Annotated in this window: 59 protein-coding genes and 3 pseudogenes (2 of these 62 cut by a window edge); 34 read left to right on the plus strand and 28 right to left on the minus strand. The window is 61.0% G+C overall.

Going from position 1 to position 54744, the window contains the following annotated elements; genetic code table 11:
* The 7 genes from trbJ to ACCO56_RS22790 all read left to right on the plus strand — a co-directional run.
* Nucleotides 1-766, plus strand: the 3' portion of a protein-coding gene (trbJ, locus tag ACCO56_RS22760; RefSeq protein WP_433643151.1) for a P-type conjugative transfer protein TrbJ. Its footprint begins 11 nt before the window's first position; 766 of the gene's 777 nt are visible here — the last part of the coding sequence; its start codon lies off the left edge, out of view; it ends in the stop codon at nucleotides 764-766.
* 23 nt (nucleotides 767-789) lie between these two features.
* Entirely contained in the window at nucleotides 790-1077 is a 288-nt protein-coding gene (gene trbK-alt, locus ACCO56_RS22765; RefSeq protein ID WP_433643152.1) for a putative entry exclusion protein TrbK-alt, read from the plus strand.
* Between the two features lie 3 nt (nucleotides 1078-1080).
* Nucleotides 1081-2439 carry a P-type conjugative transfer protein TrbL gene (gene trbL / locus ACCO56_RS22770; RefSeq protein ID WP_433643153.1) on the plus strand — a complete coding sequence of 453 codons (1359 nt, stop codon included), beginning with the start codon at nucleotides 1081-1083 and terminating at the stop codon, nucleotides 2437-2439.
* Entirely contained in the window at nucleotides 2436-3125 is a 690-nt protein-coding gene (trbF, locus tag ACCO56_RS22775) for a conjugal transfer protein TrbF (protein ID WP_433643154.1), read from the plus strand. The genes trbL and trbF overlap by 4 nt, the downstream gene beginning before the upstream one ends.
* Nucleotides 3122-4144 carry a P-type conjugative transfer protein TrbG gene (gene trbG, locus ACCO56_RS22780; protein ID WP_433643155.1) on the plus strand — a complete coding sequence of 341 codons (1023 nt, stop codon included), beginning with the start codon at nucleotides 3122-3124 and terminating at the stop codon, nucleotides 4142-4144. The genes trbF and trbG overlap by 4 nt, the downstream gene beginning before the upstream one ends.
* Nucleotides 4145-4212: 68 nt before the next feature.
* Nucleotides 4213-5313 carry a TrbI/VirB10 family protein gene (locus tag ACCO56_RS22785; RefSeq protein ID WP_433643319.1) on the plus strand — a complete coding sequence of 367 codons (1101 nt, stop codon included), beginning with the start codon at nucleotides 4213-4215 and terminating at the stop codon, nucleotides 5311-5313.
* Nucleotides 5313-5585, plus strand: a complete 273-nt coding sequence (locus ACCO56_RS22790) for a DUF2274 domain-containing protein (protein ID WP_433643156.1) — start codon at nucleotides 5313-5315, stop codon at nucleotides 5583-5585. Before ACCO56_RS22785 ends, ACCO56_RS22790 begins: the two co-directional genes overlap by 1 nt.
* Here ACCO56_RS22790 and ACCO56_RS22795 read toward each other — a convergent pair.
* From ACCO56_RS22795 to ACCO56_RS22810, 4 genes are all read right to left on the minus strand, one after another.
* On the minus strand, nucleotides 5582-6142 hold the full coding sequence (locus ACCO56_RS22795) for a LysR family substrate-binding domain-containing protein (RefSeq protein ID WP_433643320.1): 561 nt from the start codon (nucleotides 6140-6142) through the stop codon (nucleotides 5582-5584). The two genes, ACCO56_RS22790 and ACCO56_RS22795, sit on opposite strands and share 4 nt — an antisense overlap.
* Nucleotides 6048-6635, minus strand: a complete 588-nt coding sequence (locus ACCO56_RS22800) for a LysR family transcriptional regulator (RefSeq protein ID WP_433643157.1) — start codon at nucleotides 6633-6635, stop codon at nucleotides 6048-6050. Before ACCO56_RS22800 ends, ACCO56_RS22795 begins: the two co-directional genes overlap by 95 nt.
* 98 nt (nucleotides 6636-6733) lie before the next feature.
* Complete coding sequence (locus ACCO56_RS22805) at nucleotides 6734-7669, minus strand: PhzF family phenazine biosynthesis protein (RefSeq protein ID WP_433643158.1); 936 nt, start codon at nucleotides 7667-7669, stop codon at nucleotides 6734-6736.
* The gene (locus ACCO56_RS22810; protein WP_433643159.1) at nucleotides 7666-8655 is read right to left on the minus strand and encodes a LysR substrate-binding domain-containing protein; all 990 of its coding nucleotides are present in this window, start codon (nucleotides 8653-8655) and stop codon (nucleotides 7666-7668) included. The genes ACCO56_RS22805 and ACCO56_RS22810 overlap by 4 nt, the downstream gene beginning before the upstream one ends.
* A 343-nt stretch (nucleotides 8656-8998) precedes the next feature.
* On the opposite strand from ACCO56_RS22810, the gene ACCO56_RS22815 reads away from it, so the two are divergent.
* The 4 genes from ACCO56_RS22815 to ACCO56_RS22830 are packed head-to-tail and all read left to right on the plus strand — an operon-like array spanning nucleotide 8999 to nucleotide 12795.
* Nucleotides 8999-9793, plus strand: coding sequence for an ABC transporter ATP-binding protein (locus tag ACCO56_RS22815; protein ID WP_433643161.1), 795 nt, complete (start codon nucleotides 8999-9001; stop codon nucleotides 9791-9793).
* Nucleotides 9793-10503, plus strand: coding sequence for an ABC transporter ATP-binding protein (locus ACCO56_RS22820; protein ID WP_433643162.1), 711 nt, complete (start codon nucleotides 9793-9795; stop codon nucleotides 10501-10503). The genes ACCO56_RS22815 and ACCO56_RS22820 overlap by 1 nt, the downstream gene beginning before the upstream one ends.
* Nucleotides 10504-10507: 4 nt before the next feature.
* The gene (locus ACCO56_RS22825) at nucleotides 10508-11533 is read left to right on the plus strand and encodes a branched-chain amino acid ABC transporter permease (protein ID WP_433643163.1); all 1026 of its coding nucleotides are present in this window, start codon (nucleotides 10508-10510) and stop codon (nucleotides 11531-11533) included.
* 47 nt (nucleotides 11534-11580) lie between these two features.
* Nucleotides 11581-12795, plus strand: coding sequence for a branched-chain amino acid ABC transporter permease (locus tag ACCO56_RS22830; protein ID WP_433643165.1), 1215 nt, complete (start codon nucleotides 11581-11583; stop codon nucleotides 12793-12795).
* Between the two features lie 56 nt (nucleotides 12796-12851).
* On the opposite strand, the gene ACCO56_RS22835 is transcribed toward ACCO56_RS22830, so the two are convergent.
* The 4 genes from ACCO56_RS22835 to ACCO56_RS22850 form a co-directional block, all read right to left on the minus strand.
* Nucleotides 12852-13289, minus strand: coding sequence for a PaaI family thioesterase (locus tag ACCO56_RS22835; RefSeq protein WP_433643166.1), 438 nt, complete (start codon nucleotides 13287-13289; stop codon nucleotides 12852-12854).
* A gap of 76 nt (nucleotides 13290-13365) precedes the next feature.
* Nucleotides 13366-14481, minus strand: coding sequence for a branched-chain amino acid ABC transporter substrate-binding protein (locus tag ACCO56_RS22840; RefSeq protein WP_433643167.1), 1116 nt, complete (start codon nucleotides 14479-14481; stop codon nucleotides 13366-13368).
* A 99-nt stretch (nucleotides 14482-14580) separates the two neighbouring features.
* Nucleotides 14581-15978 carry a high-affinity branched-chain amino acid ABC transporter permease LivM gene (gene livM / locus ACCO56_RS22845; RefSeq protein WP_433643168.1) on the minus strand — a complete coding sequence of 466 codons (1398 nt, stop codon included), beginning with the start codon at nucleotides 15976-15978 and terminating at the stop codon, nucleotides 14581-14583.
* A 4-nt stretch (nucleotides 15979-15982) separates the two neighbouring features.
* Nucleotides 15983-16885, minus strand: a complete 903-nt coding sequence (locus ACCO56_RS22850) for a branched-chain amino acid ABC transporter permease (RefSeq protein ID WP_433643169.1) — start codon at nucleotides 16883-16885, stop codon at nucleotides 15983-15985.
* A gap of 288 nt (nucleotides 16886-17173) precedes the next feature.
* On the opposite strand from ACCO56_RS22850, the gene ACCO56_RS22855 reads away from it, so the two are divergent.
* From ACCO56_RS22855 to ACCO56_RS22885, 7 genes are all read left to right on the plus strand, one after another.
* The gene (locus ACCO56_RS22855) at nucleotides 17174-18388 is read left to right on the plus strand and encodes an ABC transporter substrate-binding protein (RefSeq protein WP_433643170.1); all 1215 of its coding nucleotides are present in this window, start codon (nucleotides 17174-17176) and stop codon (nucleotides 18386-18388) included.
* 445 nt (nucleotides 18389-18833) lie between these two features.
* Nucleotides 18834-19214, plus strand: coding sequence for a VOC family protein (locus ACCO56_RS22860; protein ID WP_433643171.1), 381 nt, complete (start codon nucleotides 18834-18836; stop codon nucleotides 19212-19214).
* A gap of 131 nt (nucleotides 19215-19345) precedes the next feature.
* Nucleotides 19346-20392, plus strand: a complete 1047-nt coding sequence (locus tag ACCO56_RS22865; protein WP_433643172.1) for an MFS transporter — start codon at nucleotides 19346-19348, stop codon at nucleotides 20390-20392.
* Nucleotides 20393-20394: 2 nt separating this feature from the next.
* Nucleotides 20395-20778, plus strand: a complete 384-nt coding sequence (locus ACCO56_RS22870; protein ID WP_433643173.1) for a tautomerase family protein — start codon at nucleotides 20395-20397, stop codon at nucleotides 20776-20778.
* A gap of 21 nt (nucleotides 20779-20799) precedes the next feature.
* The gene (locus ACCO56_RS22875; RefSeq protein WP_433643174.1) at nucleotides 20800-21105 is read left to right on the plus strand and encodes a hypothetical protein; all 306 of its coding nucleotides are present in this window, start codon (nucleotides 20800-20802) and stop codon (nucleotides 21103-21105) included.
* Entirely contained in the window at nucleotides 21102-22031 is a 930-nt protein-coding gene (locus ACCO56_RS22880) for an MFS transporter (protein WP_433643175.1), read from the plus strand. Before ACCO56_RS22875 ends, ACCO56_RS22880 begins: the two co-directional genes overlap by 4 nt.
* Nucleotides 22015-23265 (plus strand): trimethylamine methyltransferase family protein, encoded by a 1251-nt coding sequence (locus tag ACCO56_RS22885; protein ID WP_433643176.1) that lies wholly within the window; start codon nucleotides 22015-22017, stop codon nucleotides 23263-23265. The genes ACCO56_RS22880 and ACCO56_RS22885 overlap by 17 nt, the downstream gene beginning before the upstream one ends.
* A gap of 54 nt (nucleotides 23266-23319) precedes the next feature.
* Here ACCO56_RS22885 and ACCO56_RS22890 read toward each other — a convergent pair whose 3' ends face one another.
* Together ACCO56_RS22890 and ACCO56_RS22895 are read right to left on the minus strand one after the other, a co-directional pair.
* Nucleotides 23320-23934 carry a LysE family translocator gene (locus tag ACCO56_RS22890; RefSeq protein WP_433643177.1) on the minus strand — a complete coding sequence of 205 codons (615 nt, stop codon included), beginning with the start codon at nucleotides 23932-23934 and terminating at the stop codon, nucleotides 23320-23322.
* A 55-nt stretch (nucleotides 23935-23989) separates the two neighbouring features.
* Nucleotides 23990-24448 carry a GNAT family N-acetyltransferase gene (locus ACCO56_RS22895; protein WP_433643178.1) on the minus strand — a complete coding sequence of 153 codons (459 nt, stop codon included), beginning with the start codon at nucleotides 24446-24448 and terminating at the stop codon, nucleotides 23990-23992.
* Between the two features lie 259 nt (nucleotides 24449-24707).
* On the opposite strand from ACCO56_RS22895, the gene ACCO56_RS22900 reads away from it, so the two are divergent.
* The 3 genes from ACCO56_RS22900 to ACCO56_RS22910 all read left to right on the plus strand — a co-directional run bounded on the left by ACCO56_RS22900 (nucleotide 24708) and on the right by ACCO56_RS22910 (nucleotide 28022).
* Complete coding sequence (locus ACCO56_RS22900; protein ID WP_433643179.1) at nucleotides 24708-25271, plus strand: TRAP transporter small permease subunit; 564 nt, start codon at nucleotides 24708-24710, stop codon at nucleotides 25269-25271.
* Nucleotides 25268-26806, plus strand: coding sequence for a TRAP transporter large permease (locus ACCO56_RS22905; protein ID WP_433643180.1), 1539 nt, complete (start codon nucleotides 25268-25270; stop codon nucleotides 26804-26806). Before ACCO56_RS22900 ends, ACCO56_RS22905 begins: the two co-directional genes overlap by 4 nt.
* Nucleotides 26807-26906: 100 nt before the next feature.
* Nucleotides 26907-28022, plus strand: a complete 1116-nt coding sequence (locus tag ACCO56_RS22910) for a TRAP transporter substrate-binding protein (RefSeq protein ID WP_433643181.1) — start codon at nucleotides 26907-26909, stop codon at nucleotides 28020-28022.
* A gap of 494 nt (nucleotides 28023-28516) precedes the next feature.
* Here the strand turns inward: ACCO56_RS22910 and ACCO56_RS22915 are convergent.
* Nucleotides 28517-28651: pseudogene (locus tag ACCO56_RS22915) on the minus strand (ABC transporter permease); the annotation flags it as partial.
* A gap of 85 nt (nucleotides 28652-28736) precedes the next feature.
* Here ACCO56_RS22915 and ACCO56_RS22920 point away from each other — a divergent pair.
* Nucleotides 28737-29125: pseudogene (locus tag ACCO56_RS22920) on the plus strand (FosX/FosE/FosI family fosfomycin resistance thiol transferase); the annotation flags it as partial.
* Nucleotides 29126-29327: 202 nt separating this feature from the next.
* Here the strand turns inward: ACCO56_RS22920 and ACCO56_RS22925 are convergent.
* The 5 genes from ACCO56_RS22925 to ACCO56_RS22945 form a co-directional block, all read right to left on the minus strand.
* Nucleotides 29328-30377 carry an alpha/beta hydrolase family protein gene (locus ACCO56_RS22925; RefSeq protein WP_433643182.1) on the minus strand — a complete coding sequence of 350 codons (1050 nt, stop codon included), beginning with the start codon at nucleotides 30375-30377 and terminating at the stop codon, nucleotides 29328-29330.
* A 6-nt stretch (nucleotides 30378-30383) separates the two neighbouring features.
* Nucleotides 30384-31331 carry an alpha/beta hydrolase family protein gene (locus ACCO56_RS22930; RefSeq protein WP_433643183.1) on the minus strand — a complete coding sequence of 316 codons (948 nt, stop codon included), beginning with the start codon at nucleotides 31329-31331 and terminating at the stop codon, nucleotides 30384-30386.
* Between the two features lie 588 nt (nucleotides 31332-31919).
* Entirely contained in the window at nucleotides 31920-33272 is a 1353-nt protein-coding gene (locus ACCO56_RS22935; protein ID WP_433643184.1) for a PLP-dependent aminotransferase family protein, read from the minus strand.
* A gap of 171 nt (nucleotides 33273-33443) precedes the next feature.
* Nucleotides 33444-34322 (minus strand): NAD(P)-dependent oxidoreductase, encoded by an 879-nt coding sequence (locus tag ACCO56_RS22940; protein ID WP_433643185.1) that lies wholly within the window; start codon nucleotides 34320-34322, stop codon nucleotides 33444-33446.
* A gap of 40 nt (nucleotides 34323-34362) precedes the next feature.
* A complete protein-coding gene (locus tag ACCO56_RS22945; protein WP_433643186.1) occupies nucleotides 34363-34746 on the minus strand; it encodes a cupin domain-containing protein in 384 nt (127 codons plus the stop codon).
* Nucleotides 34747-34967: 221 nt separating this feature from the next.
* Here ACCO56_RS22945 and ACCO56_RS22950 point away from each other — a divergent pair, with 221 nt between their 5' ends.
* A complete protein-coding gene (locus ACCO56_RS22950; RefSeq protein ID WP_433643188.1) occupies nucleotides 34968-35432 on the plus strand; it encodes a pyridoxamine 5'-phosphate oxidase family protein in 465 nt (154 codons plus the stop codon).
* A 43-nt stretch (nucleotides 35433-35475) separates the two neighbouring features.
* Here ACCO56_RS22950 and ACCO56_RS22955 read toward each other — a convergent pair whose 3' ends face one another.
* On the minus strand, nucleotides 35476-36651 hold the full coding sequence (locus ACCO56_RS22955; protein ID WP_433643189.1) for an MFS transporter: 1176 nt from the start codon (nucleotides 36649-36651) through the stop codon (nucleotides 35476-35478).
* 173 nt (nucleotides 36652-36824) lie between these two features.
* Between ACCO56_RS22955 and ACCO56_RS22960 the strand changes: the two genes are divergently transcribed.
* The 6 genes and pseudogenes from ACCO56_RS22960 (at nucleotide 36825) to ACCO56_RS22985 (ending at nucleotide 40388) form a co-directional block, all read left to right on the plus strand.
* Nucleotides 36825-37385, plus strand: a complete 561-nt coding sequence (locus ACCO56_RS22960; RefSeq protein ID WP_433643190.1) for a LysE family translocator — start codon at nucleotides 36825-36827, stop codon at nucleotides 37383-37385.
* A 62-nt stretch (nucleotides 37386-37447) separates the two neighbouring features.
* Nucleotides 37448-37780: pseudogene (locus tag ACCO56_RS22965) on the plus strand (RBBP9/YdeN family alpha/beta hydrolase); the annotation flags it as partial.
* A 210-nt stretch (nucleotides 37781-37990) separates the two neighbouring features.
* Nucleotides 37991-38428, plus strand: a complete 438-nt coding sequence (locus ACCO56_RS22970) for a VOC family protein (protein ID WP_433643321.1) — start codon at nucleotides 37991-37993, stop codon at nucleotides 38426-38428.
* 6 nt (nucleotides 38429-38434) lie between these two features.
* Nucleotides 38435-39310 (plus strand): serine hydrolase domain-containing protein, encoded by an 876-nt coding sequence (locus tag ACCO56_RS22975; RefSeq protein WP_433643191.1) that lies wholly within the window; start codon nucleotides 38435-38437, stop codon nucleotides 39308-39310.
* A 41-nt stretch (nucleotides 39311-39351) separates the two neighbouring features.
* A complete protein-coding gene (locus tag ACCO56_RS22980) occupies nucleotides 39352-39870 on the plus strand; it encodes a GrpB family protein (protein WP_433643192.1) in 519 nt (172 codons plus the stop codon).
* Nucleotides 39870-40388, plus strand: coding sequence for a 2'-5' RNA ligase family protein (locus tag ACCO56_RS22985; RefSeq protein WP_433643193.1), 519 nt, complete (start codon nucleotides 39870-39872; stop codon nucleotides 40386-40388). The genes ACCO56_RS22980 and ACCO56_RS22985 overlap by 1 nt, the downstream gene beginning before the upstream one ends.
* Nucleotides 40389-40426: 38 nt before the next feature.
* On the opposite strand, the gene ACCO56_RS22990 is transcribed toward ACCO56_RS22985, so the two are convergent.
* The 3 genes from ACCO56_RS22990 to ACCO56_RS23000 all read right to left on the minus strand — a co-directional run bounded on the left by ACCO56_RS22990 (nucleotide 40427) and on the right by ACCO56_RS23000 (nucleotide 42700).
* A complete protein-coding gene (locus ACCO56_RS22990; RefSeq protein WP_433643194.1) occupies nucleotides 40427-41470 on the minus strand; it encodes an NAD(P)H-dependent flavin oxidoreductase in 1044 nt (347 codons plus the stop codon).
* Between the two features lie 10 nt (nucleotides 41471-41480).
* Entirely contained in the window at nucleotides 41481-41996 is a 516-nt protein-coding gene (alaE, locus tag ACCO56_RS22995; protein ID WP_433643195.1) for an L-alanine exporter AlaE, read from the minus strand.
* A 128-nt stretch (nucleotides 41997-42124) separates the two neighbouring features.
* Nucleotides 42125-42700: a hypothetical protein gene (locus ACCO56_RS23000; RefSeq protein ID WP_433643196.1), complete on the minus strand. Its 576-nt coding sequence runs from the start codon at nucleotides 42698-42700 to the stop codon at nucleotides 42125-42127.
* A 225-nt stretch (nucleotides 42701-42925) separates the two neighbouring features.
* Here ACCO56_RS23000 and ACCO56_RS23005 point away from each other — a divergent pair, with 225 nt between their 5' ends.
* Complete coding sequence (locus ACCO56_RS23005) at nucleotides 42926-43657, plus strand: SDR family oxidoreductase (protein ID WP_433643322.1); 732 nt, start codon at nucleotides 42926-42928, stop codon at nucleotides 43655-43657.
* 323 nt (nucleotides 43658-43980) lie between these two features.
* On the opposite strand, the gene ACCO56_RS23010 is transcribed toward ACCO56_RS23005, so the two are convergent.
* Genes ACCO56_RS23010 through ACCO56_RS23030 form a run of 5 tightly spaced genes read right to left on the minus strand, consistent with a single transcriptional unit; the run spans nucleotide 43981 to nucleotide 48782 of the window.
* Complete coding sequence (locus ACCO56_RS23010; RefSeq protein ID WP_433643197.1) at nucleotides 43981-45012, minus strand: TauD/TfdA family dioxygenase; 1032 nt, start codon at nucleotides 45010-45012, stop codon at nucleotides 43981-43983.
* A gap of 28 nt (nucleotides 45013-45040) precedes the next feature.
* On the minus strand, nucleotides 45041-45907 hold the full coding sequence (locus tag ACCO56_RS23015; protein WP_433643198.1) for an ABC transporter permease: 867 nt from the start codon (nucleotides 45905-45907) through the stop codon (nucleotides 45041-45043).
* Nucleotides 45900-46886 carry an ABC transporter ATP-binding protein gene (locus ACCO56_RS23020; RefSeq protein WP_433643199.1) on the minus strand — a complete coding sequence of 329 codons (987 nt, stop codon included), beginning with the start codon at nucleotides 46884-46886 and terminating at the stop codon, nucleotides 45900-45902. Before ACCO56_RS23020 ends, ACCO56_RS23015 begins: the two co-directional genes overlap by 8 nt.
* Before the next feature lie 12 nt (nucleotides 46887-46898).
* Nucleotides 46899-47711, minus strand: a complete 813-nt coding sequence (locus ACCO56_RS23025) for an ABC transporter permease subunit (RefSeq protein ID WP_433643200.1) — start codon at nucleotides 47709-47711, stop codon at nucleotides 46899-46901.
* Nucleotides 47712-47729: 18 nt separating this feature from the next.
* A complete protein-coding gene (locus ACCO56_RS23030) occupies nucleotides 47730-48782 on the minus strand; it encodes an extracellular solute-binding protein (protein WP_433643202.1) in 1053 nt (350 codons plus the stop codon).
* Nucleotides 48783-49123: 341 nt separating this feature from the next.
* On the opposite strand from ACCO56_RS23030, the gene ACCO56_RS23035 reads away from it, so the two are divergent.
* Nucleotides 49124-50089, plus strand: coding sequence for a LysR substrate-binding domain-containing protein (locus tag ACCO56_RS23035; protein ID WP_433643203.1), 966 nt, complete (start codon nucleotides 49124-49126; stop codon nucleotides 50087-50089).
* On the opposite strand, the gene ACCO56_RS23040 is transcribed toward ACCO56_RS23035, so the two are convergent.
* Nucleotides 50067-50624, minus strand: a complete 558-nt coding sequence (locus ACCO56_RS23040) for a phosphonate degradation HD-domain oxygenase (RefSeq protein WP_433643204.1) — start codon at nucleotides 50622-50624, stop codon at nucleotides 50067-50069. The two genes, ACCO56_RS23035 and ACCO56_RS23040, sit on opposite strands and share 23 nt — an antisense overlap.
* Nucleotides 50625-50988: 364 nt before the next feature.
* Nucleotides 50989-51639 (minus strand): LysE family translocator, encoded by a 651-nt coding sequence (locus ACCO56_RS23045; RefSeq protein ID WP_433643205.1) that lies wholly within the window; start codon nucleotides 51637-51639, stop codon nucleotides 50989-50991.
* Nucleotides 51640-52199: 560 nt separating this feature from the next.
* On the opposite strand from ACCO56_RS23045, the gene ACCO56_RS23050 reads away from it, so the two are divergent.
* Complete coding sequence (locus ACCO56_RS23050) at nucleotides 52200-52673, plus strand: N-acetyltransferase family protein (protein ID WP_433643206.1); 474 nt, start codon at nucleotides 52200-52202, stop codon at nucleotides 52671-52673.
* Nucleotides 52674-52722: 49 nt separating this feature from the next.
* Here the strand turns inward: ACCO56_RS23050 and ACCO56_RS23055 are convergent, their stop codons facing one another.
* Complete coding sequence (locus ACCO56_RS23055) at nucleotides 52723-53304, minus strand: TetR/AcrR family transcriptional regulator (RefSeq protein WP_433643207.1); 582 nt, start codon at nucleotides 53302-53304, stop codon at nucleotides 52723-52725.
* 89 nt (nucleotides 53305-53393) lie between these two features.
* Here ACCO56_RS23055 and ACCO56_RS23060 point away from each other — a divergent pair, with 89 nt between their 5' ends.
* Nucleotides 53394-54185 (plus strand): crotonase/enoyl-CoA hydratase family protein, encoded by a 792-nt coding sequence (locus ACCO56_RS23060; protein ID WP_433643208.1) that lies wholly within the window; start codon nucleotides 53394-53396, stop codon nucleotides 54183-54185.
* A gap of 218 nt (nucleotides 54186-54403) precedes the next feature.
* Nucleotides 54404-54744: the beginning of a 3-methyl-2-oxobutanoate hydroxymethyltransferase gene (panB, locus tag ACCO56_RS23065; protein WP_433643209.1), read on the plus strand. Its footprint extends 481 nt past the window's final position; the window shows 341 of its 822 coding nt (coding positions 1-341); it begins with the start codon at nucleotides 54404-54406; the stop codon falls past the right edge of the window.

Here is a 54744-nt window from a genome sequence, read left to right on the forward strand (position 1 = left end):
CCACGTTTTCCGTTTCGCCGGCGCCTCGCTGCTCGCCCTGACCCTGGCCGGCCCGATCGCGCTGGCACCCATTTTCGCCACGCCGGCCCATGCGTTGTTCGGCTTCGGCCGGATCGTCTACGACCCGACCAACCACGCCGAAAACCTGCTGACCGCCGCTCGCACGCTCGAGCAGATCAACAACCAGATCACCTCGCTCCAGAACGAAGCGCAGATGCTGATCAACCAAGCCCGCAATCTCGCGAGCCTACCGTATAGCGCGCTTCAGCAAATTCAGCAGAATGTGCAGCGCACACAGCAGCTTCTCGGCCAAGCCCAGAACATCGCGTTCGATGTCCAGAACATCGACCAGATGTTCCAGCAGGACTACGGCAAACTCTCCCTGTCGGCGACCGACAACCAGTTGATCGCCGATGCACGCTCGCGATGGGAGAACACCGTGGGCGGCTTGCAGGATGCGATGCGGGTTCAAGCCGGCGTCATCGACAATATCGACACCAACCGCTCCCAAATGTCCGCTCTCGTCGGCGAAAGCCAAGGCGCGACCGGCGCACTCCAGGCGACCCAGGCCGGCAACCAGCTCCTCGCGCTCCAATCGCAGCAACTGTCCGATCTGATTGCGGTCATATCCGCCAATGGCCGCGCGGAGGCGCTGACGGAAGCGGAGCGCGCGACGGCCGCCGAGCAGGGCCGGATCCAGCGCGAGCGCTTCCTGACTCCCGGCTCCGGCTACCAGCCCGGCAGCGCCCAGATGTTCAACAACTAACGCGCGGCCGAGAGGGGGACACCATGGAAGGCAAGGTTCTGGCCCGGATCGCGGCCATTATATTCGTCGCCGTCGCCATCACGGCGACGATCATCGAGATGACCCGCGAGTACACGCCCGGCCCAATACCGGCCGTCCCTGCGCTCCAGCCGCAGACGGATCCTCTGCGGCTGGAACAGCGCCGTTGCCAGGGCCTGGGCGAGGCCGCTGCCAATGACGCTGAATGCCTGCGCGTCTGGTCGCAGACCCGGGATCGGTTCCTCGGCAGGACCCCCGCTCCGCACGCTCCCGCCGCGAGCGAAGGTCGGTAAGTCATGGGCGGCACCGGCGTCATCGACAATTTCCTCGGTATCTTCACAAGCTACATCGACGCCGGCTTCGGCCTGCTCGGTAGTGAAGTCACCTTCATCGCGACGACTTTGATCGTGATCGACATCACGCTCGCCGCCCTGTTCTGGGCGTGGGGCGCTGATGACGATATTATCGCGCGTCTGGTCAAGAAGACGCTCTTCGTAGGCGTCTTCGCCTACATCATTTCCAATTGGAACAACCTGGCTCGGATCGTCTTCGAGAGCTTCGCGGGCCTCGGCTTGCTGGCATCCGGCACCGGCTTCTCCGCCGCCGATCTCCTGCGGCCCGGCCGAGTTGCCCAGACCGGGCTCGACGCCGGCCGGCCGTTGCTCGAGTCCATCTCCGATCTTATGGGCTGGATCGCGGTCTTCGAAAACCTCGTGCAGATCCTGTGCCTGTTCTTTGCATGGGCGCTCGTCATCCTCGCCTTCTTCATCCTCGCGGTCCAGCTTTTCGTTACGCTGATCGAGTTCAAGCTGACCACGCTCGCCGGCTTCGTGCTCATCCCATTTGGCCTTTGGGGGAAGACCGCCTTCATGGCCGAGCGGGTGCTCGGCAATGTCGTCTCCTCCGGTATTAAGGTGTTGGTGCTGGCCGTCATCATCGGCATCGGCTCGACTCTGTTCGGCCAGTTCACGGCCGGTTTCGGCGGCGCGACGCCGACGATCGACGACGCCATGGCCGTCGTTCTCGCGGCGCTCTCCCTGCTCGGCCTTGGCATATTCGGCCCCGGCATAGCCACGGGACTCGTTTCCGGCGGCCCGCAGCTCAGTGCTGGCGCTGCAGTAGGAACCAGCCTCGCCGTAGGCGGTGCGGCAATGGCAGCGGGTGGCGTGACCATGCTCGCTGCGCGTGGGGGTGCCGCAGCCCTTTCGGGAGGCGCCGCGCTCGCCCGTGGCGGAGCCTCCGCGGCCGGTGCAGCTTCTTCTGCCTACACCCTCGCCTCGATGAGCGAATCCGGCGCCTCTGGTGTCGCGGCCGGCCTTAGCGGGGTTGCACGCGCCGGAGCGTCCGCCACCATCTCTCCGCTCAAGCGCGCTGCGTCCCGCGCCGCAGACAGCCTGAAATCCAGTCACACCGAGGGCGTGAAGGGCGGCTTCGAGACGACCGGCGGAAGCTCCACCATGGGAACAATCGGCGGCGGCCCGTCCAGCACGCCGGCAAATGCTCCTCATCCCGACGGCCCGCCCGCATGGGCTCAGCGCATGCGCAGCCGCCAGGCCATGAGCCATGGCGTCTCGGCCGCCGCCCACGCCGTGCGCTCTGGCGACAGCCACGGCGGCGGATCCTCCATCAGCCTTTCTGAAAGCAACCGCACATGAACACCTTCAAGCGTCCCACCACTCACTATGGCAAAATCCCCGAGCCAGTCACTCCCTATCAGAGGGCCGCCCAGGTTTGGGACGAACGAATCGGCTCGGCTCGCGTGCAGGCTCGCAACTGGCGCTTCATGGCGTTCGGCTGCCTGGTTCTGTCGGCCGGTTTCGCCTCAGCCCTGGTCTGGCAATCGGCACGCGGCACAGTCGTTCCCTGGGTGGTAGAAGTGGATCGCCATCATGAGGTGCGGGCTGTTGGCCGCGCCGCCGCGAACTATTCCGTTCCCGACGCCCAGATCGCTCGGCAGTTGGAGGACTTCATAGTCTGGGTGCGTGGCCTTCCCATGGACCCTGTGGTTGTCCGCAACAATTGGTTCCGCGCCTACGACTATACGACCGATCGCGGTGCCGCAGCGCTCAACGACTATGCGCGGGTGAACGACCCGTTCACCCGCGTCGGACGCGAACAGGTCTCTGTCGCGGTCTCCTCAGCCATCCGGGCCTCGCCCGACAGCTTCCGCATTGCCTGGACCGAGCAGCGCTTCGAGAACGGCCAGCTCGCATCGACCGAACGCTGGACGGCCATCCTCACGGTGGTCATCCGGGCTCCACGCACCGCCGACGCCATCCGTGCCAACCCCTTCGGAATCTATGTGAACGCGATCTCCTGGTCGCGGGAGATGAGCCAATGATACGCAATTCCGCCAAAGCTGGAGGTCCGGCTTTCCGTAAATCCACATTGGCGGCTCTCCTGCTTGCCGCAACCGCGCTGGCGGGATGCGCTACCAACCGGACGCCGCAGTTCACCTACGACGACAATGTGCCGTCGCTGCCCGTCGTTCGCACCTCCGCGACGAACAACACGCCCCGGCCGCTCCACACGCCACCCTCCTGGACGGTCGCGCGCGGGGGCGCCGCGGCCGCCACCGCGGAGGGTCGGGTTGGCAACGCCAATGCGGCCGCACGCATTGAGCCTCGCCGTGAGGGCTACCACAATGCAATCCAGATCTATCCGTGGAGTGAAGGCGCTCTCTATCAAGTCTATGCCGCGGTGGGCCAGATCACGACGATTGCCCTTGAGGCCGGGGAGAGTCTCACCGGCAACGGGCCGATCGCCGCAGGCGACACGGCGCGCTGGATCATCGGCGATACGGAAAGTGGCGCCGGTACGACACGGCGCGTCCATGTCCTCGTTAAGCCGACGCGTGCCGACATCACGACCAACCTCGTTATCACCACCGACCGCCGCACCTACCTGATCGAGCTGCGCGCCAGCGAAGAGGCGTGGATGCCCGCGATCGCCTGGGCCTATCCCGCGCCACCCGCTACCCAGCGCGTCACTGCGCCTGCGGCCCCGATCATTCCGGCTGAAACGGCGCGCAACTACCGCTACGGACTCTCCGGTGACAATCCACCGTGGCGGCCTACTTCCGTCTTCGATGACGGTCGGCGCGTCTATGTCGTTTTCCCGCGCGGGATCATCCAGGGCGAGATGCCGCCGCTGTTCGTCATCGGCTCGAACGACGAACCCGAAATCGTGAACAGCCGCATCTACCAGAATGTCCTCATCGTCGATCGTCTGTTCGGAGCGGCAGAACTACGGCTCGGATCCGGCAACCGGCAGCCAACCGTGCGTATCGTTCGCATCCAGCCCGCGCGAACCGCCGGGACGTCATCCGGCGAGGCTCGCAACACCGGAGGATCGACATGAGCGGGAACCGTGGCTGGGAGGAGGACGGCATGGCGCTGACGGGAGCGGCCGAGGATAACACGGCACCCATGCGGTTACGTGCCGAGGCGCCGCGCGTCACGCGCATCTCACGCAAGGTATTGGTGGGCGCGGGCGTCGTCGCCGGCATCGGCATCGGCGGGGCGCTGATCTATGCTCTTCAGGGTGTCGATCGTGGCGGCCAACCGCAGGAACTGCTGTCAACCGAGCGGCGGCAAACTGCGGATGGCTTGCAAGGACTACCCGGAAGCTACGGCGACGTGCCCGTCCTTGGACCGCCGCTGCCGGGCGACCTTGGCAGGCCGGTTCTGCGAGCGCGAGAGGAAGGCCAACCGATCCCGGCTACCACTATGCCGGTCCCGGCGGCCGATCCAGAGGAACAGCGACGGCTCGCCGAACTCGAAGCTGCTCGCACCAGCGAGATCTTCTTTCAGATCAGGGCTGGCCAGACGGCTTCGCCGTCGATCCCATCCGTTCCCGGCCTGGCGGGCATCACAGGCACCGGAACGCAGGGCCGGCACATGGCATTCCTCAATGCCGAGGTCGATCGCCGCATCGTTGCGGAAGATCGCGTCATGGCGCCGGCGTCGCCTTTCGTGCTTCAAGCCGGCTCCGTGATCCCGGCTGCTCTTGTTACTGGCATCCGCTCCGACCTGCCGGGACAGATAACTGCGCAGGTCACGCAGAACATCTATGACAGTCCTACCGGTGCACTGCTCCTGATCCCCCAGGGCACTCGTCTCATCGGCGAGTATGACGCCGGCGTTACGTTCGGCCAGCGGCGTGTGCTTCTCGTGTGGAACCGCCTCATTCTTCCGAACGGACGTTCGATCGTGCTAGAGCGCCAGCGTGGCGCCGACGCATCGGGCTATGCCGGCCTGGAGGACGGAGTCGACTATCACTGGTGGGATCTGATGAAGGCCGCTGGCTTGTCGACGCTGCTCGCCGTCGGCGCCGAACTCGCGACCAGCGACGAAGATCGCCTGGTCCGCGCGATACGCGACGGGGCGCAGGACACCGTCAATCAGGCCGGCCAACAGATCGTCCAGCGCCAGTTGCAGGTCGCGCCGACCCTCACCATCCGACCCGGCTTTCCGGTAGGGGTCATCGTCTCGCGCGACCTGGTTCTCGAACCCTACGGAGACCACTGATGAGCAGTCTCAAGCTCGGCCCGTTGCCTAAGCTCGGCACCGCGCGCCTCACGTTTTCACTGCCCGAGCCCTTGAAGGAGGAGCTAGACCTTTATGCAACCGAGTACAGCCGTCTCTACGGCGAGGTCGATACGGCGACACTGATCCCGCACATGCTTGAATCTTTCCTCCGGTCAGATCGCGGTTGGCGAGGACGTCGTGCCAAAGTGCAGGCAAGACCAAAGTCCGCCGCGACCCCGGTGGGCGGCAAGGCGGGCGATGGAAGCAGCTAGATTCGGTCGGGCTGTCCGATACGACCACCCGCCATCGTCCTTGCAAAGCTCAGAAAGCGGCGGAGCGCCGGATTGTCGTTGCTCGGCGACCACACGGCACTGAGCGGCACGATGTCCTCGCGCGCCGTACGCGGGCACATCCCCAGATCGGGGAACGATACATTGGTCCAGCCCTCTGAGACGAGCGTAATACCTTCGCCCATTGCCACCATGTGCATCAGGGTCTCTGGTGTCACATTGCGATAAGAGACGTCAGGGTAGGTGTTGTAGTCCGCGACGCGACGCACAATGTAATCATGTACCTCCGGCCCCGGGTCCGTAGTCATCACGATGAATTTTTCTTGGCGTAGATCTGCCCAATCGAGACAAGGTTTGCCCCACAGCGGGTGATCCTTGGCCATCGCAACGTAAACGCGCTCCTGCCAAAGCTCGAGCACATCGCAATCGGCAAGCGGAGGATTCTCAGTAACAAATGCTACGTCCAGCTCGCGTGCGCGGATCGCCCTGAAGTGCTCGCGGCGCCCCCCAATCGTGGATTTCGAGTCGCACTCCCCCAAACTCGTTCCGAAACTCCGCGATCGCTTCGCGAAGAAAGCCTCCTGCAAGCGTAGTAATGATGCCGACCCGGACAGCGCCCCATTCAGCTCGACCGGCCGCCCCGGCGTTTCGCAAGGCTGTTTCGATCATCCGCAACGCGGGTACGACCTCCGCGAGGAATCGATGACCCGCATTGGTAAGGAGTACGCCGCTGGCGCTGCGCTCGAATAGCGCCACGCCTATCGAATCTTCGAGATGACGTACTCGTCTGCTCACGCTGGAAACGCGCGAAGTTAGAGCAGTCGCCGCAGCCGAAAAGCTAAATTGCTCAGCTGCGGCGAGGACAAATCGCAGTGAGCGGAGATCAAAGGGCAGACCCTCGCGACTCAATCCATCCGACTGCCCGCGCGGTAAAGCACGTGAATCATGCGACCGGCCGGTGCCGTTCCGATCGCATCGCCGCCCATTTCCTAGTTGCCTCAGGATACCCGCTATCCTCCCATGGTGTAACAATGCTCGATACAGACCGCACGAACCTCGAATTGGCAGAGGTTGCGAAAGTGGGCTTCACAAGCCGCTCCGTCCCGGCCGACCATTGATCTCTGCGAACTTTAGTTTCCGCCGCCCGATCTCACGCTGACGGGCACCTGCAATGCCCCATGGATGATGGGCACCGCACACCCTCCTAACTTTATCGACACGACTTCGCCGTTTGCGAACTCGGCATCGAGCAGAAGCTTGCTCGGCCTGCCGATCTGCAGGCCTTGGTGGACTATCCAGCGACGGCCCCCGTCATGGCATTGCTGAAGACGCTGTAGAAACCCGACAAGTGCCACAGCTCCGGCGCCGGTGGCGGGATCCTCCGGAATTCCGAGCCCTGGCGCGAATACGCGAGCATGAATCTCCTCTCCGGTCTGCCAGTCGTCCAACGTGAACGCGTAGAGCTGGTGTGCAGAACTGTCGCGAAAGTGCGCATTCCAAACGTCGATTTGCGTGCTTGCCCGATTCAGCACCTCCCGATTTGCAACCGGGATAAAGGTCATCGGAACCCCTGCGCTCCAGACTGCCGAGGTATCACCCAGCTCGTCTTCCTTGACGCCGATCACTGCCGCCGCTTCCGCCGTCTCTGGTCTGGAGATTTCTCTTGGAAGGGCAGGAGCCTCGATCCATGCCTCGACGGGGCCGCTGGCGTGGCGGCAAATCTGCGCATTCACCACACCCAATTTCGTGCTCATCGCAATGCGCTCGGGTTTCGCTGAACCCATGTTTGCCAATGCCACGGCAGCACCGACGGTCGGGTGTCCGGCGAACGGAAGCTCGACTTTCGGAGTGAAAATGCGCAGCGCTGGTGTCTGGGAATCCGCGCCAGTGATGAAGACTGTCTCGCTCAGGTTCATCTCTGCCGCGATCGTCTGCATCATTGGCGCGTCGAGACCTTCGGCACGGGGAAAAACTGCCAACTGGTTCCCGGCAAACGGGTCCTCTGTGAAAACGTCGAGAGTCAGAAACGGAATATCCGTTCCCCGAAATCGCACTTTATCTGTCAATTCGTCGGCTCCAGTATGCTCGCGCGCGCGGCGTCTGGCCGTGCACGACTGGTATGGGATGGAATAAAGCTCTCGTCCCGACGCCACCCTCCAGCGCGAGCCTGGCGGGCCTCGTTGATCAGCCACGCGCGAAACAGTTTGACGTCCGGCCTGTCGCGCAACGTCGTACTTCCGACCAACCAGTAGCGTCGGTCGGCGACGATAGAAGGGCCGCCGATTTCGACGAGGGCTCCACTTTCGAGATGGTTGTCCACGAGCGGACGCCGGCCGAGCGTGATTCCGAGCCCACGAACGGCGGCTTCGAGAGCCAACTGTTCGGAATCAACGCAAACTGATCGGTCGCATTCCTCGGGCTGAAGTCCCTTCGCCTCGAACCACATCATCCAGTCGGCGGTATCGGAGGCAACCTGAACCACTGGACCGCGGCTGATGAGCGTAGCGTCCGTGACATCGCGCCGGTTCATAAGAAACGCAGGAGCGCACACTGGCACCAGCTCCTGTGGCATCAGTTCGATCCAGGCACCACCCTCGCCAGGACTGGACCGGATCTTGATCGTCAGATCACATCGATGCATATCCGCCATGGTGTCATTCTCGGCCGTGTGTAATCTGACCTGAATGTCAGGATGGCGGCTCGTGAAGGTAGCTAGTCGAGGCAGCAGCCAGTAGTTCGCGAATGGCGCCGGCGCGCCAACCGACAGAGCGCCAACGCTCCGCCGACCCGACAAACTCTCCGTTGCATTGGAAAGGATAGTGAGGGCGCGCCTGACCTCCGCAGCATATGCGATGCCTGATTCCGTCAATGCCAGCCCCCTCGGGCCGCGGAGGAACAACTCTACGCCGATCCACTCCTCGAGGGTCCTGATGCCATGGGAAACGGCGCTTGGTGTGATATGGATTTCCTGAGCCGCTAGCTTGAAGCTCTCCAGCCGTGCCGCTGCCTCAAAGAGCCGAAGTGCATTCACTGGAGGTAGTCTGAAACCCATTCCCGCCTGTTCCGCCTACGACTAAGCCCGTTGCCACTCGTTCCATGCACCAGCCGCCGCAGCGGCCGCGATGCGTGGATATTTCTCGCGCGCCGGTGAGCGGTGTTCATGTATCGCTATCATATCAATTCAATTAGGACAATATCGGTGATACAATAGGCGTCACTCGGGCTGTAGCGTGCGTTTGGCGATCGCGATCGCCCAGCGAGGTGTGCGCCATTCATCCTCGGGTGAACGGATTTCGTTTGGCCAGCGTCGAACCCTCGGCGAGTTTGCCAGGGTAGGCGGGGGGGACCACTTTTCCGACGACGGGGAGAACTGGGCAACCGGAACTGGGGAACACGTGTCCGAAGGAGTTATCGAAGTTCAGGACGTGACGAAGCGTTTCGGCAACGTGCTTGCTGTCGACCGGTGTTCGCTGAAAGTCGAGAAGGGGTCCATCACCGGCCTGATCGGCCCCAACGGCGCGGGCAAGACCACCATCTTCAACATGGTCGCAGGCGCCTTCGCGCCGACCGCGGGCAGGATCCTGCTCGACGGCGAGAACGTGACCGGTCTTCCCGCTCACGAGCTGTTTAGGCGCGGTCTGCTGCGTACCTTCCAGATCGCGCAGGAGTTCTCCTCCATGACCGCGCTGGAGAACCTGATGATGGTGCCGGCGGACCAACCAGGCGAGAGTGTGCTCAATGCCTGGTTCCGGCGCTCCAATGTGATGGCCGAGGAGACCGAGACGCGCCGGCGCGCCGAGGACGTAATCGCCGTCCTGCGGCTCGGCCACGTGAAGAACGACCTCGCCGGCAACCTTTCCGGCGGTCAGAAGAAGCTGCTCGAGCTCGGCCGCGTGATGATGGCCAGGCCCCGCGTCGTGCTGCTCGACGAGATCGCGGCCGGCGTCAACCGCACCCTGCTCAACGACCTCGCCGCAGTGGTGGAGCGGCTCAACCGCGAGGAGGGGCTGACCTTCTTCGTCATCGAGCACGATATGGACCTGATCGCGAGGCTTTGCGATCCGGTGATCGTGATGGCCGCCGGACGAGTGATGGTTCAGGGGGCGATGGCGGACATCCGCGCCAATCCCGACGTCGTGGAGGCATATTTCGGCGGCGGAATGCTAGCCGCTATTGCAGAGGCGCACTGATGGCCCTGCTGGAAATGACTGACATCCATGGCGGCTATGGCGGCGCCAACATCCTCAACGGCGTGAACATCGCCATCGACGCCGACCAGATCGGCGTTATCGTCGGTCCGAACGGGGCGGGGAAATCAACGACGCTGAAGGCGCTGTTCGGCATGCTGACCATCTCGCAGGGCACGGTGGCGTTCAGCGGCCGCGACATCACCAACAAGGCGCCCGAGGCGCTGCTGCGCGAAGGCCTGTCCTTCGTGCCGCAGGAATTCAACGTGTTCCCGACCATGACGGTCGAAGAGAACCTCGAGATGGGCGCCTTCATCCGGCGCGACGATTTCCGCCATATGATCGACCGGGTCTACGGCTTCTTCCCGCCGCTGAAGGAAAAACGCCGGCAGGCGGCGGGCGAGCTTTCGGGCGGTCAGCGACAGATGGTGGCGATGGGCCGCGCGCTGATGACCGAGCCCAAGCTTCTTCTGCTCGATGAGCCGACGGCAGGCCTGTCTCCGCGCTACATGGGCGAGATATTCGAGCGCATAATTGAGATCAGTGCGTCTGGCGTCGGCATATTGATGGTCGAGCAGAACGCGCGGCAGGCGCTCGCGCTCGCCCATCGTGGCTTCGTCCTGGCCACGGGGCGCAACCTGTTCACCGGAACCGGCCCCCAATTGCTTGGTGATCCCAACGTCGCAAAGAGCTTTCTCGGAGGCGCGGCGTAACTTCATGGGTGACATTCTTCTGTCGGCATGGCCGAGCAACGAACTCGTATTCTTCATCAACAAGGGGTTGCTCGCCGGCCTGATTATCGGCTCCGTCTACGCACTCGGTGCGGTAGGCGTGACGCTTATCTTTGGCATCCTGCGGTTCGCGCATTTCGCGCATGGCGACATGATGACGGCAGGAGCGTTCTTTTCATTCCTCGCCGTCCTTCTCTTCCCCGACGTCGGAGGCCTGGTCGGTCTGCCATCGGCGTTCCTCCTTATGCCGGTCGCGATGGTGGCAACGGCACTCCTCGGAATAGCGCTCGATCGGCTGTTCTATCGTCCTCTGCGTGCGTCGGGGGCAAAACCCGTTGCCACCGTTATGGCTTCGATCGGGGTCATGCTCATGCTGCAGGGCCTCGTTCGTCTCCTTGCCGGCACCGGGACGCGGCAAATCGATCCGGGGCCAAAGGCGATCTATCGACTGTCGGTCGGAGACGGAACGATTGTCGTCACCGGGCCCCAGCTTATGCTGATCGGCTTCACGGCGTTTGCGGCTGTCGCCCTGCACGTCTTCCTCTCGAGCTCGCGCAGCGGCAAGGCGATGCGGGCGATGGCGGACAATGCCGATCTTGCCCGCGTTTCCGGGATCGCACTCGATTCCGTAACCCGCACGACATGGGTGATTGCCGGTGCGCTGGCGGCCGCCGCCGGTACGCTTCTTGCGCTCGACGTAACCTTGAAGCCGGACCTCTCCTTCAACCTGCTCCTGCCGATTTTCGCTGCGGCGATCGTCGGCGGCATCGGCCGGCCTTTGGGCGCGGTGGCGGGCGGACTACTAGTGGGATTTGCTGAAACGTTCGCGGTGTTCAATTGGTCGGTTGTGCTGCGTCCGCTGACCGCCTTGGCTCCGCACGGAATGGAAATCCCTTCCCGCCTTGCCTTCGTGCCGACGGAATACAAGCTCGTCGTGCCGTTTCTCATCCTCGTCTTCGTCCTCATTTGGCGGCCGACCGGCATTTTCCGCGGCAGCACGGTGCTGAAATGATGTCCTCGTTCCGTTCGCTCGCCCTCATCTGCGCTACAGTTGCAACGATGCTTCTTGTCTTCCTCTGGATGGGAGCTGCCTACGGGACGCGCATGCTGGTCGAGGGCGCGTGCCTGGCGATCATCGCGCTCGGATTGACCATCCAGTGGGGCTATGCCGGTCTGTTCAACGCCGGCATCGTCGGCTTCGTCGCCACCGCCGCCTTCGTCAGCATGATCGTCTCCGTCCCGGGCAACGAGCGCTTCAACGAGCTCGCCGGCGCGGAAGCGCTGGCGCTACCACTGTTGATCCTCTTCGCCGGTTTGGCACTGACCGTCATCGCCGCGAACCTACGCTGGTCTTGCCTCCCGTTGCGATTTCGTTCCGCGCCCGCATTTGCATTGGGAATAGGCACAATCCTCGCCGTCCAAGTCGGCCTCAACCCTGCGATTGTGACGCTTGAGCGTGAGCACGAGTGGATCGGCGGGTTGGGCCTGCCTCTTTGGATAGCATGGCCCGCCGCCGCGCTCGCAGCCGCCGGCCTTGGGTGGACGATTGGTCGTATCACGCTAGGCCTTCGCGCGGACTATCTCGCCATCGCCACGCTCGGCATATCCGAGATCGTCGTCGCATTCCTGAAAAATGCCGATTGGCTGACGCGCGGGACGGTCACCGTATCGCCGTTGCCGTGGCCAGTGCCGCCGCCGCAGGACCTCGGGTTCGTCCTGTCGCGCGGTCTCTACCTCGGCATCGCGGCAGTGATGATTGCCATCATCTTCTTCATGCTGGAGAGGGCGTGGGCCTCTCCCTGGGGACGGATGATGCGCGCGATCCGTGACAACGAGGCATCCGCCGCTGCGATGGGCAAGGACGTCAATCGCCGCCGCCTGGAAATATTCGTGCTGGGAAATGCAATCGTCGGCCTCGGCGGCGCGATGCTCATCACGTCGACCAGCATCTTCGATCCGACCAGCTTCTCGCCGTTGAACCATACGTTCCTGATCTGGATCATGGTGATCCTTGGCGGCGCCGGCAACAATCTCGGCACGGTGCTCGGCGCATTTCTGGTCTACGCGATCTGGACCGTCTCCGAGCCCGCCTCACTCTTCCTCTTCCAGGCCGCTGCTGACTGGGCGCAGGGATCGATTGGCTGGGCTCCGCCAGCCGATCTCCACACCCGTGCGCTCCAGATGCGCGTATTCCTGATCGGTCTAGCGATCGTCGTGGTGCTGCGGGTGGCGCCTGGAGGACTCTTGCCTGAAAGGCCGGTCAGGTACGAATAGCTGCCGGACGCCGCCGCACGGCCATCTCGATCGTGTTCGGAGAAGGTCTTCCGTTCCTAGCTTCCAAGCTGAAAGAATCGGCAGGTCGCCAAGGCGGTCGCGCAAAGCGTTGCCGCGCCCTCCCGCATCACGAAGAGATCCGCCGAGGCCAGGCCAGAGTGCTTGGACCGAATGGCACGGCCGATGGCGATGACTTTTTCCCCGACGGCGGGCTCGAGGTTATGAACCTCGAACCACGTAGTGGCAGGCAACCATCCAGCCGGACGCATGGCGGTGGCTGCGCTGACAGCCGCGTAGTCTGCAAGCGTGCCTACGAGGCCGCCCTGCAAGATCCGGCCGTCCACGGTGAACTCCCGGCGTATCGGCATCTCAAGCACCGATACGCCTTTGCCCAGGCCGACCACGTCGATCTCAAGAGACCGGGTGGCCGGCATGCCTTTAATGAATGAGACCAGATCGCGCCGGTGATCCGGAACGATCTGCGGCAACGTCATCACGGCCCGGTTGTTGCACATCATTGCCTCGATAACTCAATCGGTGCCGCCGCTCGGCGCATCGACCGAGGAAGCGTCACAACGGCAAATAATCGAACTTGCCGTCCTCGCCCCTCTTCCATTCATAAACGATATAGTCGGGGTTGGTGATGTCGCCCTTCTCGTCGAAAGCGCGTTCTCCGAGGACAGTGTCGAACGGTCCATTGCTCTTGACCGATTCCGCGACCGTCGTGGGGTCGACGCTTTGCGCCGCCTCCGCCGCTTTGGCGATCACCTGGACGGCCGCGTAGGCGTAGAGCGTATAGGCTTCGGGTTCGAAGCCGGAGGCACGGAACTTTTCGACCGCCTCTGTCGCTGCGGGATTGCGGCGCGGATCAGGAGCAAAAGTAAAGCGGAAGCCCTCGATCGCATCGCCCGCAATTGCCGCAATCTCGGTCGACGCGGTGCCATCGCCTGACATCATCTGGGCATCAAGGCCCTGATCAGCGAGTTGGCGCAGGATCAGGCCAGCCTCCGTGTGGAGGCCACCATAGTAGATGACCGAAACGCCAGCTTCCTTCATCTTGGCGATCAGCACCGAGAAGTCGACATCGCCGGGATTGATGCCCTCATACATCGCCTCCGATATCCCCGCGCTCTCGAGTGCCTTTTTGGTTTCGTCAGCAAGGCCCTGTCCATAAGGCGTCTTATCGTGAATGAGCGCAATCTTCGCGTCGCGGAAGTTCTCCGCGAGGTATGTCCCTGCAATCAAGCCCTGCTGATCGTCCCGACCGCAGATCCGGAAGGTGTTCCACAGACCACGCTCGGTGAACACGGGATTCGTGGCGGCTGGCGTGATGTGCAGGATACCATTCTCGGCAAGGACCTCAGAAACCGGTATCGCGACACCCGAATTGTACTGGCCGACGACAAGGCCGACGCCGTCCGCCACGAACTTGTTGGCCACAGAAATGCCTTGCTTCGGATCGGAGACGTCGTCGCCGACGACGATCCTCACCTGCTCGCCGTTAATCCCGCCCGCCGCGTTGAGGTCCGCGACGGCCTGCTCCGCGCCTCGGAGGATCTGCGCGCCGACTGCTGCATTGGGACCGGTGATCGGTGCGGCAACTCCGAGCAGGACTTCTGCATAAGCAACTGGTCCGGTAACAATGAATGCTGCGGTCGCCAATGCCGCCAGTAGGCTCTTCTTCATGGGAGTGCTCCGTGTGCGGTGAGATGAAAGGGACGATCTTCAGGCGCTCACCGTCGCCGGAAGACAGCGGAACTGAAGCGGCCAACCGTCCCGCCTGCATCAGCCATGCCCCTCACTCGTGAAGGTGGCAGCAACGGACTTTCGCTCCCGGAGGAATGCCGTTGGCTCGCGGCGACCAACGAAACCGCGCGGCTTCCACACCATCACCAGCACCATCGCGACGCCGAACAGGAGCATGCGGTAGTGCTCGGGCGAGAAGCCATCGCCGAAGACCGCAGTCAGAAATCCCATTTCGCGCAGGATCTCGGTGCCACCGATCATTACGACCGCCGCGACAGCGGTACCCGGCAGCGATCCCATGCCCCCGAGAACGACGATCGCGAGAATCACGGCCGACTCGAGGAACACGAAGGACTCCGGACTGACGAAGCCCTGCCGCGCGGCAAAGAAGGCACCGGCGAAGCCACCGAACATGGCACCGATGGCGAAGGCGGTGAGTTTGACGTTGGTCGTATTGATGCCGAGCGAGCGACAGGCGATCTCGTCCTCTCGCAGCGCCTCCCAGGCTCGACCCAAAGGTAGCCGCCGAAGCCTGATCGTCACGGCGGCGGTCAGAAGGGCAAGCAGAAGGATGAGGTAGTAGAGGAAGATTTTGTAGTAGACGCCTGAGGATGCGATGCCGAGCACCTTGCCGATATAGTGCGGCGAGGAAACATCGAAGTCGAAGAGGCCGAAGAAGGTCACCTTAGGTATGCCGGAGATGCCGGCAGACCCGTTGGTGACCTCCCGCCAGTTGATCAGAACCAGCCTGATGATCTCACCGAAGGCCAGCGTGACGATGGCGAGATAGTCACCGCGCAGCCGCAGGACTGGAAAGCCGAGAAGGACACCCCAGAATGCGGCCATCGCGCCGGCGGCGGGAAGGAGGATCCAGAACGAGAGGCCGAATTCGGAAGCGAGCAACGCGTAGGAATAGGCACCTACGGCGTAGAATGCGACGTAGCCGAGATCGAGCAGACCGGCGAGCCCGACGACGATGTTGAGGCCCCAAGCCAGCATCACGTAAATGAGAATCTGGATGCCGAAATTGTCGATCCACTTGAGCGATCCCTGAAGCCCGCTGGTCCCAACGACGAGAGGCGGATAGAAGATGAGGAAGATGACGGTCAGTCGCACGATATGAGTGCGGATAAAGACGACCGCCGGGCTCGCTGGGGTAGTGGGCTTCGCGTTGGCACGCTGCGTCTGCCAGCGCCGCCAAACGGGGCGCGCGAACGCGGAAATAACAAACCTGCCGGCGAAGGTTATCGCTACGACGATGGCCAGCGTCTGCCAGCGCTGCGAGACGACAAGCTCGTTACGCATGTTCTGATCGGTCTTTAGGCCGATCATCAGGACGAATAGGGCGACGCATACGAGGGCAGCGCCCGCAGCCTCGCGTGCCGCCACATAAATGTCGCCTGCCTTGCGGCGACCCTCGGCCGCTGGAGCGCGCAACAGCCTACACCTTCTCGACTTCCGGCTTGCCGAGCAGGCCGGACGGAAGGAAGATCAGCACGATTGCGAGGATCGAGAAGGCCGCGACATCCTTGTAGTCGACCGAAAAGTAGGCCGACCACAGCGCCTCGATCAAGCCGATCAGCAGCCCTCCGAGAACGGCTCCCTGGATTGAACCGATGCCGCCAAGCACGGCCGCCGTGAAGGCTTTGACTCCGGGGATGAAGCCGCTCGCGAACGAGGCAACGCCATAATACATCAGGAACATCGTGCCCGCGACCGCTGCCAGCGCGGCACCCATGATGAACGTGATAGCTATCGTCCGGTTGACGTCCACACCGAGCAGCGCCGCCATCTTGGCGTCCTGTTCACACGCGCGTTGCGCGCGACCGAGAGGCGTGCGGTTGACGACGTACCAGAAGGCAGCGAGCAGCACCGAGGTAGCTGCGATGATGACGATCTGCTTGAGCGACACTGTGATGCCGAACACATCGTAGGTGCGCGAGACCAGCGGCGGAATCGGCTTGTTGCGAGGTCCCTGGGCCACCTGCACGAAGTTCGAGATCGCTATCGACATGCCGATGGCGGTGATCAGCGGAGCCAGGCGGAACGAGCCGCGTAGCGGCCGATAGGCGATACGCTCGATCGTCCAGCTCCACACGCTGGTCAGGAGCATTGCCACTATCACCATGATCAGCAGGGCGACAGCAGCGGGGATGGAATGAAACAGCGTGACGAGCACGAGGAATACGATGAGCGCGATGAAGGCTCCGACCATGAACACATCGCCATGGGCGAAGTTGATCATGCCGATGATGCCATAGACCATCGTGTAGCCGATGGCGATCAGCCCATAGATCGACCCGAGGGTTAGGCCGTTCACGACCTGCTGAATGAAGTATTCCACTGAGTGCCCCCGCTACTTCCGGCGCTTCTTTCAAGAGAGTGGCCGGGAGCAGGGCATCTCAAGCGAGTAATCCTCTTGCGCAGGTGATCCGCTTTCATCCCCCGCGCTGGATCGAGAGCAAATCATCGTATAGCCGGCTCGGGCGACCATCAATGTCGCTGTCCAACGCCCCGCGTGTGAATCTCACTCGACGCAGGTGAACGCTTCTCATTTGAGAGCTCCGGCCGGCGACGATTGAATACCGGTCAGCGGACCGGGACGTCACCGGCCGGGATATTGGGGAAATTGATGCACAACCTACTACGAAACGTTCTTGCCGGCTATGTCGGTGTCCTCGCGTCGTTCGCTCCATGTGCTTTGGCACAGGCGCAAGACATCAAGATCGGTTTTCTCGGAGGATTCACGGGACCGCTCGAAACCATGACGCCGTCCATCCACGAGGCTGCGAAATTGGCCGTGCGACAGATCAATGAGCAAGGAGGCGTTCTGGGGCAGAAGCTGGTGATGCCCCAAGGCGATTCGACGTGCCTCGATGTCACGGCGGCCGTGAATGCCGCAGACCGGATGGTCAACACCGAGGCGGTCACCGCGCTCGTCGGGCCGATGTGTTCCGGCGAGACCATCGCCGCAGCCAACACCGCCGCGATCCCGGCAGGTGTCCTGCTCCTCACGCCTTCCGCAACCACACCAGCGCTGACCGAGCTCGACGACAAGGACCTCGTCTTTCGGATGCTCGCATCCGATGCATTCAGTGGCGAAGCTCTTGCCCGAATTCTTAAACAAAAGGGCGTCGATAATATCGCCATCGCGTACGTCAACAACGACTATGGCCGAGGTTTCGCGACCGCCTTGGAAGCCTCCTTCACTCGGGAGGGCGGGACCGTCGCGGCAAGCGAAGCGCACGAGGATGGAAAGGCTGACTATCGCGCCGAACTCGGGTCGCTGGCCTCCTCCGGGGCCGATTTCCTGGTCGTTCTCGCCTATGTGGACGGCTCGGGCGGCACGATCATCAGGCAGGCGATCGAGGGCGGCGACTTCGCCCGCTTCGCAGGCGGTGACGGCATGGTGGGCGATTCCTTGGTCAAAGCCGTTGGCGAAGGTGTGCTCGACGGCATGATCGCCACACGTTACGGCAGCACCGAGACCGAGGGGACAGCGATCTTCGACAAGGCTGCCCGAGAGATCGATATCGATCCGGCGGCCGCCTTTGCGGCTCAGGCCTATGACGCGGCATTCCTGATCGCGCTCGCCATTCAGGAGCGCGGCGAGAACACCCGCGACGAGCTGAACGTCGCGCTCCGCAAGGTAGCCACGGCGCCCGGAGAGGTGATCCTCCCCGGCGAATGGGAGAAGGCCGCAAGGCTGATCGGTGAAGGCAAGGACATCAACTACGAGGGCGCAGCCGGAAGCCACGAGTTCGATGCGAACGGCGACGTTCCGGGCGTCGTTATCGAGTTGGTCGTCGATGGACCGTCGTTTCGGGACGTCGGTCCGGTCAAGTAGGCCACGGCAGATGCAGATCTACCGCTAGCTGTGCGCGCACTCGATTGACGCCAGCGCCCTGAAGTCCGTGATCATGTCGCGGCTTGCGCAACCCTCCGTTCGGTCGGCGCAGGCCGCCATGACACTACTTGCTCGGAAAGACGGACCATCGGACATGTCATGGCTCGCCCATCTGGTCGTGATGATCTTGCGCACATGACGGATCGTCGGCATCAACGCCGCAACCTTAGCATCAGCCTCGAGCCCAGAAATAGATTGTATCATTTCCCAATGATAGGATTGATATTTTGTGCGGTCGGTGTAGTTTGAGTCAGCAGGACTGACCATTGTGCTCGGCATCTACGGTGTCAATAGCCCCGCATATTGTTGCTTAACCGCCTAGCTTTGATGGGGGCTGGACTTGGACGTTAGATCATCGGGCGACCCCTCACATGAAATTGGTTCCTTGCGCCTCTTCGTGCCCGCCAAGGATTTTGCACAGTCCCAGGACTTTTACCGAACCTTGGGGTTTAAGGTGAATCTTGCCAGCCCGCGAATGGCCCTTGCCGCCCTTGAAGGCGGGGGAGGAAGCTTGTCATTTCTCATTCAAGATTTCTATGTCCAGGATCTGGCAGAGAACCTCATGCTGCAATGGATCGTTCCCGACATCGCACCGTGGTGGGAGCGCCTTTCATCTCTTCGACTTGAAGAGGTGTTCGGCGTCAAAGCGGCCAAAGCGCCCGTGCGCGAGCCTTGGGGAACGGTCGCATACTTCTGGGATCCCTCGGGCGTTCTTTGGCACCTGACCTCTCTCAACAAGCCAAGCCCAGACAGCGAAGCAGCCTGACACAATCATCTCAACTGCCTGGAGGGTCGGGACGTGGACTTCAATGCAGCGGACTACAGGTTTTCGCAGCGCGCGGCACGAATGAGGGCGTCGAGATCCGTGAGCTCCTGAAGCTCCTCGACAGACCCGGAATGGTCTCTTTCGCCGGAGGCATTCCAGATCCGTCCCTCTTCGAAGTGGATGCCTTTCGCGATGTCTACGGTGACGTGCTGACGCGGAGTGAATCGGCGCTGCAATGCTCTACCACTGAAGGCTTTCCGCCGCTGCGCCGCTGGATCGCGCAATACATGTCTGATCGAGGCGTGCCTTGCCGGGAGGAAAACGTCCTCGTCACGCATGGGTCCCAGCAGGCTCTCGATTTGATCGGCAAGCTTTTCGTAGTCCCCGGCAGCTCCGTGATCATGACCGCACCGAGCTATCTCGGCGCGTTGCAATCCTTCACAGCCATGGCCGCACTGGCACATGAGCCGAACCGCATCTTTCGGCGCGAGGCTGTTTCCGAAGGAGCGCAATCTTTCGTCAGGTCACTGGCGTCGCGACGTTCGGTTCTGCTGACCGCCAGATACACCGCTCACTGCTGTGAACTTCTGGGAATGTGGGCGTGGGCGCCGGCCTTCCTGATGGTAACGCTCGGCACACAGATCGGCTGGTCGCCAGCCGTTCTCGGCGTCCTGGTCGCCTGCATGCTTCATCTCTTCGGTGCGGTGGCAACACTTCTCAGCGGAGGTCTCTCCGATCGCCTCGGCCGAAGGCTCATCCTTGTCACTATGGCTCTGGCGGGTACTGTCTCTTTCACCTTCGACTGGAGCGCAGACTGGGGAGCCACCGTCTTGCTGGTGCTTGCCGCTCTCTACGGGTTCGCGACCATCGCAGATTCGGGCGTGTTGTCGACAGCGATGACTGAAGCCGTCGCACCTCGGCATCTGGGAAGCATGCTCGCCCTGCGGTCCATCCTCGGCTTCGGCGCCGGCGCCTTTTCCCCGCTTGCCTTTGGCTGGGTCCTCGACCTCACCAACCCCGGTCTCGGCGAGCCCACTAACTGGGGTTGGGCATTCGCAGCGCTCGGCATTGGCGGGGCGCTTACGACGCTTTTCGCATTGATGCTTCCGGGCGATCGGCCCCGTCGATCGGGCAGAGTCCCCGACGAACATCGAAGCCAAACTGATGATAGGGAATGATCATGCCACTGACCCAAATCTTCATGCGAAAGGGCAGAACAGAGATCGCAAGACGCGAGCTGCAAGCAGGGATCTATGAGGCAATGCGCCAGACCTTCGCAGTCCCGGAAGACGACCGATTCATGATCATCAACGAGTTGGAGGGGGCCGATTTCTGGTTCGGCCGGAGCTATCCCGGTTTGGATCGCAGCGACGACCTCATCATCATCCAGATCACGGTCAGCAATAATCGGACCCGTGAGCAGAAGCTCGCCCTCTACAAGGCGGTCAATCACGAACTGAGCGCACGCATCGGCTGCCGGCCAGACGACATCTTTATCAACATCGTCGAAGTGATGCCCGAAAACTGGTCGTTCGGCCAAGGCCGGGCGCAGAACATCGAATAGTGCGGCGCGGAGGGGATGCCAATGCGTTCAGCAACGAGACGGGGCGCGGAAGTCGCGCTGTTGTTCACCGGCTTCATCGCCTCGACCTACGGATTTGGGATGTATCTGTTCCCGGCCATGGTCGAGTCGATCCGGGTGGAGCTCCCGTTCTCCTACGGAACGATGGGTACGATCTCCGGCCTAGTGCAGACCGGATTCATGGTCTGCGCGCTGCTCGCAGGATTTCTGACCGTGCGATTTGGCGCGATGCCGATGATCCTTGCGTCTATCGGGGTCTGTGCTGTTGCGCTGGGGGGCTGGCCGTTGCGCCGGACGTGGTCGTCATGACCGTGCTGCTCACGATCCTTGGGGGCGCAGCGGCAGCAATTTGGGTGCCGATGGTCGAGGTTTCGCGGGAGATCATCCCGAGGAAGCATCAAGGCAAGGCGCTGGGCTTGATGTCGTCCGGCACGAGCTACCGCGTGTTCATCAACAGCGTCCTGCTGACGACGATGCTGAGCGGCCATGGGTGGCGCTCCCTCTGGATGGTGACCTGCGCGATTGTGCCTACCCTCGCGCTGATCGGCCTGTGGCGCCTTCGAGACGCAGCACCGCGTACCAGCACGGAGACGACCGTTCAAGCTGACAAGCCATCGGTGCGTGAGCGGCTGCGGACAATGCCGAAGGTCCTTGCGGGTTCGATCCTGTTCATGATGTTCCTCAATGGCCTCTCGTGCATGCCGTTCCAGACGTACCTCTCCGCGTTTCTACAGAGCGAGGCCGGTCACCCTACCAAGGTCACGGCCGAGATATGGCGTGTCATCGCCCTCGTCGGGATGGTCAGCGGCTTTGCCGTAGGTGCGCTGGCGGACCGGATAACCGTCCGTCCGGCGATGGGTCTGACTTACACCATCCTCGCGTTCGCCTGCTACACGCTCGTGGCTCCGGAAGAGGGCGGCGGCACAATCGGCTTGTATGCCGCTGCCGTATCCTTCGGCGTGGCATTCTATGCGATCTTCGGCCTTGTCCCGGCCTATATCGCTCAAGCGTTCGGATCGGGAAACGCCGCCCTGGTCTTCGCTTTTGGAAACATCGCGCTCGGGATTGGCGGAACAGCAGGCAACGTCCTCGGCGGCACTCTGAAGGAAACAACCGGCTCGTTCGTTCCCATCTATATGGTCATGCTTGGCGCTGCGGTACTCTCCGCGCTTCTCAGCCTAGCCATGCCAAACGAACGCTCTTTCGAGGCGAAGAATCGTGCAGTGGTTACTTGAGGCGGATGCACAAGCGTTCGCGAGCGCGCCCGGACGTTTCGGTTCCATAGCTCCCGCTGATCCGGACCATCTTGCGGCAATCGAGGCTGGGACTGACCGAGTCCTCGAGGAAGTGGGGCTGCGATTTGAGGGCGACCCTGAAACGCTAAGTCTGTGGCGCTCTCACGGGATGCGCGTCGACGGCGAGGTGGTCTATCTCGATGGCGGCTGGCTTCGGGACGTGATCCGTCGAAATGCGCCGGAACGGTTCGTCGTGCGGGCACGCAACCCAGGGCGCGACACGCTGATCGGTGCACCGGGACAGGCCGTCCTCGCTCCGATCTACGGAGCTCCCAACGTACTCATGCCTGATGGCACGCGAGCTTCGGGTTCTATCGGTCTGTACCGCACGCTGGTTTTGATGGCGCACGATTCCCCGGTCCTATCGAATACAGGTCACATGATCTGCGTTCCGCACGATATTCCAGAGGTTGCGCGCCCGATGGAGATGGTGACGGCCCATCTTACTGGCTCCGACAAACCATGCATGGGCAGTGTGGCATCACCTCGCGCTGCGGAGGACGTGATCGATGCCGCGCAGCTCGCTATCGCCAGGCCTGCGGTGTCCGGCGAGTGCGAATTGCTTCATCTCCTGAACGCAACGCCACCGCTGACATACAAGGAAAATCCCCTGAAGTGCCTCCGCGCCGTTGCCAAGCGCCAGCAGGCGCTCATGGTCACCTCCTATATGATGATGGGTGCGACCTCGCCTGTGACGGTCGCCGGGACGCTTATCCAGGGCTATGCCGAAGCGCTGGCGGGACTCGCATTGGCCCAGCTCTGGTCGCGCGGTACGCCCGTCGTCATGGGGCTGTTCGGCATTCCGTTCTCAATGCGAACCATGCTGCCCATCTTCGGTGACCCCGCATCGCAGTTGATCCAGCTCTATGTCGTACAACTCGCCCGCCGCCTCGGGATTCCCTCCCGCGGAGACGCTGGCATAACGTCGGCCAATGTCGACGACGCCCAGGCCGGTTATGAAGGGGCGAAGGCGACGTCGACTGCGTTACATTCAGGCGCAGACTTTATCCTTCACGCCGCTGGGTGGCTGGAGCAGGGCAGATGCGTATCGTTTAGCAAGTTTGAACGCGAAGCCGGTGGAATTCATCATCGTCCCCCCCTCGGTCCGCCTTTGCCCCTCGACGAAGCGATTGCTCGCGAACTGCGAGCCCGCGCAGCAAAGAGCAAACACTAGTCGCGGCGGCATCGCCAGCGGCGTAGCGACGATAAAGATGCGGGCCACGCGGAATCACGTCGTGGCGAAAAGAAAAACTCCCACGCCGACCATGAGGGCGCCCGCCGCCTTGTTCAGGAGGTTGCTGGCTTTCGCGCCGACCACGTTTGCGACCTTCCGCGCCAACAGAGCGTAGGTCAGTTTCACGCTTCCGACTGCAAGGATCGTGACGATCATCACGATCGCAATATCCGTTTGGCCGACGGCAGCCAAATCAAGGAAAGCTGGAAAAAAGCCAAGGTAGAATACGACCACCTTCTGATCTGCGAGGGTCAGCAGCAGCCCGGCCAAAAAACTCGAAAACAACGATGAGGTGTGCCGGCCGTGTTGGTCTGCTCCCTGATTTGGGGTGCATCTCCATAATGAGACGCCCATCCAGATGAGATAGGCCCCGCCCACATACCCAATGAGATACGCGGCGTCTCCCACCGCATCGGTAAGCAGCGCCAAGCCGAAAATCGCGACCAGGATGTAGATCAAGTCCCCTGCGACAATACCGACCGTGGTCGCGGCACCATGAGCAAAACCACCTGCTGCCGAACGCGTCGAGACCGCCAGAACGCTGAGGCTTGGGATGGCGGCGAGGACGAGCATGGAGCCGAACAGTGCGATGATGTTCACCAGCGTCATGTTCGTCCCGGCCTACTCAGCTTGCGCACTGAGACACGTAGATAACGGCGGGCGCTCAAAGGCTCTTCTCCATGTTCACAATCGTGGACTCCGCTCGCACGGGGCTTTGGCGCCGTCCGACCTCACTGTATCCCAAGTTGCGGTATAGCTCGATGTTGGTGCTCATCAGCGCATTTGTATAGAGCCTCATGGTGGGCGTGCCACGACGGCGCGCGCGATCCTCCGCCTCGGCAATAAGTCGTCGCCCGATCCCAATCCCTTGGAAATCCGGATCGACAGCAACGTTGAAAATCAGGTCGTGGTCATCACCTGGTTCGACGGCGATCACGCCTACAACCTTGTCTTCATTGCAAGTGACGAGGACCTCACCGCGAGTGATACGCGGAGCATGGTCATCGTCGACGGGCTGCGGTGGATACCCGAGTACCTTTTCCCAGCCTGAGTACGCTCGTCGCGTGAGCAAATGGACCTCGGAGAGATCCCTCGACGTAGCCGAACGCACCTCAAAGCGCATGTGTCTCTTCCCCCCTCTGCCCCGATCGATCTCACAGATGCGGCCCGAGCGACGCGTGTCACAACGCGGACTCATGCCTTCAGCGCTCCCACGCTCCTAGGTCGATGGGCGCCATTGACACCGATGCGCTTCTTCTGCAAAGAGCATATCGGTTGTATCATGTGCAAGTGATATGATTTGTCAACGATTGCCCTGATCGTGATGCCGAGTGAGGAGGCACCTTCCGTCTAGCGGATCATCGAGGGGGCAGGGAGAGAGCATGAGTGGACTCATAAGGGTGGCCACGGCCATCGACGCGCTCAACAGTCGTGTCGGCCGTAGCGTATCGTGGCTCGTCCTGGCCGCAGTAGTAATTAGCGCGGGGAATGCAACCACCCGCAAGCTCTTCAACCTTAGCTCGAACGCCTGGCTGGAAGCACAGTGGTACTTGTTCTCGGCGGTCCTTCTGCTTGCCGCGGGCTGGACACTGCTAAACAGCGAACATGTCAAAGTCGACCTCATCTACGGAAGACTTCCACGACGAATTCAGCTCTACATCGACGTCGTCGGAACGCTGCTGTTCCTCTTCCCCTTCTGCCTGATCACCATCCACCTCTCCTGGCCGATCGTGGTCGCAAAGTTCCAATCCGCCGAGGTTTCAAACAATACAGGCGGCCTACTGCTGTGGCCGGTCTGGCTTCTGATCCCCATCGGCTTCTCACTTCTTTTCCTGCAGGGCGCGTCCGAACTGATCAAGCGCATCGCAGTGCTCAACGGGAAGCTTGCCGATCCTGCCGATGCCTCAGACGCGGATGACTCGATCGGCAAGGAGCACGCGGCATGATCGGCTTTATCGCGGAAAACCTCGCGCCGATCATGTTCCTGTCGCTGATCGTCGTGCTTCTAATCGGCTATCCGGTGGCCTTTGCCCTGGCCTTTGTCGGCTTCGTGTTCGGTTTCATCGGGATCGAACTCGGCCTGCTTCCCATCAACCTCTTCGGCGCGATACCCGATCGCATATTCGGGCAGATGTCGAACGAGACATTGCTCGCCATCCCGTTCTTCACGTTCATGGGGCTAATTCTCGAACGAAGCGGGATGGCCGAAGATCTCCTCGACACAATCGGTCAACTGTTCGGTCCGGTCCGGGGGGGGCTCGCCTTCGCGGTGATCTTCGTTGGCGCCATCTTGGCGGCGACAACTGGCGTAGTTGCGGCATCCGTCATTTCGATGGGGCTCATCTCGCTGCCCATCATGCTGCGATACGGCTATGATCGCAAACTTGCCGCCGGCACAATCGCCGCTTCCGGCACCTTGGCGCAGATCATCCCGCCCAGTCTCGTTCTGATCGTCCTTGCTGACCAGTTGGGCCGCTCGGTCGGCGATATGTATAAGGGCGCGATGGTCCCGGGCCTGATGCTCGTCGCTGTTTACGCCGCGTACATTTCGGTCATCGCGTTCATCTCGCCCGACAAGGCCCCTTCGCTTCCGACAACCGCGCGCACGCTTCGGGGATGGGCGTTGCTCGGCAAGGTCGTCACCTCACTCGTTCCGCCGCTTGTCCTGATATTCCTCGTCCTCGGCACGATCTTCATCGGCCTCGCCACTCCGACGGAGGGCGGCGCAATGGGAGCGGTCGGTGCGCTCGTATTGGCCGCACTCAACCGAAGGCTCGATCTGAAGATGATCACCTCGGCTCTGCACGCGACTGCGAAGCTGTCTTCCTTCGTCATCTTCATCCTCTTAGGAGCGCGCGTCTTCTCGCTGACCTTCTACGGGATCAACGGCCACATCTGGGTCGAACATCTGATGACTGCGACGCCGGGAGGCGAGATCGGGTTCCTCATCGTCGCGAACCTGCTCGTCTTCTTCCTTGCGTTCTTCCTCGACTATTTCGAGCTCGCATTCATCATCATCCCCCTTCTTGCTCCGGTCGCCGACGCGTTGGGCATCGATCTCATCTGGTTCGGCGTCATGCTCGCGATCAACATGCAAACGGCCTTCATCCATCCGCCGTTCGGCTTTTCCCTGTTCTATCTCAGGTCCGTTGCTCCGACGCGCGCCTACAAGGATCGCATCACCGGGGCGACGATACAGCCCGTGACATCCGGGCAGATCTACCTCGGAGCATTGCCGTTCCTCATCATGCAGCTCGCCATGGTCGGTATCGTGATCGCCTTCCCCCAGCTGGTTACGCATTACAGAGCCGGCCATATCGAGGTCGATCCCGCGACCATACAGCTCAACGTGCCAATGCCCGGTGGCGACAATCCCTATGAGGTTCCCGGCGGTTCGCCCTTTGGAGCGCCCTCAACCGGCCTGGAATCACCAGCCCTGCCGAGTTTCGGGGCGGACGAAGGCGCAACCGACTCGCCCTGATCACCGAGGATTTCACTTGTCGAAGAGAACCCGAAACCAGCCTGCAACACTGAATGGTGCCAACGCGACGGGCGCGGGAACACCGAACCAGGAGGAAGGAATGACTAAAAGCATCAACCGACGCAGCTTCATGACGAAGGGCGTAACGACCGGCGTCGCAGCCACTGCGGGAGCCGTGCTCGCCGCACCCGCGATCGCCCAGGATCAGCCGAGCATCCGCTGGCGCCTGACTTCAGGGTTCCCAAACAGCCTCGACACGATTTATGGCGGCGCCGCCGTCATGGCTGAGGCTCTTTCGGCGATCACCGACGGCAAGTTCCAGATCCAGGTCTTTCAAGCCGGCGAACTCGTGCCAGGACCGCAGGCGATCGACGCCGTACAGGGCAACACTGTCGAGATCGCGCACACATGCGGATACTATTTCACCGGCAAGAACCCTACCTTCGCAATCGGCTCGACGATCCCGTTCGGTCTGAACGCCCGTCAGCAGAACGCATGGCTCTACCACGCCGGCGGCAACGACTTGTACAACGAGTTCCTCGCCGAATATGGCGTCGTCGGCATCCCTGGGGGCGCAACAGGTGCGCAGATGGGCGGTTGGTTCCGGAAGGAGATCAACAGCCTTGCGGACCTGAAGGGCGTTAAGATGCGCATCGCTGGCGTGGCTGGCGAGGTCATGGCCCGTCTGGGCGTCGTTCCGCAGCAATTGCCCGGAGGCGACATCTATCCCGCTCTCGAGCGCGGCACGATTGACGCAGCGGAATGGATCGGACCCTATGACGATGAGCGCCTCGGCTTCCACCAGATCGCTCCCTACTACTACTATCCGGCGTACTGGGAAGGCGGACTGACCATCCACTTCTTCATCAACAAAGCCCAGTACGAGGGCCTGCCGGATGTCTACAAGGCCGCGCTGGACACGGCTTGCAAGGCAGCCAACCTCAACATGCAAGCCTTGTACGACGTCAAGAACACGGCGGCCATCCGTTCACTGGTCGGGAAGGGCATTCAGCTCCGTCCGCTGCCCCGCGACGTCATGGACGCCGCCTATGATGAGACCTTCAAGCTCTATGACGAGTACAGCGCCAACAACCCAGCGTGGGCGAAGATCTATCCATCATGGAAGAAATTCCGCGACGAATCCTATGAGTGGTTCCGCGTCGCCGAATATTCATACGACAGCTACGGATACGCTGCGCAGGCTTCCAAACGCTGACTAGGATGGCGGCCGGACGACCTCCGGCCGCGAACCGTTCCGGTGATGTCACATCCATATGCGATTGGTGGGACGAAATGCGGCACTGGCGCAAAGATCGCGGGGACACTCGGGAGGGTCCGCCGGAGGATGACCCTGACGGCGAACTTCTCGACAAAATCCGGTCCATGGCATTGTCCGGTGCGGACAATTATCAGCTCACGCCGTTGGTCAAACTTTATCGTGCGCGTCGCATGAAACGGACATTTGCCAAGGCGTTTCGGTTTCTGCGGCTCCGCAAGCATTGCTACTGAAACCGCCGTTTCCGCAAACCCCGATCTGCGGCATCGCTGGGCGCGAAGACACACTCCAGCCCTAGTCGCCCGATAGCCAAACGGTGGCGATGTCGTTCGCACGCTGCCTGGGCGTGGAAACGGCCACTCTGTGAGAGACCGCGATCGAGCAAGATCGCGCACATTATCCAGCAGACGTACCAGCTCGTCTTGAGCCTGAAGCTACTCCCGGAACGCTTCCTTGGCGGCGGCAGGGCTGCAACCGCGCTTGAGGCTGGGCAGTGCCAGCATGGTCAGCACGAACAGGCCCGTCGCCAGCTTGAGGTCGGGTGGCGGCATGCCGGCGGCCAGACACAGCCAGCAGCATGTTCTCGGCAACCGTCATGGAGGCGGCGGTGCCGCGCATCGCCACATTACGTTCATAGTTCGCGATCTCGACCGCATGGAGGAGATAGTTACGAAGCTTTTCGAGGGCCGCAAGGTTTACGACAGCGGCCAGGACACTTTCTCTTTGGTCGAGAGAACGCTTTTTCCTAATCGGAGAAGCAGAAAATGCGATCTGGATCGCCGCTATGAAAGGCGATCCCCTCGACACGCGAAGCTACAATCACGTTGACTTCAAGATCAATGGCGGTCAGTACAAACTATTCCGTAAGCGGATCCTCGGCCTCGGCTTGCAGATCCGGGAAGATCGGTCACGCATTGGAGGAGAGGGCCGTTCGATATACTTCTATGATGACGACAATCATCTTGTTCGAACTTCATGTCGGCACTCTCAACGAGCGATTGCGGAGCTACGTTGCGCTCCGGCCTAGCCAATCCGACCCCAGCCGGGGCTGGGGTTTATCCGGCAAATGTCCGACCGTTTGCGCGCTCCGAGCCTGCCCATGCCCTTCTGAGTGCGCCGGAGGCAGGTGATACACCGTTAAGGCGGATGTCGCTTCCCCATCATCATCGTCGTCTGCGCGCTGGAAGGGCAAATCTTCGCGCGTGATGACGCAGCATTTTGCCCATTCCCAGCAGGACCAACGGGTCATTGACCGGCCGCATCTAGCCGCTGTTTGCTTCCGAAAGATTGTTTGAAGAACGACACGGCGAGGGAATTCAGGAGGGCATGTTCTTGTTGCCGATTCACAAAGGGAGGATCGCTACAAATTTCTTCCTCTTGGACTTTGAGCCTCTCGCTGCATGGCGCCAGGAAAACGTAGTGACCAGCGAGCGGGATGATCTCGAATACCGCCAAGGATGAAAGCTTACGCAACACTTCGTATGCATGGTCCGCCATCGGCAGTTCCCGATCGGATGCAGCCGCGACAATTCCAACCGGAACTTTCACGTCGATCGCCCCGCTCTGATACACAGGTCCTATAGGAGCGAATAGTAGCGCTGCACCTATCCGCGCATCGGCGGCTGGCCCCTGAGTGGTGGCATCTGCGAGCCGATAACCACCTCCTTCGCACAGGGCAATCGGATCCTCGATGCCAAGACAGTATTCCTCCAATGCGCTGAAATCCGGCTCCGCACCCGTCAACATCAGGGCGGTCACCGTGCCGGCCGAGTAGCCGACGACACCTATCCGGTCGCGATCAACTCTCTGCCCATAAGAACCCTCGAGCACTGCATCAATGACGTCGGAAACCTCTCTCGTACGCCGATACGCAGTGCTGATCTTGCCGACGCCGCTCGCGTCTCGGTAGTTGTCGCCGGCATGCTCCACTGCCGCGACAACGAAGCCGTTCATGGCGAGATAGCTGGCCGTGTCATGGTGACTTAACATGCCGGCGCCGGAACCATGCGAGATCACGACGAGCGGAAACTTGCCGGCCGACATCGTCGCACCGACAACCCCTGCCACGTCGTATGGACCGACCTCGGTCGTCTGAAAGCCCGTTTTAGACGGATAGAACAATGTCCACGTCAATTGGCCGTCGCCATTGTTTCCGATCTCGAAACGCGCAATGCCGACACCGGCATTGGCACCTGCGACCGGCAGAGATGCGAGTGCCGCTGCGAATATCAGCGTCGCAATCCGTCTGCATGCGCTGACGATGGCGCGCTTGCTCGTATCGGAATTCGTTTCCATTGCTTGCTATCCTCGGGAAAGATCAAGGAATGCGCCGACCAGAGGCTCGCTTCGCGGGCGCGGATCAGCTTCAAGCCGGCATGGCCAGGGGTTTTGCCCTGTTCGAAGCCATCGGACGGTATCCAGCCAGAAGCCATTCTCATGCGCCGCGTGGAAGAGACCGAAATGGCCGCGGGGACCTACGGGCAGGTCGCGGGCTCCCAGTCTCACAGCGGTCTTCGACGCGTTGCTGTAGTATTCCAGCCCCCTCCTGACAGCGCCGGGGGTTGCATATTCATCATCGTCGGCTGCGACCGACAGGATGGCCGCTCGAACCGCCGCAAAGCGTCGGAGGACGTCCACACGCCGGTGCCTGGGATAGCTCAACTCCATGCGCGACCGGCGAAAACTCCACTCATTGGCCACACCAGCCGGCAGGTCCTCAAGCAAGCCGAGCCGTCGGCCGGGAAAATAGCCCCAGATGCCTGTTATCGCAGGCATCGCGACATGCCATTTGAGGAAAAGGCCCAGCCGTCGATGTCGGGCGTAGTCCGGCCAATAGGCAAACTGGGATCCGACCGCGAGCAAACGGTCGATCGCTGGTGCGCTTTCGGCCAGTCCGGGGATGAATCCGCCTATGCTATGTCCGACGACGTGCAGCGGCCCGTCCGAATCCCGCGCCCGCATCGTTCGAAGCGCAGCATCGAAATCAAACTCGCCCCAGTCACTCCACCGATAACGGCATCCGCGCAATGTTTGCGGTCGAGACGCCCCAATTCCACGATAATCATAGGTGAGGACGTCAAAACCGTGCTCAGTCAAGAAGCCGGCATAGCGATGGTAGTAGCGGGAAAGCACGCCTGTTGCCGCGTTGACGACAACGCTGCCGACCCTGACTGCCCGCCCCTCCCAGATGTAACCTCCGAGACGGACGCCATCGGCGCAACTGAGCTCGACCGCATGCTTCACCGGCATTTTATACGCCTCTGATAACCGTCGACGGCTCCGATAAAAGCGGACCGCCTCCTCTATGTATCAAGATACGATAGATACATTATAGTCAGATGTCGAGCCAGATCGTATCACGCCTTGCGTGGTAAGGTGGATGGCAGCGGGTTTCTCGAGGAGTCCAGCGGTCGGGTGGCTGACATCGAGCGGAGGGGTAGCGTCGGGGAAGCCGAATTGGCTACAAGCGCGAGCAAGCAGGGCTCAAGGGTCTAAACTTATCGATGATCTTGACGCGCGGAGCCGGCCATCCGCGGCCCTATGTCCAGGTGGGAGTCAGTACCGAACAGAGGGCTTTGGATTGGCCGGCGGCCCAAACAGGAAGGGTCTGATGGTCGTTCAGCATCGGACGCCTCCAGGATTGGGCTTTTGGAACGGCGCATTTTAGTGCGGCCGATCCGCATGCCGCAAAAGACTTCTGGTCAACCCGAGCGAGCGGTATTCACCCATCAGTGAGGAGGACATCTCAGGCCGGCATTCACAGCTGCGTCGACGCTACCTTGGCTCGTACGGAGCCGAGCGTGGTGTCCCCGTGCGAAGTGGAGGGCGGGTTCTAGTCTAAACGACTTCGAATGCCGGATTCCGGCTAAGATCTGCTAAGATCCGCAGAGCTCTCTCCAGGCTCGCCCGCTGGTGAGGGGCCATGAGACAAAGCCGGACGCCGCCCGATTTCTCCCCCGCAATAGCGGTCGCATCCGGTGGGGTGACACGAACGCCCCGTTCCAGCGCGCGCCGTGCCAGCTTCTCCGCTGACGCAGTGGCCATCGGTAGCCAGATATGGGGAGCGCCGTTAGGCATTGGCACGTCGGCGAGGCCAAGCACGCGGCGGGCCACTTCCACACGATGCCTTGCCTCTGAACGAAGAATATCTCTCGCTTTTGTGTGTGCTTCAGCTTCGAAGAGCGCCCTGGCAACTTCGGTATCAAACGGGGATGTCCCCCACACTTCGGCGCGCACACGGGAGGCGATCGCGGCGCGCCGTGAACGCGGCGGCAACAACACGCCAACACGAATGAGGGGCGTGAGCGATTTCGATAGGCCGTTTATATAGTACACCAGGTCGGGCGCCAGCTCATAGAAAGTCGCTGATTTCGACTGCGTATAGACGCTGTAGATGTCGTCCTCGATAATATAGGTATCGTTCCGGCGGCATATCTCCACGATTTCTCGCCGCCGCTCCTCACCCATCTCGAAGCCGAACGGGTTCTGGCAGACGGGTGTCAGATATATGGCCTTACAGCCAGTCTTCCGAAGCATTCTCTGGAGGTCGGATGGGATCATGCCATGTTGATCGTGGTCGACGGGGTGCAATTCCAGCCCAAGGTTCCTTGCAGCCGCGATCGCGCCTGAGAACGCGGCCGACTCGGTGCCCACGACTTTGGTGTGGCTCGCAAGATCCGCCATGGCCAGATGAATCGCGTGCTGGCCACCGATGCAGATGAGAAGATCGTCCGGGTCAGCCTGAAGTCTCGTATCCGAAAGCCAAGCTGCTACCGCAACCCGCTGGTCTCGACCCCCACCAGGTTCCGGATATCCCCCATTCGGAACGCTGCCCAATCTGCTCGAGGCGAGTATTGCGGCGGCACGAAATTGCCCCTCATCCACAACCGGCAAGGGAACGTTGAAGTTGAGATCGACAAATTCGTCGTCGGCCTTAACGGGCGCGTTGACGAAAGTGCCGCGGCCTGTCTCGCCACGAACCACGCCACGTTTTTCAAGAAGATCGATGGCCTTCGTCACAGTGCCGATGGCGACGTTCGCTCCGCGCGCAATATCGCGGTGGGTAGGGAGGCGATCGCCTCTCCCATAGCGGCCGGAAGCTATTAATTTCTCGACCGCGTCGGCCAGCCGCTCGTGCAGCGGTCCCTTGCCGTCCGGCAGCGAGAGCTGAATTGTATTTGGCGTGGCCATGCAGATCTCCGATGAACAATTTCTCAATTGTATCATCAAAAAAACTACATGCGCCACCCTGCTTCGCGCAAGGGCGGGCCATCAACCGTCCTTCAGGCGGCTCGCTGAGCGTAAATCACCAATACGAATCGCCGAGCGCCGGTTTGGTGATTGGCCACCCCGGCCGCCAAGCTACGTCATTCGGCTGGTCCGACTCCCAATCGCTTTCACTACCGCGGCCATATCCTCTGAGCCGCAGCCAAGTTCGACTGTCTCCTTGTAGAGAGCGTGGCTCGCGTCAAGCAAAGGCGAAGCGACCTTCGCGTGCCGCGCGGCCTCGGCGACCAGCCGGCTGTTTTTCAGCACATCGGTGATCAGAGCTTGAGCCGCGAAGTCGCCATGAAGCAGCTTCTCAAGTTTGATGCGAGACACCGCGCTGGCCATAGGTCCCGCGTTGAGCACTTCAACAAACCGGTCCAGATCAAGCCGATGACGCTCAGCGAAGTGAAACGATTCTGCAAGCCCGGTCACCATCGTAATCAGGAACAGGTTGACCGACAGCTTCATCAGCAGTGCAGACGGTACTTCGCCGCACACCACCGTTTCTTTGCACATTGGACTGAGCAGCGGGCGCAGCTCCGCCACCGCATCAGCCTCGCCCGCCAACATTGCAACCAGCTCTCCCGCTTCGGCTGGCTTGCGAGAACCTGAGACCGGCGCTTCGACATAGCGACCGCCTGCAGCAACGATGTCGGCTTCAAGCGCACGCGAATACTCCGCCGCGTTCGTTCCCATGCTGACGATGATGCGCCCCGAGACGTTGTCCGAGAATGCGGCCGTACCTCGCTCCAGAACGGCATCGGTGGCGTCGCTGTCCACCATCATCAGTATTGTGATCCTCGCCCGGCGAAATACCTCCGCCGGCTTTTCCGCCACCGACGCTCCCGCCGCCCGCAATGGTTCGCACTTTTCCGCCGAGCGGTTCCAGACCACGACTGAATGGCCCGCACGGGCCAGGTTAAGGGCCATAGGCTGTCCCATGACACCCAAACCGATAAAGCCGATTTCCATTCGAATCTCCCCTGTCTAGCGGAGGCGACGTGCGTCGCGATCAGTAGGGTGTCCCGTCTTTTCGACGGAAGCTCCATGCACCGTCCTCACGCACCGCCTTGAGATCGTCGGCCGGATAGCTCACCTCATCCCCTTCGGTTCGGTCCCCGATTTCGAGATAGACGACGCTTCGCCCGGATCGGTTCTCAAGATGATGGGAGGTGCCGCCTGCCTTGAAGCCCGCGCACATGCCCGCCTGGAGAACGACCTCATCGTCTCCCGCCACAAGGACAGCTTCACCCTCGAGGATATAGACGAACTCGTCTTGTCGGCTGTGCAGATGCTGAAGCGCAGATAAAGCCCCCGGCTCCAACGTGGTCAGGTTCACGCCGAAATTTCTGAGACTGAATATATCGCCAAGTGGCCGTTTGGTGCGGCCAGCCATTCGTGCAGCAAACTCCGGCGGATAGTTCGAAGGTTTGGTTCGGGGTGCGGCATCCGCCGCCACAATGGCGAGTGCATCATGCATCAGAAGGAAACCTTGTTAGGTCAACTGTGTTGACCTTTTTACGGCACAACGATTAAAATGTCCATCCAGTGTATCATTAATATCATCACATCGTACTAGAGCCCTATTGGCAGCAATCAGGACCCGAGGAAAATGGAATGAAAATGAACGAGACCATGCGAGTGGAGTTGGATCGATCGGTCCTGTGCTGGCTTGCGACCGTCTCGGCCGACGGAATGCCGAACGTATCGCCTAAAGAGATGTTTGCGGGGTTCGGCCAGGAGGCGATCGTTATCGCAGACATCGCGTCCCCTGTGAGCGTCCGCAACATCCGTGCAAATCCGAAGGTTTGCGTCAGCTTCATCGACATCTTCCGGCAGCGCGGCTTCAAGGCTGCGGGAACGGCGGAAATCATCGCCCCGGATGAGGACGATTTCCGACGCTACGGTGCCGATCTCATCGAGAACGCCGGCACCGATTTTCCGATCCGCCATGTCATCCTGGTGACCGTCCAGCATGTCGCGCGCATCAAGGCGCCTAGCTACTTCCTGTTTCCAGATAGGAGCGAAGACGAGATGATGCGCGAGGCCTATCGTACCTACGGCATGCAGCCGGCTTCCTGACGGTCTCCAGAGACATCGCGACAGAGTTTAGCTCTTTTGGCCTTCACGCCCGCAACGCCATCGTTGCCGGCTTGTCGCGAATGGAGCCATGCAATGCCGCTGCAACAATTCCGGCAGCCGCCGTCGCAAGCCAGATAGCCGTATAAGAACCGGTCTGTTGCAGCACAATGCCACCAGCCCATGAGCCAATGAACGATCCGACCTGGTGGCTCAGAAAGCACATGCCGAACAGTGTCCCGAGGTGACGAACTCCGAAAATTCTTGCGATGACTCCCGTCGTCAACGGAACAGTGCCCAACCACAACAAGCCCATAATCGCAGCGAACAGTCCCACCGTGATGTCAGTCTTCGGCGCTAGGAAGAAGGCTATGATCGCAGCGCTTCGGAGAAGATAGACCAGCGCCAGGACGTTTCGTTGGCGGAACCGGCCGCCCAACCACCCGCAGCCCCAACTGCCAACCATGTTGAACAGTCCGATTAGCGCGAGAGCCATGGCGCCGGAGTTCGCCGGCATGCCGCACAGGCCGAGATAAGTAGGAAGATGCGTGGCGATGAACGCGAGCTGGAATCCGCAGGTGAAGAAACCGATGGTTAGCAGGCAGTAACCGTCATTTCCAACCGCCTGGGCAATGGCTGACCGTACCGGCAGATGAGGATCAGCATCGGACGCAACATCGAGACGCCCGCGAGTGGCAAGGAAGTAGCCCAATGGGGCCACGACCAACGTGAGTAGCCCAAGTCCAATCAAAGCGGCCGTCACGCCCCAATTTGCTGATATTCCCTGAGCGAAGGGGATCAGCAGAACCTGCCCCACCGAGCCACCCGCGCTCGCAAGCCCCATCGCCGCGCTCCGGTCTTCCGGCCGGGCAAGCTTCCCCACTGCGGTCAGCACGACACCAAAGCTCGTGCAGCTAATGCCCATCCCGAACAGCACCCCCATCCCCAGAATCAGCAGCAGCGCAGAAGAGGCATAGGCTGTCAGGAACAGGCCGCCGGTAAGAAGGATGGCACCAGCCGCCACGACTGGACCAGGCCCGTACCGATCGGAGGCGGCGCCAGCGAAAGGCTGTGCGACGCCCCAGGCGAGATTGTGTACTGCGATTGCGAAGGCAACAGCCGTTAGCGAGACCCCCGCGCCGAGCGAAAGCGGCTCCACGAATAGACCAAACGTTTGACGGGCGCCCATGGCGGCGCTGCCGATTAAGCCTGCCGACAACATTGCGGCAAACCCGAGGGGGGGCGAAATGGCCGAAATTCTGCTTCTCCAAGGTTGTCGGTGCACTCGCACCTCCTTGACTCTTCGAGAGAATGAGGGCCTGATATTATCAGGCGAAATAATAGATACAATATGCCGTGCAAGAGAGATACATTGCCTTCTTGATGTTTGTCGCCATGGCCACGGCCAGTCCTGGTGGCGCCACTACGCTTGCGACCGCCTCGGGGATGCATTTTGGCGTTCGCAGATCCATTCCCTACATTACAGGCATCGCAGTCGGGCTGAGCTCGATGGCAGTCGCTTCGGCCCTTGGCCTCGCGGCGCTACTGATGGCGATGCCGGCTCTGGAAATCTCAGTCAGAGCAATAGGGACCGCATATCTGCTTTATCTCGCATGGCGCGTCGCGACCGGTGGAGCACCCTCGCGAACCACGCAAACAGCGCGCCCAGTGAGCTTTCTCGGGGCGGCAGGACTTGCCTGGTACAACCCAAAGGCTTGGGCGGTCACAATGGGCGCATCATCGTCTTTTGCTCATCTCACCACGGAAATGGCTAGCCAAGCCGCGTTGATGGGCGGGACGTTCCTGGCATTTGCAGCAGCGTCAATGGCTCTATGGTGCATGATGGGCCAGGCGCTCGGCCGATTGCTCAAGACCGAGCGCCAATGGCACGTGATCAACATCACAATGGGTTCACTCCTCGCCCTTTCCATCATCCCGATGTGGGTTGAAACATGAGACGGGCGTGCACGGAGGCAATGTAGGCTGATCGAACACTTCGAACAGCCAGGAGATTTGGAGTGGCTATCGCGATCATCTTGCCCGGTATTGGTGGCTCTGGACCGGATCATTGGCAAACGGCCTGGGAATCGAAATATCCTGGCCTCACTAGATTTCGCCCCTCGAGCTGGGATTTCCCCGATCTCGATGATTGGCTGGAGGCTCTCGACGTCGCTGTGGCAGAAGCCGAGGTGCCGCCATTCCTGATCGCGCACAGCCTTGCATGCTTGCTGATAGCACATTGGGCGCACCGATCACCTCGAACAATCAAAGGTGCTTTTCTTGTCTCGGTGCCGGATACGGAAAGCCCAGCGTTTCCCGTTGAAGCGCGGTCGTTCGACAACGTGCCCGCCCGCAGGTTCCCGTTTCCCACGCTTGTCATCGCAAGTTCCAACGATCCCTCGCAACGCTCGACCACTCGAGATCCCGCGCTCGCCAATGGGGCGCCGGCTATGTCGTCGTCGGCGAGCACGGCCACATCAACGGTCCCAGCGGTCTCGGCGACTGGCGGCAAGGCGCCTCGCACTTTGAAGCTTTTAAAACCGGCGCAGGAGAGTAGAAGAATGTTCAGCCATGTGGTGGTGGGAAGCGATGATCTAGAAAAGGCGAAGGTTTTCTACGACGCAGCACTTGCCCCTTTGGGCATCATATGCCGTTCGTATGACCTGGAAGGCGGGTGGATAACCTACGCTTCTCCCGGCCGCGTCAAGAACCGCTTCTTCGTCTGCAGGCCGATCGACGGCGCTACTGCGTCAGTCGGAAACGGAACTACAATCGCCTTCGCCGCACCAGACCGCGAAAGCGTTCATCGATTTCATGCGGCTGCGATTGCCGCTGGAGGAACAGATGAGGGCGCACCTGGCTTGCGCCCGAACTACGTCCGAAATTTCTATGGCGCCTATGTTCGCGATCCTCAAGGTCATAAGATTTGCTGCGTGTGTCTAAATCCTCCGGAGGAAATGGCAGCCTCTGATCACCGAAGGATCGATAGCAGGAGATGAGCTCCGATGGTGAACCGCACAGCGACAGTGATCATCCGACAAGATGATGAAATCGAGGCATCGGGTGTGGCGATTGCGGTGCCGTGGTGGAGCTTCACGAAGACTGCGCTCGCAATAGCAACGCTGAGGCTTTGGGAACAGAACAAAATAGACCTCGATACACCTCTGGAAGGGAAACAATACACGGCTGCCCAGCTCTTGAGACACGAAGCTGGATTGCCGGACTACGGAGCCCTTCCGCAATACCACACAGATGTTGAAGCCGGCGCTTTGCCCTGGCCACTCGATGACCTTCTCAAAGCTGTGGAAGCGGATCGCCTCCGATATGCACCTGGTCAGAGCTGGGCCTATTCCAATATTGGCTACCGCGAGGTCGCTCGATTGATTGAATGGGCGTCCCGGCAGCCGTTGGCAGATGCCCTTGCCGAGCTCGTTTTCCGTCGCGCCGAACTGTCTACCGCCAGATTGGTGGCCACACCCGAGGATCTTGCGCAGGTCTGTATGGGCGATGTCGTCGGTTACGATCCGGGCTGGGTCTACCATGGACTAATCGTTGGGACGCCGCGTGACGCCGCTCGCCTTCTTCATTCCTTGCTCAGAGGGCGGCTACTCGAACCTCGTTCTTTTGCCCGCATGATCGACCGGCGACCACTTCCGCAATTCCGTTCGGCGGTTCATCCAGATCCCGCCTACGGGCTCGGACTGATGTTGAGGGCCAAGGAGCCAACGATTTACCCAATGGGACACAGTGGAAGTGGTCCTGGGAGTAAAATCGCAGTCTACGGTGAGCGGAATAGGACCTGCGCCGTTTGGGCATCTGCAAGTTCCGGCATCGACCCTGAAGCAGAAGCGTTCAAAGCTTTACAGGAAGGCAATCCGTGACGTCCTAGACACGTTGGACGCGAGTTCAGGAGAGCTGCGAGGTGGATTGCGAAGAAATATTTGGTCTTGCTCTGGACGACCATCGAGCCCGTCACATGGCGGAGCAGCTCTTTGACGAGGTAAAACGCGAACTCAGCTCAAACCTTCCATCCGACGCGCAAGTTCTCCATGTCGGCGCCACTTCTATACCCGGCTGTCTCACAAAGGGCGACCTCGACATCGTGGTTCGCGTTGACGCTAGTGAATTCGCCGCGGCCGAAACGTATCTTGCTTCGCGCTTCTCCAGGAACGAGAGCTCGGCACGCAGTCACGAGTTTGCCGCTTTTGAGGATCCGGATCGAGCACCGCCCCTTGGTGTGCAACTTACCGCAAAGGGGGGATCTTTCGATATCTTCCACACATTTGCCGAAGCCCTGCGCGCCAATGCGGTGCTGTTACGTCGCTACAATGCGCTCAAGCTAGCGTTTCAGAATAAGCCGATGGCACAGTATCGTGCGGCCAAAGGTGCGTTTATCAACGAGGTTTTGCAGAGCGTCCTCGATCACGAAAATAGCCGTTGATGTTCGGGATCACTATAAGCAGTTCATCCGATGTTGGTCCGTTTTGGCGTCTCGTGGACCAGGCATCTGGTCTCGAACCTGCGCCATCCATCCGGACGCTGGGCTATCTACCCCACATCACGCTGGTGCGTTATTCGCAGGTCTTGCCCGATCGTCTGCGCGATGCCGCCAAACAGTTGGAGGGAGAGAAAGCAATCTCGCTGACATTTGACCGCATCGGCGTGTTCGATGCCGATCCGATCGTATTGTGGCTGTCACCTCGGGCAAGCCACAGACTTGTCCATTTTCACGCGAAGATCCATCAAGCTATCGGCCCAGCTCTTTGTGATCCGCACTATCGGCCAGGCGGGTGGGTCCCGCATCTGACGATTGCAATGGCCATTCCGACTACTCGTCGGTCGGACGCGCTGGAACTTGCTGCTCGACCGCTTGAGCCCTTTACCTTGACGTTCCATTCGGCCGATTGCGTATCGTGGCCGCCCGTTCGCGTCGTGTATACCGTGCCGCTAAGAAGATGAGATTGTCGCTGGTCGCGCGATCCGAGAGGACGCTGGCCTCAAACGGAACCATCACTCAGTTCCATGACCAGCGTAGCGGCAGGGGCCTCGCGAGCAAGGGGAGCACCTTGCCCGGCCCAGTGCGCAGCATATGAGGAGTCACCCCGTACCCGCGCTGCGGCATTGAGCTGCTTTCCGATATCATATGCAACAGGATAGCAAGGGGCCTTTGGACCAACCGCCCCTAACTCGTGAAGCCTGTTCGCTATGCCCCTGGCCGGACGCCCGGAGATCGCCGAGGTGAAACGGGTATCGTGAGCAGCCATGCTTTTGAGGGCAGCTCTATAGGCATCATCCGCTGCCGATTCCGGGCAAAGCAGAAACGCCGTCCCCATTTGGACTGCGGACGCACCGGCTTCCAGCGCAGCAATCACCCCTGGCCGATCCATGATGCCGCCGGTCGCGATGATCGGCAAGCTCACCTGGCGAGCGAGGAGCCGTATGAGCACGCAGGTGCTCAGTTGCGGGTCATGCGCCGCCAGATCAAATTGCCCGCGATGGCCGCCAGCCTCGAACCCTTGCGCGACGACCGCCGATATCCCGGCACGTTCGATCTGGTGCGCTTCCGCCAGATTTGTTGCTGTAGCAAAGGTCGCAATGCCCGCCTCGTGGAGTGCACGAATGTGATCGGGAAGAGGCAGTCCAAAATGAAAACTCACAACCGGCGGCCGCAGCTCTAACAACATAGCCAGCGCTTCCGAATTTTCGAGGAAGCTCTTGTAAATCTCGGAGAGCCTCGCGGTCGGCGTTGCGCCGAGTTCGTGAAACGACGGCGTGAGGTGCGCGATCCATTGGGCCTCAGCCGCTAGATTCCGTGTGGCCGGGGGATGGCAGAACACGTTCACATTGAACGCGGCTTCGGTCCGCTGCTGGGTTTCGCGTATCATATTGGCCGCGTCCGTCACCGTGAGCGCACCAATAGCGATTGAGCCTAGCCCGCCAGCGTTTGATACTGACGCAGCCATCGAAGGTGTGGAAGCCACCGCCATCGGTGCCTGCACAACGGGACGTCTGAACAGGCTCTGAAGCGAGTTTGTAGTCACGGCTCATCCTCTAAACATTAGTGCCCACACCCAGTGCGCTGCGCTCGGATTTCAACTTGGAAGGTCCACGTCGCGGTCCGTTCTCGGCAGCACTGATGTCGAGCAGCGCGCGGCAGCAATCTAGGAATATTCCGTATGGGCGGCCGGAAACCGTGATGAATATGACGACCGAGTAGATCGCCGAGATGATCTGAGTGATCGTCGCGCCGTTCGCATAGAGAAGCAGCGCATATACGGGGACCTGGAACGCTACATTGGCTATTGTGTCTGCCACTGCAGCCCGAACTCGCTGCCCCTCCCGCACACGGAGGCCCCGGAACACTAAGTCTCTGAATATTCCATAGGGGCGACCTGCAACCAGCATTATCGGGATCGCGCCGAGGCGGACCCAAAATGTCTGACTAAAAGATAGGCCGACTACGAGCAGCTCGATTATGGCGCCGCCGACGGTCGAAAAGATCACCAATGCAACCGTATCGGCTAGGTACGATCTGAGCTTAATCTTGGTGCGCACGAGATCAGCCAAGATGCATTCCATCCTGCGATGGTCGAGCAGTTCCTTCCCTTCTCCGGCGCCGATGGCGCATGAACGCGCAGCCGCTTGAACACCGAAGCCGCCGGGAAGAGGTGGTCGGAGTTTGGCAGGCGAGCAAGTTAAGCACGACCCTTCTCCTCGGCCTGTCTGGGAAGCTGGTGGTGGTCGACCGCGTGAGCATAGGTCAGCTTCAGCATGAATATCTGTCCGCTGAGCAACATCGCCGGCGTCGCCGATGCGACAACCGCGGCAACGAGCAATCCCGCGCCGAGGAGCAGGGCAGCGACGATCTTTTGCCGCTCGCCATCCAGACAACCGACGATCGCAGCACTCACCAAAGTGTACGCCGTTATGCCCAGCGCCTCCGAAAGGGGAAGGCCCAGTAGCGCAGCGATAAGGAGCAGGTGGACGTGACCGGCAAGGAAGGGAAGCAGGAGCCGTGGGCGCCGGCGATAGTATGCCTGAACTGCCTGGGTAAAATTAGCGATGCATCCGGCCCCGATGTCAAAGATCAGCACGGCCGCGACCCAAGCCTGCCAAATTGGCACAGCGTTAATGTCTGGATGCGCGTAGAGGACGAGAACGGCGTTGCCGACGCCGAAACCAGCGATGCTCATCAGCGCAAAGCCAGATTGGCGCTGACCCAAGGCGGCGTGCAGTGGCTTTGGTACGTTGAATTGTTTCTTCAAGAACATGTGGTGCAAGGCTCTCCGCGCCTCCAATCGAGCCCACTGTAGTTCGCTTCCGTTCAAGATACAATCGATACAATCTGCACTGCCTATCATTGCTCTTACCTCGAGAGAGCCGTATGCTTTGGGTGGCAATGATGCGGAGCCGCATCGAAGGGATCGGATTGGTGGCGATACAATTGCCGCCACGGAAATTTTTTGGAGGAGTGGCTTTTGTCGACTGAATCGAGAGTGCTGTTGGTCACGGGGGGGAGCCGCGGGATCGGAGCGGCGATCGTGCGGCTGGCGGCTGCGCGAGGTTGGAAGGTATGCTTCAGCTTCTTGAGCGACCATCAAGCCGCCGAGTCGCTCCTTCGTGAACTCGAGGCGGCTGGGCATGAAGCACGAATGCTTCGAGGCGACGTTGCCGATGAGGCATTTCCAAGACAGCTATTCGACTATGCCGAAGCAACCCTCGGACCGGTGCAGGGCGTAGTGAACAACGCCGGAATCACTGGCCCGATCGGGGTCTTCAAAGACACCTCCATAGGCACCTTGCGCCGTACCCTGGACGTGAATCTCATGGGAACCATGCTGCTGTCGCGAGAGGCTATTCGACGGTGGGAGAACACCAGAACACAGGGACGAATTGTAAATCTGTCGTCGATCGCGGCTACGCTGGGCGCTCCTGGCGAGTATGTTCACTACGCAGCGAGCAAGGCTGCCATCGACGCGTTCACCACGGGCTTGGGGAAGGAGGTCGCAGCGAAGGGTATTCGCGTGAACGCGGTTGCTCCTGGAACCGCCTATACCGACATCCATGCCGCTGCGGGCGAACCTGACCGGCCTTCGCGAGTGGTAGCGCGCGTACCGGCCGCTCGCATTGCTGAGCCCGAGGAGATCGCAGAAGGCGTAGTATGGCTGCTCTCAGACGAGGCATCGTACGTCAACGCGACCGTCCTGCGGATTGCTGGGGGTTTGTAGTGGTCGTTGCAGCCCAAACAGCGATCTCGCGCGACCGATTAACCAGAGTAGCGATTTTTGCGAGCGGCGCTCGTCTGAGGCGGCTTGTCTCAGGAGTGCTCGCTGGAACCCCATCGTGGATGAGATCGAATCTTCCCCCGACACGATCATTTCCCTCGTTCTAGCAGCAGCTTGATGCCGGTTTGATCAGAACCACCCGGTCACTCCATCGTTATGCCCGCGCAAAGCAGACCCACACGGGAGATGCGGGAATGGCTTGATTGTTCGCCCAGTGTCCACTGGCGAGCTTGCCGCAAACGCTCCGGCAAGCTCGCCAACCGAAATTATTCGGCTCCGATGCCAGTGTAGCTCCTAGAGCCACAATTGCGGAGCCAAAGGCGTACGAGGTGGCGCCGGTTGGACGCATCCTCCGAATCGACAAAGTCGCCGCGGCTGTGGAGCGCATTTCGGTTGTTCGCAATCTGGATCTGGCCACGTTCCATCTGGAACTCTGCGAACATTTCTGGATCGGCGAAGACAGCGCGGAGCGCGTCTATCGCCGCCTTCGTCTCTTCGTCCATCTCGATGCCGGCAAGCTTATAGCCGGCCACGATTTCCGGGATGGCGATGCGGGTCGACAGGCGCTCACCGTCGAAGGCGAGAACTGGAAGCTCGGCAATGCCGCTCTCGCCCTCCGCATGCTCTCGGTACCGATCGTAATAGAAGGGCCGGTAGAGCCGGGGCAGGACCTCCGGGAAGCGGGCGAGCAGAGCATTGTGGACGGAGTAGACGCTCGCGATCTTGCTGGTGCCGCCAGAGACCGGCGTGCCGAGGCAGAGAAGGCCGATATAATCCGGCTGCGGGGAATTGTAGGAATTGTCGTTATGGAAAGTGAGGTCGGCATTGGTGACAGTCGGGCGGATGCCCGAGCCCGGCAAGACCGCGACCTTCCGGTCGAGGACGTCGAAAGTCATCGCGCCGTTGAAGCGCTGGGCGACCGGCTGCGACATTAGCGAGGTGAGAATCCAGTATAGCTGGCGCGCCTCGTCCTTCGAGATCTCGTCGAGCGGCAGACGGTCGAGGACGACGAACATAACCCCCTCGTCAAGAATCGCCTTCACGTCGGCCATCAGCGCCCGGCAGGCCGGCAGGTCGAAGGAGCGGTCTGTCAGGAGCAGCATCTCGATCGGATTACGGCGGAGCGTCTCGGCGACCGAAACGAGTTCGGCCAGCGCCTCTTCGCCGATAGCGATCCGCCAGTCGGCTTCGGCGACGGTGCTGCGCGTCCAGGCCTGCGGTCCGGTGAAGGGTTGGATCGCCATCAGCGGCATCGTGCCGGCCTCGGGCTTAAGGTTGAGAGCGTGATCTTGCGGCATCGTGTGTCCTCCTAAATTGCGCGGAGACTTAAGGGTTCAGCGCCGCGCCGCTGTTGCGAGGGGTTCGTGGAGAGGTGGCGGGGTGTCCCGGGGCACCGAGCCAGACTTCGAGGACGAGGATCGCCGGCGTCAGCATGCCGACGAGGATCATGGTCGTCGCGGCCGCAATGCGAAGGTCGAGGTCCTGGAAGGCGTTATAAAGCGTGACGCCGAAGGGCTGGTACCGGCCCGAGGCGAGAAAGAAGCTGCTCGAGGATTCGGCAAGGACGAGCACGAAGACCGTCGCAGCGCCGACCGCCGCCGGCCGGGTCACGTTGGGCAGGACGAGCCACAGGAAGCGCTGGCGCTGGCTGGCGCCGAGCGTACGGCCAGCCGTTTCGAGCGTAGCCATGTCGATCATCGTCAGCGCGGTCGCCACCGGCCAGATGGCGAAGGGCAGGCACTGGGTGACGTAGGCAAGGAGCAGGAGTTGCCAAGTGCCCTGCCAAGCCGGGAAGGCGATGATCAGCCCCATGGCGAGCAGAAGGCTCGGCACGACGAGCGGTAGCGACAAGGCCGGCCGCAGGAGGCGGGTTGCCGTTGTCGGTTCGAGCGACAGGAGATAGGCGGCCGGCACGGCGAGCGCGACCGCAATCGCGGCAGTCAGCCCCGCGATCCAGAGGCTGAAAAAAGCCGAGTGCCGCGCGAAGGTCCAAGCTGATGCGAAGGTCTCGGTGGTGAAGCCGCGGGGGCCGCGGCTGTCCCATGTTTCTGCGAAGGCGCCCAACGCCAGAAGCGCGAGAGGCGCGACGAGGATGAGCGCCGGCAGCCAGGCGAGAAAGGTCGCGAACGGACGCCAGAGGACACGTCCGATCCTGCCCTTTCCGCAAGGGGTGAAGGCGATCGCCTCAACCATGGGACATCGCCTGGAGACGCCGCGGCTCGGCGGGTTCGTCGAGATCGCGAAGCCGAAGGCGGAGGGTCGATCCGGCAAGGCAGCGAAGCTGGCCCGGAAGATCTGTGACAATAGCCTCCCCGCCCTCGGATCGGCCGACAACACGGCGATGGGCGCCGAGGAAGTGAACTCGATCCACTGTGATCGTCAGATGCGCCGGCTCGTCCTCCCCCGCGATGACGAGGTCTTCCGGGCGGCAGAGACGATAGCGGCCCTGGATCAGGACCCGGTTGGCAGCACCGAGAAGGCGCGCCGCATCCTCGTCGACCGGCTGGCGGTAGACTTCTTCCGGTGTTCCGTCCTGGATGATCCGGCCGCCCTGGAGAAGGACGATCCGGTTGGAGAGTACGAAGGCGTCGTCGCGATCGTGCGTGACGAGCACGGTCGGGATGTTCAGCCGGTCGAGGAGGCCGCGAAGCTCGAGCCGGATCCGGCCCCGAAGGTCAGGATCGAGCGCCGAGAGCGGTTCGTCAAGAAGAAGGATCGCGGGATCGGCAGCAAGCGCACGGGCGATGGCGACCCGCTGGCGCTGGCCGCCCGAAAGCGTTGCGATCGGCCGGCCGGCAAGGCCGGCAAGCTCGACCATGTCGAGAACTTCGAATGCCTTCTCTCGCCGAGCCCGGCGCGACACGCCGCGCACCCTCAGCGGAAATTCGACATTGCCCCCCACCGTCAGATGCGGAAAAAGCGCATGCGCCTGAAAGACATAGCCGACGCTACGCGCCTCGACCGGCAGGGCCGTGACGTCTCGCGCGCCGACGACGACGCGGCCGGAGGTTGCCGGGAGGAGGCCGGCAATGATGTTGAGGAGTGTCGTCTTGCCCGAGCCTGAGGGACCGAGAAGTGCGGTGATCTCCCCCGCGTGGAAGGTGAGCTCGATACCGGAAAGGACTTGGTTGGGACCGAACGTCTTGGCGACATCGACGAGGGAAATGTCCATCAGCACGCTCCTTCAAGCCGCGTATCGTCGGCCGCGCGCCGCGACGAACCGGGCCACCGCCTCGAGGACGAGGCAGCAGGTGGCGAGAAGGACGCCCATGGCCGCTGCCCGATTGATCTCGCCGAAGCCGACGAATTCGCGGTAAATGAGGACGGGGAAAATCTCGATAGTCCGCGCGATAAGAAGCGCGGTTCCGAAGGACGCCATCGACATGAGCGTGATGGCGAGGAAAGTGGTCGCCATCGGCAGCCGCAATTGCGGCAGGACGACAAGAAGGGCGAGTTGACGCGGCGAGGCCCCGAGGACGCGGGCAGCGGCGAGCATCGCCGGATCGAGCCGCTCCATCGCCTGGGCGAGCAAGATCGCCGCGCGCGGCGCCTGGAAGCCGAGATAACCGAGCGCGAGGGCGGCCGTCGTATAGACCGCCCCACGCGAAAATTCGGTCCCGAAGAGGAAGGATTCCAGCAGTGAGACGACACCGGAATTGCCAAGCAACGTCAGGACGAGCATGCCGTAGACGACGCCGCTGAAGGCGAAACTAACCTGGCAGAGTGCGCGCAGGATTCGTGCCGCCCGCCGCCGCCGGGCGATCCACCAGGCGGTCGGCACGGCGATCAGAGTACCAAGCCCCGCCGTCGCCGCGCAGAAGAGGATCGTCGCCACGAGCGATCCCGTGAAATACGGGCTCGCCAGGACGTCGGCATAATTCAGGAAGGAGAAGGTGCCGCCGGGACCGCGTAGGCTCGCGATCCCGAGGAAGCCCATCGGCAGGACGATGCCGGCGCCGAGCGCCAGGGCAAGAATGCCGAGAAGGACGCCACGCATCGCTGCCTCCCTCAGGGCTCAGCCGGCCAAGCCGTAGCGGCCGAGCACCGTATCGACGTCGCCGTCGCGCTGCACGATGTCGACGAAGGCCCGCTTCAGGTCGCTGACCACCGCCGCCTGGTGCTGGATGTCGAGCTTCACAACGTTGTCTATCTTCGGCAACTCGGCGGCGATCTTGACCGGGATGGCATCGGTGCGGACCGGACGGAAATAGCCTTCGGCAATAAGGGCCTGCGCTTCTTCCGAAAGGAGCCAATCCATGAAGGCCTCGACCTCGGCCTGCATCGGCGCGCCCTTGGCGACCGACATGCCGAGATAGGCACCGACGACGCCCTCCTCCGGCACGGAGACCGAGAGCGGCGCACCTGTAGCTTTGGAGAGGAGCACGTTGCCCTCCGCATCCAGGGAGAGCGCGACATCACCTGTGGCCAGGCGTGGTGCGATAAGTTCGGATCGGAACTGCTGGCCGTTCTCGACATACGCCTTGGCGAAATTCATTCCCGGGCGGAAATCGGTACGCGTGCCGCCGAGCACGAAGTTTATGCCGTAGAGGAAGACCGAGGCCGTGCCCGACCAGGTCGGATCCATGCAGGCGCAAAGGCCGGCATATTCCGGTTTCAGGAGGTCGGCATAGCTTGTCGGATCGGACAGGCCGCGCCTTTCAAGGACGTCGTTGTTCGTACCGATGACGACATTGGCCGAGGCGATCGCCCACCAGTGGCCATCCGGATCCCTCAGGTCGGCCGGTACATGTTCGATGCCGTTCGGGGAATAGGGCGCGGTGACGCCGGAGTTTTTTGCGTCGACGGCGATGTCGAGCGACCAGTAAGATCCGCTAGCCTGCGGATTTGCCGCCTCCATGCGCATGGCGACGAGGGCCGGGCTCGAACCCGAGCGTAGGCCGAGCGTCGGTCGGACACCGGTCTTGGCCGCATAGGCGTCCGAGATCCGGTTCCAGTTCATGAAGGTGCCGACGAGGTTGTAGATCGGTAGGGTTTTCTCGGCCTTCGCGGGCAAACTTGCCAAAACGATGGGGGAGGCGGCGGCAAAAAGAAACGCGCGACGATGCATGGCGATCTCCGGTAAGACTTTGACTTGAGGGGTGGCAATGCCAGGACGCTTATGTCGAGGAAGTGCCGGTGGGGCGCCGCGGTTGCGGATGATCTCGACCACATCCAGGGATTCGAGGGCAGTTGCAGTCGGCTGCCCGGGCGCTGCACCACATTGGACAGCGAGTTGGTCGGATAGCTTTTCCGATCACGCTTTCCGCTCCACTGCCTTGACAGTGCTGGCTTTGGATTTGATGTGGATCCGCCATGATCCCTACTCCGTCCCGGTGCGACGAAACTAATTAGGTTCAATGCTATGATGTATAAGGTATCATAGTGACAGTTATATGAAGGAGATGATTGATGCGGGCGGAAAAGCCGAGCGGACGGGCTGGCAACCGAGCAATGGACGTCGATAGCGGGAACGCTGGTCGCGTGAGGCGCGAGAGCGGCATTACCCTAAGCGCACTCCAAACCTTCGTGACAGCAGTGGAGGCTGGTAGTTTTTCGAAGGTGGCGGCAGAGTTTGGCGTCTCTCAGCCAACCATTTCGATCCAACTCAATAACCTCGAACAAGCCTGTGGCATTCTGCTCTTGCATCGTAGACCGAAGATCGTACCCACAGAAGCCGGCCGCGAATTGTTCATTCGTGCGCGGCAAATACTGAGCAAGATCGGCGAATTCGAGGACGTTGCCCGAGACCTTCGCGTTCTCGGCCGAGGACAGCTTTCGGTCGGAACGTCCACCCCCGCCTTTGCCATGCCGCTCGTTGCAGAGTTTATGGCGGCGCAGCCCGCGGTGCGCCTAAAGATTAGTATCGGGAACACCACAGCCCTGCTCGAGGATGTTTCTCAATGTCGAATAGACGTCGGTGTCATGACACTCGCACAGCCACCAGCCGGCCTACACGCTACCCAAATTGCGAGACAGCGACTGGTGGTCTGCGTTGCCGCAGATGACCCTTGGGCGACGCGCGACAGCATTCATATTCCTGCGCTTTCCGAGCGAACAGTGCTCATGCGCGAGGAAACGTCCATGACGCGCCAGCTTGCCGAAGCGGCATTTCAAGAGGCTGGTGTCGCACCCGCCAACCGAGTTGAAATTGGGAGCCGCGAAGCCGTAAGGGAGGCTGTGGTGGCCGGGGTCGGAGTGGGGATTCTGCTAGAGGGAGAATTGCGTGGAGACAAAAGACTTGCCGATGTTCCCCTTGCTGGAACGTCTCTAATGGGCGGCGTTTACGCCGTTGCTTTGAAAGAGGCCGTCGAGATACCCGCAGTAGGTGCGTTCCTCGCGCATGCGGCGGCGACTACACCGCCGACTTCTGGCTAAGGACCGCCTCGATACGAGGCAGGAAGTGATCGAACCTCGGCGTCCCTGCGGCCGGATCTTTCGCCCTGTCGTCCAGCCGGCGCAGCTGAACGGCAGCCTCAGAATGAGGGTTTTTCTCGAATTCCACCACCTCGTCAGGGGAGAAAGGGCCTCCCTGCAATGCGAGCGAACGCACCGAGTCCTCGGCGAGCTTGTCGAAATAGGTGGGGTCGGTGGCGCATAGATATCGCTTGGCCGCGACGTGAAGGCGGATGGGCTCGGTCACCGAGGGCCCGAAGTATTGCGATAGCCAGCGCGCCGCGAGTTCCTCGTGCGTGTCGTCAATTCCGGCGAGAGCTGCGTCTTCTCCAAACTCGTGGATCATGTGACCGACGTCATGCAGCAGTGCCGCGACAACGAATTCGGAGCTGCCGCCTTCCTCCTCCGCCATAGCGGCCGACTGCAAGGCATGCTGTAGCTGGCTCACATCCGACAATCCGTATCGCTTGGTAGCTCGGGTTTCGTAGATTTCTCTAAGCGTCGCGACAACAGACACTGTACTACTCCATTATAGCCTCAATGCTATGTACAATATATCGCCATAGCCTTTCAGGCAAGTTCGAGAATCGGCACAACCTCAGGTTCGTCGCCCGATCCCGCAGATTAAGACGAGCTTGAAGCGGCGATGAGGTGCTACGACGAAGGGCGGGAATCAGGCAACTGCAACAAACGCTTCGGGTCCGAGCATTCAGCCAGCGGACTTTGCACTGCCGGTGAGGCACCGTTGAAGTCCTGGAGGCTCTTCGTTGCTAGGCTCTAACAGCGGCCGCGCAGACCAGTTTTCTCAACGTTCGAGCTCACAACGAACTTCGATTCCCGGTTGTAGTTGATCGACGAGATTGACTCTTCTGCGGAGCCGTTTAGTTGCGTCGCTCCAGCAGCAGCTTTATGCCAAATGTGATCAGGACAGCCCCAGTCATGCCATCGATCGCCCGCGCGAAGGCGGAACGACTTAGGATCCGCGAGAATGGCTTGGTTGCCGCAACGATGCCGGCGAACCAGATCAACCCCATGACCGCGTGAATACTTGCGAGTCCGACACTGAAGGAGACGATGGGCGCGTCAGCAGGAATGAACTGTGGCAAGAAGCTGAAATAGAAGACACCGACCTTCGGGTTCAAAAGGTTTGTTGCCAAGCCACGCCAGAACCAGCCTGCCGTTTGAGTCATCCAGAGTTCTTGAACGTGCTCGCCGGGGTTTTCTCGGACTTTCCCGGTCCGACGATACGCACTGCGAACCATCTGCGAGCCAAGCCAGAGGAGGTATGCCGCCCCTAAATACTGGAGCAATCGATAGCCCGTTTCGGATATGGTCAATACCCCACCCAAGCCTAGCGAGGCCACCACACCCCACGCGAGGACACCCACAACCACCCCGACACCGGCTGCCATGGCCTTCGCAGGTCCATTCAGAGTGGCTGCACGCAATACAAGCGCTGTGTCAGGTCCGGGTGTCATTGTCAGGAGCCACGCGGCTGCTGAAAAGCTGACGACTGCGGAGACAGAATCCATGGATAATCCTGTGCTGCGCTCTGGAAGGGTGTAGCGACCCAAGCGGAGCGGTACTGCGTTGAGACCGGCTAGCCTGCCCGTCGTGCCCCCGTCCGGGAAACACCTTCGGTAGCAATCAAATGACCTCGGATCGTGCCTCCTCGATCCGTCCTGGTCGCTCGTTTCAGTCAATAAGACTGGCGCGAGATGGTTATGCGCAAGCAAGAAACGCTCACTTACCATGAGAATAATTCGCTGCATTTTTCCTCACCCGGGCGCGCGGTCGGGCACAATCACGAAGCGGCGGGAAAGCCGATAGGCGGCACCGGAAAAACACCGCCGCAGGGGAATCCACACCGCGCCTTCTCGCCAGCAGTCCTCCCCTGCATACGAATCAATGCGCTATTGATACACTTGATATGATTTACCGAGATATGTATCGTCCGACTTTCTGAATCGGCGCTGGCATTTGGGTTCAGTCTAGCCGAGCCGCGCAGCGGCACGCGATGGGGAGGTGAGGTCCTTGAGCAACGATATATATCCGTAAACCCCCGCGGACACGTCGCCGGAGACGAGAAATCATGCAAGTACGTCCAGCAGCAACAACTGACGCCCCGAGTTGCACCGAACTCGTCGAGGAGCGACGAAGGGAGTACGAGAAATACCAGCCGCGCTTCTGGAAGAAGGCCGCTAACTCGGCAGACGCAACTTTACCTTGGTTTGAGCACCTTTTTTCGGATCCTAAGAATGTGTGCCTGGTTGCGATTGAGAATGGGGGCGTAGCCGGCTTCTTGATCGCCAGGGAATTTCCTACGCCGCCCGTTTATGATCCTGGAGGTGCGACCGCACTGATTGACGATTTCTGCGTCGCTTCGAAGGACCGGTGGCAGGATGCTGGACATGCTCTGCTAAGCGCAGCGAAAGATATTCTCAAGCAGAGAGGTTACGCGCAGGTCGTTGTGGTCGGGGCGCGACAGGACGTCGCCAAGACGGACTTCCTCAACCAGGCCCATTTATCGCTCGCGTCAACCTGGTGGACTGCGGGCTTCTTGTAGCAGGTTCTAGGAAACGTCGCCTTCGAAGAGACTTGCGCTGAATCTGATTTCAGACACTCTTCGTTGCGGATTGAACAAGCGTCGCGGCCGCCTCCCCAGCACATTCGATATAGGCGGTGTCATAGTGAACGAGCATCGCCGAAAATGCTCCGTCCAATAACAGCACGACCTGCCGCGCGATCCGTGGAGCTTCCTCGACGCCGTGTTCGCGTATCGCGTCAGTCAACCACTGCTCCAGCTTTCGCTTGTGGTTGCTGGCGGCCTTTACGGCAGGATGGCCAGGTGTGTCGATCAATTCAGAAGCGGTCCGCAGGAATCCGCACCCCTTCCATTTCCGGCTGCCTGCGGCCATGGCAATGTTTCGGAAGATGGAGCCTATGCGATCCGACGCCGTGCCATCAGCCTCCTCAAACCAGCGTCGGAACTGGATCAGATTGGGCTGGTCGCGTGAAACAAGATATGCCGCGACGAGATCGTCCTTGCTCTTGAAGTGATAATATAAAGACTTCTTGGTAACCCCCGCCTTGTGAGCGATCGCGTCGACGCTCACTGCCCGAATCCCGAACCTGTAGAACAACGCGTTTGCCGCTTTGACGATCCGGTCCCGAGTGTCAACACTGGTTCTAGGCATCGATAAGTATACTCACTAGTGAGTTTAAGTGGTGTCCTCAGGATGCTAGCTCGAAGGTCATTCACCTGCAATCACTGAGGAGACCGGATATGACAGAGGACACTGTGCTTTTTGAAATGCGCGGCCGAGTTGCGCTTCTTACGCTTAATCGACCCGACAAGCTCAATGCACTCAACTACGCAACCAATGACCTCCTCTTGCGGCGGTTGGATGAGATCGAAGTCGATGAGAAGATAGGAGCAGTGGTGCTGACCGGATCCGGCCGCGCTTTCTCAGCGGGCGGTGATATTCACGAGTTCTCCGAAAGCGTGAAGAGGGGAGTGGACATCGCCGTGCGGGAGTTCGTACGTCGCGGCCAAGCGATGACCGCGAGGATGGAAGCGTTCCCTAAGCCCATCATCGCTGCGGTCAATGGAATCGCGTTTGGCGGCGGGTGCGAGATTACCGAGGCCGTTCATTTGGCGGTGGCAAGCGATCAAGCATTATTCGCCAAACCGGAGATCAACATCGGGATCCCGCCGACCTTCGGCGGAACCCAGAGGCTTCCCCGGCTGGCGGGTCGAAAGCGCGCCCTGGAATACCTCCTGACTGGAGACACTTTCACATCTCAGCGCGCGTTTGAGTTGGGGATTGTGAACCGGGTCGTACCACACGATGAGCTGCTCAATACTGCATTCGATCTAGCGGATCGCATACTACGCCACTCGCCGCTGGCCGCCGCTCGTATTATCACCGCCGTCACACGCGGACTGAACGTCTCGATAGCCGAGGGCCTGCAAATCGAAGCTGAGCAATTTGCGCGAATGGTCGCGACTGCGGATATCACGGAAGGATTGGGCGCGTGGATAGCGCGTCGAGTACCAAACTACACCGGTCGTTGATACGGTTCGACGAGTTCGGCCCCCTGTGGGGTCGCGCCAAGGATCCGCCGGGCGTCCGAGACAGGCCGAGTGGCTCGCGCGAGGCTGTTGAAGCCGATTCACGCGGGTCAAATCGTTTTCACTTGCGGCACAGAGCGCGATGAAAGAATGCCTGCCTTCACATCCGCACCGATTCCGCATGAGGAGGCGGGCCGTTGAGCGCAACTGGAAACGCTCGCATGATAACGACGTCATATGTAGCGCAAGCAAAGGGAAGAACCCCGCTTGTCTGCCTGACGGCATACACGACGCCAATGGCGAAGCTGCTCGACGCGCATTGCGACGTGGTGCTGGTCGGTGACAGCGTCGGCATGGTGCTGCACGGCTTGCCGTCGACGCTCGGGGTTACGCTCGATATGATGATCCTGCACGGCCGGGCCGTGCGGCGCGGCGTCGAGCGCGCGCTGGTGGTGGTCGACATGCCCTTCGGCTCTTACGAGGAAAGCCCCGAGCAGGCGTTCCGGAACGCCGCGCGCCTCATGGCCGAGACGGGGTGCGCAGCCGTCAAGCTTGAAGGCGG

Origin of the sequence: Mesorhizobium sp. 1B3 (genome assembly GCF_050958605.1) — a bacterium.
Classification (GTDB): domain Bacteria; phylum Pseudomonadota; class Alphaproteobacteria; order Rhizobiales; family Rhizobiaceae.

Coding starts and splice junctions, on each gene's coding strand:
- ACCO56_RS22935 (WP_433643184.1), bottom strand. CDS start 33,272: ATGGCCACGCCAAATACAATTCAGCTCTCGCTGCCGGACGGCAAGGGA.
- ACCO56_RS22910 (WP_433643181.1), top strand. CDS start 26,907: ATGACTAAAAGCATCAACCGACGCAGCTTCATGACGAAGGGCGTAACG.
- ACCO56_RS23030 (WP_433643202.1), bottom strand. CDS start 48,782: ATGCATCGTCGCGCGTTTCTTTTTGCCGCCGCCTCCCCCATCGTTTTG.
- ACCO56_RS22880 (WP_433643175.1), top strand. CDS start 21,102: ATGACCGTGCTGCTCACGATCCTTGGGGGCGCAGCGGCAGCAATTTGG.
- ACCO56_RS22950 (WP_433643188.1), top strand. CDS start 34,968: ATGAAAATGAACGAGACCATGCGAGTGGAGTTGGATCGATCGGTCCTG.
- ACCO56_RS22830 (WP_433643165.1), top strand. CDS start 11,581: ATGCTTCTTGTCTTCCTCTGGATGGGAGCTGCCTACGGGACGCGCATG.
- trbL (WP_433643153.1), top strand. CDS start 1,081: ATGGGCGGCACCGGCGTCATCGACAATTTCCTCGGTATCTTCACAAGC.
- ACCO56_RS22925 (WP_433643182.1), bottom strand. CDS start 30,377: ATGGAAACGAATTCCGATACGAGCAAGCGCGCCATCGTCAGCGCATGC.
- ACCO56_RS22875 (WP_433643174.1), top strand. CDS start 20,800: ATGCGTTCAGCAACGAGACGGGGCGCGGAAGTCGCGCTGTTGTTCACC.
- ACCO56_RS22970 (WP_433643321.1), top strand. CDS start 37,991: ATGTTCAGCCATGTGGTGGTGGGAAGCGATGATCTAGAAAAGGCGAAG.
- ACCO56_RS23045 (WP_433643205.1), bottom strand. CDS start 51,639: ATGGATTCTGTCTCCGCAGTCGTCAGCTTTTCAGCAGCCGCGTGGCTC.
- ACCO56_RS22900 (WP_433643179.1), top strand. CDS start 24,708: ATGAGTGGACTCATAAGGGTGGCCACGGCCATCGACGCGCTCAACAGT.
- trbK-alt (WP_433643152.1), top strand. CDS start 790: ATGGAAGGCAAGGTTCTGGCCCGGATCGCGGCCATTATATTCGTCGCC.
- ACCO56_RS22865 (WP_433643172.1), top strand. CDS start 19,346: ATGGTCTCTTTCGCCGGAGGCATTCCAGATCCGTCCCTCTTCGAAGTG.
- ACCO56_RS22790 (WP_433643156.1), top strand. CDS start 5,313: ATGAGCAGTCTCAAGCTCGGCCCGTTGCCTAAGCTCGGCACCGCGCGC.
- ACCO56_RS22840 (WP_433643167.1), bottom strand. CDS start 14,481: ATGAAGAAGAGCCTACTGGCGGCATTGGCGACCGCAGCATTCATTGTT.
- ACCO56_RS22985 (WP_433643193.1), top strand. CDS start 39,870: ATGTTCGGGATCACTATAAGCAGTTCATCCGATGTTGGTCCGTTTTGG.
- ACCO56_RS22975 (WP_433643191.1), top strand. CDS start 38,435: ATGGTGAACCGCACAGCGACAGTGATCATCCGACAAGATGATGAAATC.
- ACCO56_RS23000 (WP_433643196.1), bottom strand. CDS start 42,700: ATGTTCTTGAAGAAACAATTCAACGTACCAAAGCCACTGCACGCCGCC.
- ACCO56_RS22820 (WP_433643162.1), top strand. CDS start 9,793: ATGGCCCTGCTGGAAATGACTGACATCCATGGCGGCTATGGCGGCGCC.
- ACCO56_RS22905 (WP_433643180.1), top strand. CDS start 25,268: ATGATCGGCTTTATCGCGGAAAACCTCGCGCCGATCATGTTCCTGTCG.
- ACCO56_RS23020 (WP_433643199.1), bottom strand. CDS start 46,886: ATGGACATTTCCCTCGTCGATGTCGCCAAGACGTTCGGTCCCAACCAA.
- trbG (WP_433643155.1), top strand. CDS start 3,122: ATGATACGCAATTCCGCCAAAGCTGGAGGTCCGGCTTTCCGTAAATCC.
- ACCO56_RS22855 (WP_433643170.1), top strand. CDS start 17,174: ATGCACAACCTACTACGAAACGTTCTTGCCGGCTATGTCGGTGTCCTC.
- ACCO56_RS22835 (WP_433643166.1), bottom strand. CDS start 13,289: ATGACGTTGCCGCAGATCGTTCCGGATCACCGGCGCGATCTGGTCTCA.
- ACCO56_RS22870 (WP_433643173.1), top strand. CDS start 20,395: ATGCCACTGACCCAAATCTTCATGCGAAAGGGCAGAACAGAGATCGCA.
- ACCO56_RS22940 (WP_433643185.1), bottom strand. CDS start 34,322: ATGGAAATCGGCTTTATCGGTTTGGGTGTCATGGGACAGCCTATGGCC.
- ACCO56_RS23035 (WP_433643203.1), top strand. CDS start 49,124: ATGCGGGCGGAAAAGCCGAGCGGACGGGCTGGCAACCGAGCAATGGAC.
- trbF (WP_433643154.1), top strand. CDS start 2,436: ATGAACACCTTCAAGCGTCCCACCACTCACTATGGCAAAATCCCCGAG.
- ACCO56_RS22930 (WP_433643183.1), bottom strand. CDS start 31,331: ATGCCGGTGAAGCATGCGGTCGAGCTCAGTTGCGCCGATGGCGTCCGT.
- ACCO56_RS22825 (WP_433643163.1), top strand. CDS start 10,508: ATGGGTGACATTCTTCTGTCGGCATGGCCGAGCAACGAACTCGTATTC.
- ACCO56_RS23055 (WP_433643207.1), bottom strand. CDS start 53,304: ATGCCTAGAACCAGTGTTGACACTCGGGACCGGATCGTCAAAGCGGCA.
- ACCO56_RS22895 (WP_433643178.1), bottom strand. CDS start 24,448: ATGCGCTTTGAGGTGCGTTCGGCTACGTCGAGGGATCTCTCCGAGGTC.
- ACCO56_RS23060 (WP_433643208.1), top strand. CDS start 53,394: ATGACAGAGGACACTGTGCTTTTTGAAATGCGCGGCCGAGTTGCGCTT.
- ACCO56_RS22945 (WP_433643186.1), bottom strand. CDS start 34,746: ATGGCTGGCCGCACCAAACGGCCACTTGGCGATATATTCAGTCTCAGA.
- ACCO56_RS23015 (WP_433643198.1), bottom strand. CDS start 45,907: ATGGTTGAGGCGATCGCCTTCACCCCTTGCGGAAAGGGCAGGATCGGA.
- ACCO56_RS23025 (WP_433643200.1), bottom strand. CDS start 47,711: ATGCGTGGCGTCCTTCTCGGCATTCTTGCCCTGGCGCTCGGCGCCGGC.
- ACCO56_RS23050 (WP_433643206.1), top strand. CDS start 52,200: ATGCAAGTACGTCCAGCAGCAACAACTGACGCCCCGAGTTGCACCGAA.
- ACCO56_RS22785 (WP_433643319.1), top strand. CDS start 4,213: ATGCGGTTACGTGCCGAGGCGCCGCGCGTCACGCGCATCTCACGCAAG.
- ACCO56_RS22960 (WP_433643190.1), top strand. CDS start 36,825: ATGGCCACGGCCAGTCCTGGTGGCGCCACTACGCTTGCGACCGCCTCG.
- ACCO56_RS22890 (WP_433643177.1), bottom strand. CDS start 23,934: ATGACGCTGGTGAACATCATCGCACTGTTCGGCTCCATGCTCGTCCTC.
- ACCO56_RS23010 (WP_433643197.1), bottom strand. CDS start 45,012: ATGCCGCAAGATCACGCTCTCAACCTTAAGCCCGAGGCCGGCACGATG.
- ACCO56_RS22810 (WP_433643159.1), bottom strand. CDS start 8,655: ATGGGTTTCAGACTACCTCCAGTGAATGCACTTCGGCTCTTTGAGGCA.
- ACCO56_RS22955 (WP_433643189.1), bottom strand. CDS start 36,651: ATGTTGTCGGCAGGCTTAATCGGCAGCGCCGCCATGGGCGCCCGTCAA.